Source organism: uncultured Albimonas sp., from assembly GCF_963977235.1.
Taxonomy (GTDB): domain Bacteria; phylum Pseudomonadota; class Alphaproteobacteria; order Rhodobacterales; family Rhodobacteraceae; genus Albimonas.
Map to the genome: position 1 here is coordinate 1 of NZ_CAXBOD010000037.1, position 49725 is coordinate 49725.

Below are 49725 nucleotides of genomic sequence, written 5' to 3' on the forward strand. Positions count from 1 at the left end.
CGATCGACAGCGCCTCGATGTTCAACAAGGGGCTGGAGATGATCGAGGCGATGCATCTGTTCGCGCTGCGCCCCGACCAGGTCGAGGTGCTGGTGCATCCCCAGTCCATCGTGCATTCGATGGTGGCCTATGTGGACGGCGCGGTGCTCGCCCAGATGGGCGCGCCCGACATGCGCCACGCCATCGGCCACGCCTTCCACCACCCCGCCCGCGCCCCCCTGCCGGTGGAGCGTCTGGACCTCGCGGCCATCGGCGCGCTGGAGTTCCGGGCCCCCGATCCGGTCCGCTTCCCCGCGCTGCGCCTGGCGCGCGAGGCGATGGAGGCCGGCGGCCTCGCCGGCTGCGCGCTGAACGCGGCCAAGGAGGCCGCGCTCGAGGCGTTCATGGACCGCCGCCTGCCCTTCATGGGCATGGCCCAGGTGGTCGAGGAGGTGCTGGCCGCCCTCTCGCCCTTCGGGCCGGCGCGCGCGCTCGACGACGTGTTCGCGATGGACATCCATGCGCGGGCGGCGGCGGGGGCGCGGATCGCGGCGCGGGTGCGCGCCTCGGGTCTGGGAAAAGGCGCGGCTTTCGCCTAGCTTTGCGGCTGTTCATCCGCGCTCGGGGTCCCCGGGCGCCCCTTCGGAGGTCCCATGGACGCGTTCTCCCTGTTGTCGAGCGCCGGCGGCATCGGCTTCGCCGTCGCCTCGTTCATCGTCGTGCTGGGCGTGGTCGTGTTCATCCACGAGTACGGGCACTACATCGTGGCGCGCTGGTGCGGGATCCACGCCGAGGTGTTCTCGATCGGCTTTGGCAAGGAGCTGTTCCACTGGACCGACAGGCGCGGCACCCGCTGGCGGCTGGCGGTGCTGCCGCTGGGGGGCTACGTGAAGTTCCTGGGCGACGGGGACGCGGCCTCGGCGCGCGCGGACCTGCATGAGCTCGAGCACATGAGCGAGGCGCAGAGGGCGCGCTCGTTCCCCGGGGCGGCGCTGTGGAAGCGGGCGCTCGCGGTGGCGGCGGGGCCGGGGTTCAACTTCATCCTCTCGATCCTGATCTATGCGGGCCTCGCGATGAGCCTGGGCATCGGGTCGGACCGCCCGGTGATCGGCACGCTGGACGAACGCGCCTCGGTGACGGCGCAGGGCGTGGACCCGCTGCAGGTGGGCGACGAGGTGCTCTCGGTCGAGGGGGTGGAGGTCGCGAGCTTCGCCGACATCTCGCGCGCCTTCGCCGAGGCCTCGGACGCGCAGCCGGGGCGCGAGCGGTTCGCGGTGACGGTGCGGCGCGGGGGCGAGGTGCTGGAGCTGGAGACCACCGCGGCGATCCCGCCGGTGGTGGGCGCGGTGACCCCCGACAGCCCGGCCGAGGAGGCGGGCTTCCGTCCCGGCGACCGGATCCTGTCGGTCGACGGGCAGAGCGTGGGCGCCTTTGCCGACCTGCAGCGGATCGTGATCGCCTCGGGCGGCGGCGAGCCGGTGACCATGGTGCTCTCGGACGGCGCGAGCGAGCGCGAGACGATGCTGACCGCGAAGATGCAGCCCTATCCGACCCCCGAGGGGGGCATCGAGATGCGCCCCCTGATCGGGGTCACCGCGATCCCGCGTCTGGCGCCGGAGGTGGTGACGCCGGGCGTGTTCGAGGCGGTCGAGATCGGCGCGATCCGGACCTGGCAGATCATCGCCTCGTCCTTCGCCTATGTGGGCGCGATCATCGGCGGCGAGGCCGACAGCTCGGGCCTGGGCGGTCCGATCAAGATCGCCTCGCTGTCGGGTCAGGCGGCGGGGGCGGGGATCGTCGCCTTTCTGGGGATGATCGCGATGATCTCGGCCTCGATCGGGATGATCAACCTGTTCCCGATCCCGGTGCTCGACGGCGGCCACCTGCTGTTCTATGCGATCGAGGCCCTGCGCGGCCGTCCGCTGGGCGAGAAGGCCTCCGAATACGCGACCGGCGTCGGCCTGGCCCTGGTGGTGGGGCTGATGGTGTTCGTGACCTACAACGACCTGATGGGCCTCTGAGCCATACCCCTTTCGCCCGCGGCCCTGTCCCGGCCGCGGGCGCCCTGCCCCGTCCCCCGCCCCCTCGACCGGCCGCCCCGTCCGCGCGTCGCCCTCCCACGCGCGCCCCGGGCGCCCGCCCCCGGTCCCCTCGCGAAGCGCCTGTTCCCCGGAGCCGTCCGTCGCGATGCCGACCGGAGCGACTCGTCCGCCCCGGTCAAGGATCGCGCAGCGACCCCCGCAGGGGGCTTGTCCTTGACCGGGGCGGGCGAGTCGCTCAGGCATCTTCAGCGACGGACGGCTTCGGGGGACAGGCGCGGCCCTGTTCCCGGGTGAGTCAGGAGCCCGCCGGAGGCTCCCGCCCTCGACCCTCCCGCGCCCCCTCCGTCGCCGGCGCCCGACAGCCAAGCCCGCCCGCAGGGCGCCTGCAGAGCCTTCCTTCCACAATCGGTCTACAGGCGCCCTGCGGGCGGGCTTGGCTGCGTTGCGACCGGGGCAGGCCACGGTTCTCCATTCGCAGCACGCCATTCGCCGCGCGCCGGTCGCTGGCGGGACCCTGGGCCGGCGCGGGCCCCGCCCAGGCGCCCGGCCGCCTGCGTCCCCCCGCGCCGACCCGTCGCGCGCCCGGACGCGGGGGCGCCGATTGACCTCGGCGCGCGGGCGGCGGAGACTCGGCCTCTCTGCGAAACGTCCGGAGACAGGATGCTCCCCGACCCGAGCCCCGCGCCGACCGCCGCCCTGCGCGCCTTGCCCGGCGCGCGCGGGCCCTCGGCGCGGCGGCGCGGCGAGACGGCGCCCGGCGCGGTCGTCGCGCGTCCCTCCCGATCCGGCCTCGAGGCGAGCCCTGCCCCATGAAGGACGACCGTCCCGACCCCTCTCCCGATGCGCCGGTCGCCGGCGAGCCGCTCGGCGCCCCTCTTGGGCGCGCGCCCGGACCGGCGAGCGCGCCCTCCGCCGCCTCGGCCCCGCGGCCCGCGCCGCGCGGCCCGGCGGTGTTCTGCCTCGGCGGGGCGCACTGGGACATGGTGGGGCGGCCCTCGGGACCGCTTGCGCCGGGAGGGGACATGCCCGGCCGGATGATCCGCCGGCCCGGCGGGGTCGCCCTGAACCTCGCGCTCGCCTTCGCGGCGCTTGGCCGGCCCACGGTGCTGGCGGCGCCGGTGGGGCGGGATCCGGAGGGGGCCTCGCTTGCGGCCCGCCTGTCCGCGCGGGGCGTCAGCCTGCGGCGGATGGGCCCCGAGGCGCCCACGGGCCTGTATCTGGCCATCGAGGACGGGGCGGGCGGGCTTGCGGCCGCCGTCGCCGACCTGCCCGGCTGCGAGGGCGCCGCGCCCGAGCATCTGCGCCCCGTGCTGACCCCCACCGCCGCCAACGCCGCGGCCTGGGTGCTGGAGGCGAACCTGCCCGAGCCGACGCTCGCCGCCGTCGTCGCCGCCCACGCCGCCCTGCCCGCAGGCGCGCGTCCCTGGCTGGTGGCCAACCCCGCCTCGCCGGCCCGCGCCGCGCGGCTGGGGGGGCTGCTGGGGGCGCTGGACCTGCTGATCTGCAACCGGGCCGAGGCCGAGGCGCTGACCGGGCGCCGCTTCGCCGAGGCCGCCGAGGCCGCCGCCGCCCTGCGCGCCTTCGGCCTGCGCGAGGCGGTGGTCACCGACGGCCCCGCTCCCGCCGCCTGCGCGGACGCGGACGGCGTCGTCGCCCGCATCCCCCTGCCCGCCCCGCCCGAGCCCAGCCTGCTGATGGCGACCGGCGCGGGCGACGCCCTGTTCGCCGCCTTTCTCGACGCCCGGCTGCGCGGCGAGGACGGGGCGCAGGCGCTCGAGGCCGGCCTGCGCGCCGCCCGCGCCCGCATGGAGACCCTGACATGACCCCCCCTCTGCTGTGGTCGCCCGAGGCCGCCGCCGCCCGCGAGGCGGGCCGCCCGCTGGTGGCGCTGGAGAGCACGATCATCACCCACGGCCTGCCGCATCCGCGCAACCTCGAGGTCGCGCGCGCGCTCGAGGAGGCGGTACGCGAGGCCGGCGCCGCGCCCGCCACGATGGCGGTGATGGACGGCGCCATCCGGGTGGGGCTCGCCGAGGACGACCTGCAGCGGCTGGCCGACGCGCGCGAGGTCGCGAAGCTGTCGCGCGCCGACCTCGCCGCGACGCTCGCCGCCGGCCGGCCCGGCGCCACCACCGTCGCGGCCACGATGATCTGCGCGCGTCTGGCGGGGATCGAGGTCTTCGCCACCGGCGGCATCGGCGGCGCGCACCGGGGCGCGGAGGCGAGCTGGGACGTCTCGGCCGACCTGCACGAGCTTGCCCGCACGCCGGTCACCGTGGTCGCGGCGGGGGCCAAGGCGATCCTGGATCTGCCCAGGACGCTCGAGGTGCTCGAGACGCTCGGGGTCCCCGTGATCGGCTGGCGCACGGACGCCTTCCCGGCGTTCTGGTCGCGCGACTCAGGCCTGCCGGCTCCCCTGCGCATGGACGCGCCCGCCGAGGTCGCCCGCGCCCACCGGATGCGCGGCGCGCTGGGGATCGAGGGGGGCCAGCTGCTCGCCAACCCGATCCCGGCCGAGGCCGAGATCCCGGCCGCAACCCTCGCCCCCCTGATCGCGCAGGCGATCGCGGAGGCCGAGGCGCAGGCGATCTCGGCCAAGGCGGTGACGCCGTTTCTGCTGGGGAGGATCCTGGAGCTGACGGACGGCGCGAGCCTCGAGGCCAACATCGCGCTGGCGCTCAACAACGCGCGGCTTGCCGCGCAGGTGGCCCGGGAGCTCGCCGCGCTGCCGCGGGACTGAGCGGTAGGCGGCTGGGTCGGGGAAGGATCTGGAGCACAGGCGGGACGGCCGAGCGGTTCGGAGGGGGGAGGCCGCTTCGGGACCTCACCAGGAAACAGGCGCCTGGCGGGTCCTTGGGGCGGGGCGCATGGGCCCGGGCCCGAGAGGCGGCGCGCCGGGTTGACCGCGGGCGCGGCGCGCGCGATCAGCGCGGCATGTCCAGCGCCGCCCCCGACCTGCGTCCGATCCTGATCGCCGGCCCCACCGCCTCGGGGAAGTCGGGGCTGGCGTTGCGGCTGGCCGAGACCATGCCCGCCGTGATCCTCAACGCCGACGCGCTGCAGGTCTACGACGGCTGGCGGGTGCTGACCGCGCGGCCCTCGCAGGCGGACGAGGCGCGGGCGCCGCACCGGCTCTATGGCCACGTGCCGGTGCGCGAGACGCATTCCGCCGGGCGCTGGCTGCGCGAGGCGGGCGCCGAGATCGCGGCGGCCCGGGCGCAGGGGCGGACGCCCATCGTGGTGGGGGGCACGGGCCTCTATTTCGCGGCCCTGACCGAGGGGCTGGCCGAGATCCCCGAGACCCCGCCCGAGGTTCGCGCCGCCGCCGAGGCCCGCCTGGCCGAGCTGGGGCTCGAGGGATTCGCCGAGGAGCTGGCGGGCATCGATCCGGCCGCCCACGCGCGCCTCGATCTGCGCAATCCCCGCCGGGTGATGCGCGCGTGGGAGGCGTTCCAGGTCGCGGGCCGGCCGCTCTCGGAGCTGCAGGCGGCCACGCCGCCGCCGCTGGCGCCGCTGGGCGAGGTCCGGGCGCTGCGGCTGACGCCCAAGCGCGAGACGCTTTATGCCGGGATCGAGCGGCGCTTCGAGCAGATGCTGGCGGGCGGCGCGCTGGAGGAGGCGCGCGCGGCGCTGGACTGGCAGGACGCCTCGCCAAGCGCGATGAAGGCGATCGGGGCGGGGGAGCTGATGGCGCATCTGCGGGGCGAAATGACGCTCGCGCAGGCGCGGGAAGCGGCGGTGCAGGCGACGCGGCGCTATGCCAAGCGGCAGCTGACCTGGATGCGCAACCGGCTGGGCGCGTGGCCCGCGGCGCAGAGCCCGCAGGAGGGATTCGAGCGGCTGCGGTGACGGCGGCCGCGGAGGGTCCCGGGGGCGGCCCTCGTCCCCTGCGCGCCCGTGGGAGCGGCCCGGCCGGGGCGCGCCGGGGTGGGCGGGCGGGAGGCGTGGCCCGGCCGGGACGCGGGCCACGCGCGCGGCGGTCCCGCTCATGGCGCCGGAGGCGGGCTTCACAGAGCGCCGGGGGCGGCCTTCACAGGGCGCCGGCGGCGGTCAGCGCAGAGCGCCGGGGGCGGTCGGGGGCGGCTTCGTGCCACGCTGATTGTTCGCGCGCCGCCCTGTCCCTTGCGCGCCGTCCCCTGCCCCGCGATCCAGCCCCGTCTGGCGGGGCGATCCCGATCCCCTCCGGGCGTGCCGCGGCCTGCGTCGCGAGGCCCTCGACCTCGGCCCTTGACCTCGAGCGCGCTCGAGGTCCCAGCCTGTGAAGCCGCACGCCATGACCCGCCGGAGCCCCGCATGACCGCCGACCCCTCGCCCGCCCCTTCGCCCGCGCCCGCGCCCGATCCTTCCGGCACGCCCTCGGGCGGCGCGGGCTGGGGCGAGCTGCTGACCCGCGCCCACTTTCCCGCGCTGGCGATGGTCAGCCTGGCGGTGTGGCTGCATGCGGCCAACTCGATGGTCACCGCGACGCTGATTGACGCGATGCTCGACGACATCGGGGGCGAGCGCTGGGTGGCGTGGTCGACGGCGCTCTATCTGGTGGGCTCGATCTCGGCCTCCTCGGTGGCGGGGCTGGCGGCGCGACGGCGCGGGCTGAAGCCGGTGATGACGGTGGCGGCAGGGGTCTTTGCGCTGGGCTGCGCGGCGCAGGCGCTGGCGCCGAGCATGCCGGTGGTGCTGGGCGCGCGGCTGATCCAGGGCGTCGGCGGCGGCGGGCTGGTGGCCCTGGGCTTCGTGGCCGCGGGGCAGCTGTTCCCGCGCCGGCTGACCGCGCGGGTGGTGGCGGTGATCTCGACGCTGTGGGGGGTCTCGGCGCTGCTGGGGCCGCTGTTCGGGGGCGCGTTCGTGGCCGCGGGAAGCTGGCGAGGCGCGGTCTGGGTGTTCGCGGCGCAGGCCGTCGCGCTGGCGATGCTGCTGGCTTTCGGGCTGAAGGGCGCGGGCGGGGGGCGGCCCGAGACCTCGGTCGCCGCGCGCCCGCCGGTGGTGCGCCTCGCGCTGATCGCGGCGGGCGTGTTCCTGATTGCGGCCGGCGGGGTCGAGGTGGCCCCGCTGCGCACGGGGCTGTTGCTGCTCGCCGGCGTCGGCTGCCTGGTGGCCGCGTTCCGGCGCGACGCCAGCCGGGGCGAGGGGCGGATGTTCCCGCCCGGCGCCTTCCGGCTGTCGGACCGGGCGGGCGCGTCCCTGCTGATGATGTTCGCGCTGTGCTTTGCGACCGTCCCCTACCTCGCCTACGGGCCGGTGCTGCTGGTGCGGCTGCACGGGGTCTCGGCGCTGGGGGCGGGGCTGGCGCTGGCCTCGCTGTCGGTGACCTGGAGCCTCGCCGCGATCACCGTCTCGTCCTGGCCCGAGCGGCGCGATCCGCTGGCGATCACGATCGGCGTGTGCCTGGTGGCGGCGACGCCGCTGGCCCAGGCGCTGGCGTTTCCCCATGGCCCCGTGTGGGCGATCGTGGCGATCGGCATCGTCGAGGGCGCGGGCTTCGGCATGGCCTGGACCTTCGTGCTGCGCCGAGCGCTGTCGCACTCGGCCGAGGAGGACCGCGGGCGCGTCGCCTCGGGCCTGCCGACCTCCGAGCAGCTGGGCTATGCCGTGGGGGCGGCCTTCGCCGGGGTCGCCGCCAACGCCGCGGGCTTCGCCGAGGCCCGCGACCCGCAGGCGCTGGCCGGCGCCGCCCGCTGGATCTTCCTCGCCACGCTGCCCGCGGTGGCGCTGAGCCTGGTCGGCCTGCGGGCCTTCCTGCGCCGCTGAGCCCCCGCGCGGGGGCCGCCTTGACCGCAAGAGCGGGACGGGATCGGCGCGGCGACGCGACGGCGAGATCGCGGAAAATTGCGCGGCGGGGGCGTCGCGCGCAATTTTCTCCGCGCGGAGCGGGTTTCGGGGTTGACCGGCCCCGCCCCGGCCGGTAGTCACCCTTCCGCGGAATGACGGAAGGCGAAGACATGGCCCCCATCGTACTTAGGACCGGGCGCGACTGAAGGCGGACGAGATTCTCGTCCCCCAAGCGCCCGCATGCCCCCCTCGACCGGGGGTTTTTTTGTGCCCGATGCGATGCAGACCCCCCAACGCAGGCCGCCCGAAAGCCCCCTCCGCCCGACCCACAGAAGACGTCAGAGGATAGCACCGATGCCCCGCGAAATGACCGGCGCCCAGATCGTCGTCCAGGCCCTGAAGGACCAGGGCGTGGACACCGTGTTCGGCTACCCCGGCGGCGCCGTGCTCCCGATCTACGACGAGATCTTCAAGCAGAACGACATCAAGCACATCCTGGTCCGCCACGAGCAGGGCGCGACCCACGCGGCCGAGGGCTATGCGCGCTCGACCGGCAAGCCGGGGGTGGTGCTGGTGACCTCGGGGCCGGGCGCGACCAACGCCGTCACCGGGCTGACCGACGCGCTGATGGACTCGATCCCGATGATCGTCCTGACCGGGCAGGTTCCGACCTTCCTGATCGGCTCGGACGGGTTCCAGGAGGCCGACACCGTCGGCATCACCCGCCCCTGCACCAAGCACAACTGGCTGGTGAAGGAGACCAACCAGCTCGCGGACACCATCCACCAGGCGTTCCACGTCGCGATGGCGGGGCGTCCCGGTCCGGTGCTGGTCGACATCCCCAAGGACGTCCAGTTCGCCACCGGAACCTACAACGACCCCTCCGAGGCCGAGGCCCTGCCCTACAACCCGCGGCGGGAGCCCGACGACGACGCGGTCATGGCCATGGTCGAGATGATCGAGACCGCCGAGCGGCCGATCCTCTACACCGGCGGCGGGGTGATCAACTCGGGGCTGGAGGCCTCGCGCCTGCTGCGCGAGCTGGCCGAGGAGACGGGCTTCCCGGTGACCTCGACGCTGATGGGTCTGGGCGCCTATCCGGCCTCGGGGAAGAACTGGCTGGGGATGCTCGGCATGCACGGCATGTACGAGGCCAACATGGCCATGCACGGCTGCGACGCGATGTTCTGCATCGGCGCGCGCTTCGACGACCGGATCACCGGGCGGCTGGACGCGTTCTCGCCCCACTCGAAGAAGGCGCATATCGACATCGACCCCAGCTCGATCAACAAGAACGTCCATGTCGACGTTCCGATCCTGGGGGACGTGGCGACGACGCTGGCGCGGGTGCTGGCCAAGTGGCGGGCCCGCGGCGCCCAGACCCGCAAGGATCGCCTGCCCGGCTGGTGGACCCAGATTGACGCGTGGAAGGCGATCAAGTGCCTGACCTACAAGAACTCCGGCTCGGTGATCAAACCGCAGTACGCGGTCGAGCGGCTGGAGGCGCTGACCAAGGGGCGCGACCGCTACATCACCACCGAGGTCGGCCAGCACCAGATGTGGGCGGCCCAGTTCCTGACCTTCGAGGAGCCGCACCGCTGGATGACCTCCGGGGGCCTCGGCACCATGGGCTACGGCGTGCCCGCCTCGATCGGCGTGCAGATCGCCCATCCCGAGAGCCTGGTGATCAACGTCGCCGGCGAGGCGTCCTTCATGATGACCATGCAGGAGCTGTCCTGCGCGGTGCAGTACAGGGCCCCGGTCAAGCAGTTCATCCTCAACAACGAGCGTCTGGGCATGGTCCGCCAGTGGCAGCAGCTGCTGCACGGGGAGCGGTATTCGCACTCGTATTCCGAGGCGCTGCCCGACTTCGTGAAGATGGCCGAGGCCTTCGGCTGCAAGGGCATCCGCTGCACCGATCCGGCCGATCTCGACGACGCGATCATGGAGATGCTGGACTATGACGGTCCGGTGATCTTCGACTGCATGGTCGAGAAGCACGAGAACTGCTTCCCGATGATCCCCTCGGGCAAGGCGCACAACGAGATGCTGCTGGGCGACGCCTCGACCGAGGGCGCGATCGACGTCACCGGCTCGGTGCTGGTCTGAGGCCGCGCCCGCCGGGGCGCGGCGGTCAGTCGGCGAGCATCTCGCCGCTGCCGCCCGCCTCGGCGGGCATATCGCGGAACTTCGGCAGGCCGTCGGGCATGTCGATCATCCGCTCGGCGTAGTGCACATGCGCCTGCGGCGCGAACCCGAAGCCCGACAGGATCGAGGCGTAGACGTCGATGAGCCCGTGCCCCGTCTGTTCCGAGAGCACCGAGCCGCCGCAGTGCGCGCAGCTCCGCCGCACGGTGCGGCCGTCGCGGGTGAAGCGCGTCAGCCGGTCCTCGCCGGCGGTGATTCGCACCTTCGCCGCGGGCCACAGCGAATACGCGGTGACCGGGGCCGCCGACCACCCGCGGCAGTCGCCGCAGTGGCAGAAGCCCTGCACCAGCGGCTCGCCCTCGACTTCCACCGTCACCGCGCCGCAGAAGCAGCGCCCCGCATATGTCTCGGCCATGTCCCTCGCCCCTGTCGGAGGCCCCCCGCGCGGGGCGTCGCCCGCCAGCGTCGCAGAGACCGGGCCGAGCTGTCCACAGCCCCTTTCGCAGGTCCGGCCGCCGCGCGCCCGCGCGGCCCGGGACGGGAGACCGACACGATGAACGCGCTCAACATTCCCCAGGGCTCGACGGCCCATTCCGCCTACTCGCTTCGCCCCACGCTGGCCGAGGGCGAGGAGCGGCGCACGCTGGCGGTGCTGGTCAGGAACGAGGCCGGCGTGCTGGCCCGCGTGATCGGCCTGTTCTCGGGGCGCGGCTACAATATCGAGAGCCTCACGGTCTCGGAGACCGACCATGCCTCCAAGCGCTCGCGGATCACGGTGGTGACCACCGGCGAGCCCGCAATCATCGAGCAGATCAAGGCCCAGCTCAGCAAGATGGTGGTGGTCATCGACGTGCATGACCTGACCATGGAGGGCCCCTCGGTCGAGCGGGAGCTGGCGCTGATCAAGGTCGCCTGCACCGGCGAGGCCCGGGTCGAGGCGCTGCGGATGAGCCAGGTGTTCCGCGCCGCGGTGGTCGACACGACCCTGCGCAGCTTCGTGTTCGAGCTGACCGGCGCCCCCGACAAGATCGACGCCTTCGTCGAGCTGATGGCCCCTCTGGGTCTGATCGACGTCTCGCGCACCGGCGTCGCCGCGATCAAGCGCGGTCCCGACCCGATGTGAGGTCGCGGGCGGGGCGTCAGGCCTCCGCCGGCCGCGTCATCGCCAGCAGGCGCCGCCGGATCGCCTCGTCCTCCTGCGTTCCGCCCAGCAGGTGGACGCGCAGGCGCCAGTAGCGCAGCGCCTGCAGCGACAGGAAGAACCCGAGCGCCGCCGACGCGGCCTCGGGCGCGCCGTAGCCTTCGAGCAGGGCGTTTGCGTCCAGGGGGGCGACGCCCTCGCCGGCCCCGGGCCGGGGGCGCCAGAGGGTGGTCATCACCAGGAAGCGGGCCAGATCCGCGAGCGCGGGCAGACGCGCCTCGGGGCCGAAATCGAAGCCGCGCAGGCCCTCGTCGGTCAGCACCAGGTTGCGCGGGTGAAAGTCGCCATGCGCGACGACCAGGGTCAGCTCGGCCCCCCGCGCCGCCTCGGCCGCGCGCCGCAGCGCGGGCAGCCGGTCCTGGAAGGCCTGCGGACGCCACGGCTCGGGGCCGGCGCCGAGCAGCGCCTGCACCCGCGGGCCCGGGCGCAGCGGTCTCGAGGCTTTGGGCGCGCGCGCGTGCAGGGCCGCAAGCCAGGCGCCCGCCGCCCGCAGCGCGGCGTCGCGCTCGATCGCCCCCTCGCCCAGCGCCAGGTCCAGGGTCGGCCCCTCGAGCAGCTCCATGCCGATCCCGGCGGCCTCGCGGTCCACGAACAGCGGCCGCGGCGCGAGGGGCGGCGCGCCGGGCGCCGAGCAGGCCGCGAGCCGCCCATGCTCGCTCAGCGCGCGTTCGGCCGTCTGGCAGATCTTCACGGCAAGCCGCAGCGGCGGTCCGCCGGCCCGGTCGGCCCTGCGCGCGGCGAGGTAGACGCCGCGGTGCGCCTCCGTCCGCGGCTTGATCGCGATCGGCGCGAGCGTCCAGTCCTCGGGCTCGCCGCCCATGCGTCTGGCCAGCAGGCTGGCCGCGCGCATCGGCATAGATACGGCTTGATCCACCGGAAGGATCCCTGTTCCGGGTCTCGGGGGCGAGACCGCCATGTCCGACGTCTCGTGGACGAGACCGCCATGACCGACGTCTCGTGGACGAGACTGCTATGACCGACGTCTCGTGGACGAGACCTCCATGACCAACTGGTTGCAGTTCTGCGACTGTTTCGCTACGGGCATCAAGCGGGATTTCACGCGGCGCCAGAGACCGCGACGCAGTGGAAGCGGGCGCGATCTTGCCGGGGTGGGATCTCGCTCGCCACCCCGTCCCTGCCGCCCGCCGTGGCGCTGCGGGGCGCCTTGCGGCGAGGCCGCGCGCGGTCTTCGGGTCCGGTTCGGCCTGTCCCTACGTCATGCCGGGGCTGCGCCCCGACAGGCTGGACGGAGCGTCCGGATCGCGCCAGAAGCTGAACGAAACGTCATTTCACCAGAGCAATTCGAAGGCGGGGGCATGAGCGGGATCGAAGTCACAGGGACGTCGGCGGACGAGACGCTGACCGGCGGCGCGGGCGACGACACCATTTTCGGCGGCGGCGGCGACGATTTCCTGTTCGGCGGCGAGGGCGACGACCGCTTCGTGGTCCGCAGCCAGGACTGGCAGCGCACCGTCACCTGGGCCGATCCCAAGCGTCTGCTCGCCCACTACTACGGCGGCGAGGGCGAGGACGTGCTGGCCGGCGAGGGCGGCATGCTGCTGCTCGACATGCGCTCAGAGCTGGACTCGATCGAGCGGATCGAGTGGGGCGAGGGCCACGAGACCGGCACGCTGCGCCTGTGGGGCCGCACGACCTTCGACATGACCGCGTTCCTGGCCAGCCACGATGCGACGGGCCTCGACTATGTGTGGGTCAGCCAGGCCGGCGCGACGGTGCTGGGCACGTCGGGCGCGGACCGGATCAGCGCGACCTCGAACGCCGAGCACGGCACGACGATCTACGGCGGCGACGGGGACGACGAACTGACCCTGGGCGTCCGGCGCACCGGAACCATCGGCGACAAGCTCCACCGGATGCAGGGGCTGCTGGACGCGGGCGCAGGCGACGACGTGGTCTCGACCGGCGGCTGGGCGGCGGGCAAGGGCGCCGCCACCCTGCTGGGGGGCGAGGGGCGCGACACGCTGATCGGCGGCTCGCAGTTCGACCTGCGGCTGACCTGGGACGGGTTCGAGGTGTTCGAGGCGCGGCACGGCATGAGCCTGCGGGGCGAAGGCACGCTCGATCTGCTCGCCTTCGAGGAGGCGCACGTGCGCCGCAACATCGTCGGCGGCCGGGCCGACCAGACGGTGCTGGGCGACGACACGCGCGACCTGATCCGGCTGGAGGGGGGGCGCGACTCGCTCTCCGGGCGCGGCGGGCGCGACGAGCTCGACGGCGGCGAGGGCGCCGACCGGCTCGACGGCGGCGAGGGGCGCGACACGCTGATCGGCGGCGAGGGCGCGGACGTGCTGATCGGGGGCGAGGGGAACGACCGGCTCTATGGTCAGGACGGCGGCGACCGGATCGAGGGCGGCGAGGGCCGGGACCTGATCGTGGGCGGCAAGGGAACCGATCTGATCTACGCTGGCGCCGGCGACGATAAGGTCTATGTCCTGACCGGGATGCGGGCGGGCGAGGTGCTCGACGGCGGCGAGGGCTACGACACGCTCGAGCTGGTCAAGAACGTCGTCTCCGACCGGGGGCTGCACCTGGGCGCGGAGCTGACCGGGTTCGAGCGGCTGGTGATCAACCCCCGCGACGGCGCCGCGCTGCTGGGCGCCGGCGCGCTGGACCTGCGGGACTTCGACCTGGACGGCCCGGCGACGATCCACGGCCAGGGCGGGTCGCAGACGGTCCATGGGGCCGAGGGGGACGACCGGCTCTATGGCGGGAAGGGCGCCGACGCGCTGTTCGGCCACGCGGGCGACGACAGGCTCAAGGGCGACGACGGGCGCGACGCGCTTTATGGCGGCGCGGGGAACGATGTCTTCGGCTGGACCGGGCTGCTGGACCCCGAGAAGCTGAACGACGTGATCGACGGCGGCCCGGGGCGCGACACGCTGCGCACCGACTACCTCGCCCGCAACGTCGAGCTGACCTCGATCGAGCGGCTGGTGGTCACGCCGCGCGACCACCTGCGGATCGCGACGGAGGGCGAGATCGACCTCGGCGGCGTCGACTGGCGGCGGGGGTCGGATCTGATCCTCCTCGACCCCCGGACGCCGCAGGCGCTGACGGCCACCCAGCTCGACGACCGCGTGAGGCTGGCGCACGCGGGCGACTCGGTGGACGGTCACCTGGGCGACGACCGGTTCTTCTTCGCGCTGAGCGGCGGCTGGCACGGCGTGCTGGACGGCGGCCGGGGCCAGGACATGCTCAAGGAATCCGTGGCCGCGGGCGGGACCTATCGCTCGGTCGAGACGCTGGCCGGCGATCGGGTGGAGGGCGTGGTCGAGGTGCAGGGCTCGGGGGCGCTGGACCTCGACGTGTTCGACCGGGTCTTCAAGGTGCGGCGCTACGACATCCGCGGCGAGGGGATCGAGCTGTCGGGGCGCCGCGCCGACGAGCTGTTCGAGATCCGCGCCGCAACGCTGACCATCGAGGGCGACGGCGGGCGCGACGTCTTCGATTTCGCGCTGCGGCCGGGGCGGCTGGAGGGCGCCCGCTGGCGGATCGAGGATTTCGGCGCCGGCGACATGATGGTGTTCGACAACCTGGATTCGCGCCATGGCGGCTGGACGCTGGGCGGCGCGCTCACGGGGCGCAAGCACCAGCTTGCGTTCGGCGACGAGGTGCTGAAGGGCGATGTCGACGGCGACCGACGGGCGGATTTCGTGATCGAGCTGCCGGGGGTCGAGCATCTGCCGCCCGGCAGCCTCGACCTGGTCTGAGCGCGGGCGCCCCGCCCCGGGCCGCGGCGCCCGGCGCGGACGTCTTGCCGGACATGCGAACGGCGCGCCCCTGCCGCAGGGCGCGCCGTCCTCGCCTCCCGTCCGGGGCCGCGCCGGGCGCGTCCCCCGACATCCCCTCGGGAGGCCCCCTCGGCGGGGCCTGACGGTCAGACCGTCAGGTGTCTGCGGACCTCGGGGTCGTCGAGGCTCTCGGCGGGGCCGGAGTGGACGATCTCGCCGCGGTCCATGATGTAGATGTGGTCGGCGAGCTCCCGGCAGAAATCGAGGTATTGCTCGATGAGCAGGATGGTCAGCCCGTGCTCGTCGCGCAGGAACTGGATGGCCCGGCCGATGTCCTTGATGATCGAGGGCTGGATGCCCTCGGTCGGCTCGTCGAAGGCGATCAGCTTGGGGCGCATCACCAGCGCCCGGCCGATGGCGAGCTGCTGCTGCTGGCCGCCCGAGAGGTCCCCGCCGCGACGGTTGAGCATGGTCTTGAGCACGGGGAACAGCTCGAACATGTAGTCGGGGATCGAGCGGTCCTTCGAGGGCAGGCCCGCGTAGCCGGTCTGGAGGTTCTCGCGCACGCTCAGCAGCGGGAAGATCTCGCGCCCCTGGGGCACCAGCCCGATGCCCGCGCGGGCCCGGTCGTGGGAGGAGCGGCGGCCCAGCGGCGTCCCCTCGAGCGTGATGGTCCCGCCCGAGAGCGGGTGCTGCCCCACGATCGAGCGGATCAGCGAGGTCTTGCCCACGCCGTTGCGGCCGAGCAGGCAGGTGATCTTGCCCTGCTCGACCTTCAGGTTCACGCCGCGCAGGGCCTGGGCGGCGCCGTAGTGCAGGGTGGCGTTCTCGACGGTCAGCATTCTCGGCGGTCCCCTCAGCGACCCAGGTAGACTTCGACGACCTGCGGGTCGGCGGAGACATGGTCGAGCGAGCCCTCGGACAGGACGTGCCCCTCGTGCAGGCAGGTGACCTTCACCCCGAGGTCGCGCACGAAGCCCATGTCGTGCTCGACCACCACCACCGAGTGGTCGACCGCGATCTCGCGCAGGAGGCGGGCGGTTTCCTCGGTCTCGGCGTCGGTCATGCCGGCGACGGGTTCGTCGACCAGCAGGAGCTTGGGGTCCTGGGCGAGCAGCATGCCGATCTCGAGCCACTGCTTCTGGCCGTGCGAGAGGTAGGCGGCGAGCTCGTCGCGGCGGTGGGAGAGGCGGATCTTGTCGAGGATCCCTTCGATCAGCGCCCGGTCGGCGCGGTTGTCGCGGTAGAACAGCGCCGGGACGCCGCGGCGGTCGCCCTTCAGCGACAAGAGCAGGTTGTCGGCGACCGTCTGCGTCTCGAACACCGTGGGTTTCTGGAACTTCCGGCCGATGCCCATCTGGGCGATGGTGGGTTCATCGTGCTTGGTGAGGTCGACGTCGCCCATGAAGTAGACGTCGCCCTTGTCGGGGCGGGTCTTGCCGGTGATGATGTCCATCATCGTGGTCTTGCCGGCCCCGTTGGGGCCGATGATGGCGCGCATCTCGCCCTTCATCAGCACGAAGCTCAGCTCGTTGATCGCCTTGAAGCCGTCGAAGCTGCGCGACACGCCGTCGAGGTAGAGGAGCGTGTCCTTGCGGGCCGAGGGCACGGGCGCGTGCTTGGGGCTCGGCTTGACGGCCGCGGGGAGGCGAACGGGGATCTCGGTCATCTGGGTCACTCTCCCGCGCGGGTCGGGGCGGCGCCGGTGGGGGCGTCGGCGACGGGCGGCTCGGTTTCCTCGTCCTTGCCCTTGGGCGCCCGGGAGCGGCGGCCGAGCGCCTTGCGGATCAGGCCGGCGACGCCCTCGGGCAGGAACAGGGTGGTCAGGATGAAGAGGGCGCCGAGCGCGAACAGCCAGTATTCGGGCATCACGCCGGTGAACCAGGACTTGGCCGCGTTGACCAGCACCGCGCCGCCGATGGGGCCGATCAGGGTGCCGCGGCCGCCGACGGCGGTCCAGACCACCATCTCGATCGAGTTGGCGGGCGCGAACTCGCCGGGGTTGATGATGCCCACCTGGGGGACGTAGAGGGCGCCCGCGATGCCGGCCATCACCGCCGAGACCACCCAACAGAACAGCTTGATGTTCTCGGGGCGGTAGCCGAGGAAGCGGGTGCGGGCCTCGGCGTCGCGCACGGCGCGCAGGATCTTGCCGTACTTCGACCCCGTGATCGCGGCGGCGATCATCAGGTTCAGCGCCAGGAAGAAGGCGGTGAGGAAGAACAGGGCCGAGCGGACCTGCCCCGACTGCAGGTCATAGCCCAGCACGTCCTTGAAGTCGGTCAGGCCGTTGTTGCCGCCAAAGCCCATGTCGTTTCGGAAGAAGGCGAGCAGCAGGGCGTAGGTCATCGCCTGGGTGATGATCGAGAGGTAGACGCCGGTGACCCGCGAGCGGAAGGCGAACCAGCCGAAGACGAAGGCCAGAAGGCCCGGGACCAGCATCACCATCAGGCACGAGAACAGGAAGCTGTCGAAGCCGAACCAGAACCACGGCAGCTCCTTCCAGTTGAGGAACACCATGAAGTCGGGCAGCACCGGGTCGCCGTAGACGCCCCGCGTGCCGATCTCGCGCATCAGGTGCATGCCCATGGCGTAGCCGCCGAGCGCAAAGAAGGCGCCGTGGCCGAGCGAGAGGATCCCGCAGTAGCCCCACACCAGGTCGAGCGCGAGCGCGGCCATGCCGTAGCACAGGTACTTTCCGTAAAGCGGCACCAGGTGGTCGGCCACGTGGAAGGGCGAGCCCTTGGGCACGAGGAGGTTGAGCGCGGGCACCAGCACCCCGATCCCGAGGATCACCAGCATCGCGATGAGGATCACGGGGGACTTCAGGCCGCCCGCGAGAAAACGTCCGAAGATCATTCGACCGCCCTTCCCTTCAGCGCGAACAGCCCTCGGGGCCGGCGCTGGATGAAGAGGATGATGAGGACGAGGATCAGGATCTTGCCCAGCACCGCGCCCGCATAGGGTTCAAGGAACTTGTTGGCGATGCCCAGCGTCAGGCCGCCCACCAGCGTGCCCCACAGGTTTCCGACGCCGCCGAACACCACCACCATGAAGCTGTCGATGATGTAGCCGCGCCCGAGGTTGGGGCTGACGTTGTCGATCTGGCTGAGCGCGACGCCCGCGATCCCCGCGATGCCCGAGCCGAGCGCGAAGGTCAGCGCGTCGACCCAGGGCGTGCGGATGCCCATCGCCGAGGCCATGCGCCGGTTCTGGGTGACCGCGCGCATCTGCAGGCCGAGGCTGGAGCGGTTGATCGCGAACAGCAGCGCCACGAAGACGAACAGCGCGAAGACCACGATCCACAGGCGCGACCAGGTGATCGACATCTCGCCCAGCTCGAACGCGCCCGACATCCACGAGGGGTTGCCGACCTCGCGGTTGTTGGGCCCGAATATCGTGCGCACCGCCTGCTGGAGGATCAGGGAGACGCCCCAGGTGGCCAGAAGGGTTTCGAGCGGCCGGCCGTAGAGGTGGCGGATGATGCCCCGCTCCATGATCAGGCCGACGAAGCCCGCGACCAGGAAGGCCAGCGGCAGCGCGATCAGCAGCGACCAGTCGAACAGCCAGGGGATCGAGGTGCGGATCGTCTCCTGCACCACAAAGGTGGTGTAGGCGCCCAGCATCACCATCTCGCCGTGGGCCATGTTGATCACGCCCATCACGCCGAAGGTGATGGCGAGCCCGATGGCGGCGAGGAACAGGACCGAGCCGAGGCTGATCCCGTACCAGATGTTCTGCCCCGCCTGCCACATGGCGAGCTTGGTCTCGATCGCCTCGATGCCCTCGTCGGCGGCCTCGGCCATCTCGCCCTGCGCCTGGTTGCGATAGGTTAGCAGCACGCCGAGCGCGGCCTGGTCGCCGCGCTGGGAGATCACCTCGATCGCCTCGCGGATGGTGTCGGGATCGTCGGTGGAGGCGAGCTGGATCGCCGCGACCGCCTGGGCCAGGCGCCGGCGGACGTCAGGGTCCTGCTCGGCGGCCAGCGCCTCCTGCACGGGGGCGAGCTGCTCGGGGTCGGCGGCCGAGAAGATCGTGTCGGCGGCCGACATCCGCACCACCGGGTTGGCGGCGCGCAGGGTCAGGGCCGAGATCGTCTCGTCGATCATCCGGCGGATCGAGTTCTTGGTGCGCACCCGCTCGAGCCGGCCGGGCGCCTCGACGGGCTCGAGCGTCACCGGATCGAGGATGCCGCGGTCGGAGTCGATCACCACCCGCCCGTCGGGGGCGATCTTGAGGTCGTTGCCCGACAGCGCCCGCAGCGCCGGGGCGGCCAGCGGATCGCCCAGCGCGCCCAGCTCGGCGATCACGCCCTCGATCTCGTCGAAGCCGTCGGCGGTCGCGAATTTCTGGACGGCGGCGGAGACCTGCGCCGTGTCGGCGGAGGCGCGCTCGGCCGCCAGCGCGCCGAGCGCGAGGGTGACGGCGAGCGCGAGAATGCGAAGCAGCGGCATGGGTGCGGCCCTGGTGTTCGGTCAGCCCCGGGGGGACGGCGCGCGGGAGGCGCCGGGGGCGGGCGGAGAGGGCGGACCGAGGCCCGCCCTCCCACTGCTCATCGGGTCAGAGGAAAGGGCTCAGGAGCCCTTGCCGCCGCACTTGCCCGAGGCGGTGTTGAAGTTCCCGCACTCCATCGGCTTGCGCCAGTCGGAGATCAGGTCCTTGGAGTCGGGCAGGAAGTCCGACCAGGCGTCGCCGGGAACCAGGCCCGGGGTCTCGTAGACGATCGAGAACTGGCCGTCGTCCATGATCTCGCCGATCAGCACCGGCTTGGTGATGTGGTGGTTGGGCATCATCGCCGAGTAGCCGCCCGAGAGGTTGGGGACGGTCACGCCCACGAGGCTGTCGATCACCGCGTCGGGGTCGGTGGTGGCCGCGGCCTCGACCGCCTTCACCCACATGTTGAAGCCGATGTAGTGGGCCTCCATGGGATCGTTGGTCACGCGGTCTTCGCCGGCGAAGGCCTTCCAGGACTCGATGAACTCGGCGTTGACGTCCGCGTCGACCGACTGGAAGTAGTTCCACGCGGCGAGGTGACCCTCGAGCGGGGCGGTGTCGAGACCGGCCAGCTCCTCCTCGCCCACCGAGAAGGCGACGACGGGGATGTCGGTGGCGGCCACGCCCTGGTTGCCGAGCTCCTTGTAGAAGGGCACGTTGGCGTCGCCGTTGATGGTCGAGACCACGGCGGTCTTCTTGCCGGCCGAGCCGAAGGCCTTGATGTCGGACACGATCGTCTGCCAGTCGGCGTGGCCGAAGGGCGTGTAGTTGATCATGATGTCCTCGTCGGCGACGCCGGCGGCCTTCAGGTAGGCCTCGAGGATCTTGTTGGTGGTGCGCGGGTAGACGTAGTCGGTGCCGGCCAGCACCCAGCGCTCGACGCCCTCTTCCTTCATCAGGTAGTCGACGGCCGGGATCGCCTGCTGGTTGGGCGCGGCGCCGGTGTAGAAGACGTTGCGCTGGGATTCTTCGCCCTCGTACTGGACGGGGTAGAAGAGGATCGAGTTCAGCTCCTCGAACACCGGCAGCACGGACTTGCGGCTGACCGAGGTCCAGCAGCCGAAGACCACGTCGACCTCGTTGCCCGAGATCAGCTCGCGCGCCTTCTCGGCGAACAGCGGCCAGTCGGAGGCGGGGTCGACGACCACGGCCTCGAGCTGCTTGCCCAGCAGGCCGCCCTTCTTGTTCTGCTCTTCGATGAGCATGAGCATGACGTCTTTGAGCGTCGTCTCGGAGATCGCCATCGTGCCCGACAGCGAATGCAGGATGCCGACCTTGATCGTCTCCTGCGCCTGGGCCGACAGGGCCAGGGTCATGGTGGTCAGGGCCGTGGCCGCGGCGAGCGCGGTCTTGCGGGCGGAAATCATCGGCATCTCCCTTGTGGTTCCCTCGAGTTGGGTTGCGTAGGCGCCGAGGCCCTCGTTGCAAGCGGCGGGCCAACTGGGGCCGGACCCGTCGCTTCATGGCGATTTCGCGACAGGGATGGGGCGGAGACCGGGCCGGAGGATGCGCAGGCGCCGGGCCGGACATGACAGTCGGATGACGACGGATAAGCTGAGGTTGCCGAAAGGTTAGGCATTGTTCATATTTCCGGCAGGATCGGCGCTCATCGTATCGGCGCCGGACGCTGCGGCGCCGCGTTTTTCGATACGGCGGGGCGCGCGCGGCCCCTTGCGCGGGCGTGTGTTGCGACGCAACATCGCCCGTGAAACGAAGGGGACGCCGGACCTTGGCCAAGACGCTGAAGATCGCCGTGGTGGAGCGCGACCGCGACCGCGCGCTGATGATCGTCGACGGCCTGCGCGAGGCCGGCGACCATGAGGTGATCGTGATCGGGGACGAGACCGGCCTGTCGCGCCGCCTCTCGGAGATCAATCCCGATGTGGTGCTGATCGACCTCGAGAATCCCTCGCGCGACGTGCTCGAGGAGCTGGCGCTGGCCTCGGGGCCGATGGAGCGGCCGGTGGCGATGTTCGTGGACCGCTCGGACGGGGCGCTGACGCGCGCGGCGATCGAGGCGGGCGTCAGCGCCTATATCGTCGACGGGATGCACAAGCAGCGGATCAAGCCGATCATTGACGCGGCCGTGGCGCGCTTCCAGATGTTCGCGCGCATTCGCTCGGAGCTCGCCGCCACCAAGGCCGCGCTGGCCGAGCGCAAGACCATCGACCGGGCCAAGGGCATCCTGATGAAGGCCCGCGGCGTCTCGGAGGACGAGGCCTACGCGCTGATCCGGCGCGCGGCGATGGACCAGGGACGGAAGGTGGCGGATGTGGCGCAGGCCCTGATCACGGCGGCGGAGCTTCTGAAATGACCCGCGAGCCGATCGAGGTGGGGTTCATCCCGCTGGTCGACTGCGCGCCGCTGGTGGTGGCCCGCGAGATCGGCTTTGCCGAGGAGGAGGGGCTGGACCTTCAGCTGCGCAAGGCGCCGAGCTGGTCGAGCCTGCGCGACCGCCTGGCGCTGGGGGCGCTGGACGCGGCCCACATGCTGGCGCCGATGCCCGTGGCGATGAGCCTTGGTCTCGGCGGCATCCCCGCGCCGCTCGACGCGCTGGCGATGATCTCGGTCAACGGCGACGTGATCGGCGTCTCGACGGCGCTGGCCGCCCGGATGGCCGCGCTGGGCGAGCGGCCCGACTTCATGGACGCGCAGGCCGTGGGGCGCCGTCTGATCGCGGCGGCCGAGGGCCGGCTGCGGCTGGGCGTGCCGTTCCCGTTCTCGATGCATGCCGAGCTGTCGTATTACTGGCTCGACGCGCTGGGGCTGCAGTCGCCCAAGGGGCTGGACGTGCGCACCGTGCCCCCGCCGCTGATGGCCGCGGCGATGGCCGCGGGCGAGATCGACGCCTTCTGCGTGGGCGAGCCCTGGGGCTCGGTCGCGGTCGAGAACGGGGTGGCCGAGCTGATCCTGCCCGGCTGCGCGATCTGGCGTTTCGCGCCCGAGAAGGTGCTCGCCGTGCGGCGCGGCTGGTCGGACGAGCAGCCGGCCCGCGTCGGGCAGTTGATGCGCGCGGTCTGGCGGGCGGGCAAGTGGCTGTCCGATCCCGCCCACCGGCTGGCCGCGAGCGAGCTGCTGGCCCGGCCCGACTATGTCGACGTGCCCTCCGAGATCATCGAGCGGTCGCTCGCCGGCCGCCTGGTGATCGCGGCCACCGGCGAGGAGCGGCGCGCGCCGCGGTTCGTGGAGTTCTTCGACGCCGCGGCCACCTTCCCCTGGCGCAGCCAGGCGGTGTGGATGGCGACCCGCCTGGCCGAGCGCAACGGCCTCGACCGGGCCGAGGCGGCCAGGGCCGCGCGGGCCTGCTTCCGCACCGACCTCTACCGGCGCGAGCTGGGGCCCGCGGGCGCCGACCTGCCCGGCGCCTCGGAGAAGCTGGAGGGCGCGCTCGACCAGCCCACCGCCGTCGCCTCGGCCGCGGGGCGGATGATCCTGGGGCCGGACCTGTTCTTCGACGGGCGCGTGTTCGATCCCACCGAGGCGGCCTGAGGGCGCGGCCTGCGTTCGGGCCATGAGGCCGGAAGGCAGGCAGACGGGCGGCTTGATCGCCCATAAATCAGGCAAACACCCCTCGGTGCACGAGGTTTCAGCTTGGCGGCGCGTTTTCCGCCTTGCGCAGGGGGGCGGATTCGGGGTATCCAGAACTTAGCGCAGGGCAATGGAGTTCGGCGCGCCATTCACCCAAAGCACGGGTAACGCGGGCAAGGCTGCTCGATCGTCTCGGACCTTAACGAAGGTTCCGAGGACACGATCGCGCGGCCTTTTTTCGTTTTTCACCCCTGCCGACCGGCGACGGCGCGCAGGGATCGGGACTGGAGACAGACCTATGACCCACGTCAAAGGCGCGGCCGCCCTGCTTGGCGCCGCCTCGCTCATCGCCCTCGCCGCGCCGGCGCTTGCCGAGTTCCACCTGGTCGAGAAGGACGAGCTGAAGTTCGGCTTCATCAAGCTGACCGACATGGCGCCGCTGGCCATCGCCTACGAGAAGGGCTTCTTCGAGGACGAGGGCCTGTTCGTGACGCTGGAGCCGCAGGCCAACTGGAAGGTGCTGCTCGACGGGGTGATCGACGGTCAGCTCGACGGCGCGCACATGCTCGCGGGCCAGCCGCTGGCCGCCACCATCGGGTTCGGCACGAAGGCGCATATCATCACCCCCTTCTCGATGGACCTGAACGGCAACGGCGTCACCGTGTCGAACGAGGTCTGGGCCGAGATGAAGCGGCATGTGGCCATGGGCGCGGACGGCAAGCCGGTGCATCCGATCCCGGCCTCGGCGCTCAAGCCCGTGGTCGAGAAATACCGCTCGGAAGGCAAGCCCTTCAACATGGGCATGGTGTTCCCCGTCTCGACCCACAATTACGAGCTGCGCTACTGGCTCGCCGCCGGCGGGATCGAGCCGGGGTTCTACTCGCCCGAGAACGTCTCGGGGCAGATCGGGGCCGAGGTGCTGCTCTCGGTCACCCCGCCCCCGCAGATGCCCGCCACGATGGAGGCCGGCACCATCTACGGCTACTGCGTGGGCGAGCCGTGGAACCAGGCGGCCGTGTTCAAGGGCATCGGCGTGCCGGTGATCACCGACTACGAGATCTGGAAGAACAACCCCGAGAAGGTGTTCGGCATCGCAGAGGGCTTCGCCGAAGAGAACCCCCAGACCGCCATCGCCGTGACCAAGGCGCTGATCCGCGCGGCCATGTGGCTGGACGAGAACGACAACGCCAACCGCGCCGAGGCGGTCGAGATCCTCAGCCGGCCCGAATACGTGGGCGCCGACGAGGAGGTCATCGCCGCCTCGATGACCGGCACCTTCGAGTATGAGAAGGGCGACGTGCGCGAGGTCCCCGACTTCAACGTCTTCTTCCGCCACAACGCGACCTATCCCTATTATTCGGACGCGGTCTGGTACCTGACCCAGATGCGCCGCTGGGGGCAGATCGCCGAGGCGAAGGCCGACGACTGGTACGCCGACGTCGCCGCGGACGTCTACCGGCCCGACATCTACCTGGAGGCGGCGAAGTCGCTGATCGACGACGGGCTGGCGAGCGAGGCCGACTTCGACTTCGCCACCGACGGCTACAAGGCCCCGCAGTCGGAGTTCATCGACGGCGTGACCTACGACGGCCGGCGGCCCAACGCCTACCTCGAGCAGTTCCCGATCGGCCTGAAGGGCGAGCAGACCGTGGTCGGCGACGCCGTCGAGGGTTGAGCCCCGGGCGTCGAGGCGCCCCCCCGCGCCCTGTCCCGCCCTGCCCCGCGCCCGGAGGCCGACAGCCGTCGGCTCGCCCGCCCCCAGACATCCGGCGCGACGCGCCCCCTGATCTCGAAAGGCCCTTCAGGATGACCGCGATCCCCGACGCAGAGGTCGACCGCGACGCCGCCCGCGCCGAGCGCAAGGCCCGCCTGTTCACCCGCATCAACAAGGCCTCGGCCTGGTTCAACATCCTCGGCCTCGGCTTTCTGACGCCGCTCGCCCGGATCGCGGCCGGCGACGATCCCCGCGCGCAGAGCCGCGAGCTGTGGCGCCTGCTGGGGGTGCCGCTGGCCGCGATCGGCCTGTTCCTGCTGGCCTGGGCGTGGCTGGCGCCGCAGGTCGAGACCTCGCTCGGCGCGGTGCCGGGGCCGGCGCAGGTGTGGACCGAGGCGGTGGAGCTGAATGCCGACGCCGCCCGCAAGGCGGCCTCGGCGGCCGAGTTCTATGAGCGTCAGGAGGCGCGCAACGCCAAGCTCGAGGCCGCGGGCCACGCCGACCGGATCAAGTGGCGCGACCACACCGGGGCGCCGAGCTATTACGACCAGATCTGGACCTCGATCCAGACGGTGTTCTTCGGCTTCCTGATCGGGACGGCCATCGCCGTGCCGCTGGGCATCGTGATGGGGCTCTCGCCCTATGCCGCGGCCGGGCTCAACCCGCTGATCCAGATCTTCAAGCCGGTCTCGCCGCTGGCCTGGCTGCCGATCGTGACGATGATCGTCTCGGCGGTCTACGTGACCAACGACGGGCTGTTCTCGAAGTCGTTCCTGAACTCGGCGATCACGGTGACGCTGTGCTCGCTGTGGCCGACGCTGATCAACACCTCGCTGGGGGTGGCCTCGGTCGACAAGGATCTGGTGAACGTGGGCCGGGTGCTGAAGCTGTCGACCTGGACCAAGGTCACCAAGCTGATCCTGCCCTCGGCCCTGCCGCTGATCTTCACCGGGCTGCGGCTGAGCCTGGGCGTGGGCTGGATGGTGCTGATCGCGGCCGAGATGCTGGCCCAGAACCCCGGCCTGGGGAAGTTCGTGTGGGACGAGTTCCAGAACGGATCCTCGAGCTCGCTCGCCAAGATCATGGTGGCGGTGTTCACCATCGGGATCATCGGCTTCCTGCTGGACCGGCTGATGTACGCCATCCAGTCGATGTTCACCTTCTCGACCCACCGCTGAGGAGGCGAAGATGACCCCCATCCTCGAGTTCAAGGGCGTGTCCAAGGGCTATGGCGAGGGCCTGAGCCGGGACGAGGTCCTGAAATCCATCAACCTCTCGGTGCGCGACGGGGAGTTCCTGGCGATCCTGGGCTTCTCGGGGACCGGCAAGACCACGCTGATCAACCTGATGGCGGGGCTCGCCGCGCCCGACCGCGGCGAGGTGCTGTTCGCGGGCCGTCCGGTGACCGGGCCGGGGCCCGAGCGGGGGCTGGTGTTCCAGTCCTACAGCCTGATGCCCTGGCTCACGGTGCGCGGCAACGTCAGCCTGGCGGTGGACGCGGTCCACAAGGGCAAGAGCCGCGCCCAGCGCCGGGACCTGGTCGAGAAATACGTGCGCATGGTCGGCCTCGGGCACGCCTTCGACCGGCGGCCGGCGGAGCTGTCGGGGGGGATGCGCCAGCGGGTTGCGGTCGCCCGCGCGCTGGCGATGCAGCCGCAGGTGCTGCTGCTCGACGAGCCGCTCTCGGCGCTGGACGCGCTGACGCGGGCCAATCTCGCCGACGAGATCGAGCAGATCAGCCAGGTCGAGAAGAAGACCGTGGTGCTGATCACCAACGATGTGGACGAGGCGATCATCCTCGCCGACCGGATCGTGTGCCTGAACCCCGACGGGACGCTGGGCGCGCAGTACGAGGTCGCCCTGCCCCGTCCGCGGGAGCGCGCGGCGATGAACCATGACGCGGGCTTCAAGGCGCTGCGCGCGCGGGTGACCCAGCATTTGATGGACGTGGGCGTGAACGCGAAATCCGAGGAGACCCGGATCCTGCCCAAGGTGACGCCCCTGCACGCCCTGCCCCCGGCCTACGCGAGGGCCGCGGCCGAGACGACGCCCGACGAGCGCTATCTGCAGTATTCGCAGCTCCACAAGATCTACCCCACGCCAAAGGGGCCGCTGACGGTGGTCGAGGATTTCGAGCTGACCCTGAAGAAGGGGGAGTTCGTCAGCCTGATCGGCCACTCGGGCTGCGGCAAGTCCACGGTGCTGACGATGACCGCGGGGCTCAACGACATCAGCCAGGGGGCCATCGTGCTCGACGGTCGCCATGTCGAGGGCGCGGACCCCGAGCGGGCGGTGGTGTTCCAGAGCCCGAGCCTGTTCCCCTGGCTGACCGCCAGGCAGAACGTCGCGGTGGGCGTGGACCGGGTCTATCCCAGGGCCTCCCAGGCCGAGCGCCAGGATGTGGTGGAATATTACCTCGAGCGGGTGGGCCTGGGCGAGGCGATGGACAAGGCCGCGGCCGAGATGTCGAACGGCATGCGCCAGCGGGTGGGCATCGCGCGGGCCTTCGCGCTGAGCCCCAAGCTGCTGCTACTGGACGAGCCGTTCGGGATGCTCGACTCGCTCACGCGCTGGGAGCTGCAGGAAGTGCTGATGGAGGTGTGGTCGCGCACCCAGGTGACCGCCGTCTGCGTCACCCATGACGTGGACGAGGCGATCCTGCTGGCCGACCGCGTGGTGATGATGACCAACGGCCCCCGGGCGACCATCGGCAAGATCATGGAGGTGGACCTGCCGCGCCCGCGCTCGCGCAAGGCGCTGCTGGAGCACCCCGATTACTACCTCTACCGCGAGCAGGTGCTGACCTTCCTCGAGGACTGCGAGACCGGGGCGCACGGCAGGTCCGCCGCGCCGGCGACGCCGAAACGCGCGACCCGGGAGGAAGCGGCATGATGGACGCGGCGATCGACACGCCCGTGCGGACCTTCGTTCAGGTCTCGGAGGTCTGGGTCCCCGGGGACGGCGTCCTGAGGCTGGCGCAGGGCGACTACGGGGGGCTGGACGCGTTCGCCTCGATCTCGGGGCGCGAGAGCTTCGCGATGGGCGAGGGCCTGCCCGGCAAGGCCTGGGCCGAGGGGCGCCCGGTGGTGCTGAAGACCTTCGAGGGCTCGTATTTCAAGCGGACCGAGGCGGCGGCCGCCGCGGGCCTCACCGCCGCCGTCGCCGTGCCGGTGTTCGCGGGCAAGGCGCTGAAGGCGGTGCTGGTGGTGCTGTGCGGGGACGACGAGGCCCGCGTCGGCGCGCTGGAGGTCTGGGCCGAGCGCGACGGGCTGCTGATGCTCGACGACGGCTACTACGGCGCCGCGCGGCATTTCGAATGGGTGTCCCAGCACACGCATTTCCCCAGGGGCCAGGGCCTGCCGGGGGCGGTGTGGGCGGCGCGCACGCCGATCCTGCTGCGCGATCTGGGCTCGGGCTACCGCTTCGTGCGGGCCGACAGCGCCGGCCAGGCGGGGCTGACCACGGGGCTGGGCCTGCCGGTGCCGGGACCCGACGGGAACGTCCGCGTGCTGACCCTGCTGTCGGCGCTCGGCACGCCGATCGCGCGGCGGTTCGAGATCTGGGACGCCCGCGCCGCCCGCGTGGGGCGCGCGGGGGGCGCGGTGCTGATCGACGGGATCTGCGCGCGCGAAGGCGCCCTGTGGACCGGCGAGGCCGAGCCCGAGCGTCGCCTGAGCGCCTGGGAGGGGCCCGTGGGCCGGGCGCTCGGCGCCGGCGTGCCGGTGATCCAGAGCGGGCCCGCGGGGCTGCCGGCCGGCTACGCCTCGATGATCGCCCTGCCCATCCATCTCGACGGCGGGCTCAGCCACGTCGTCGCCTGGTATCTGTAAGAGGAGGTCCGCAATGCCCAGACTTGTGGTCATCGGGGCCGGCATGGCCTCTGGCCGGGCGCTCGAGGAGCTGTTCGCCCTCGCCCCAGACGCGTGGCAGGTGACGCTGTTCGGCGCCGAGCCGCGCGGCAACTACAACCGCCTGATGCTCTCGCCCGTGCTGTCGGGGGAGAAGACCTTTGAGGAGATCGTCACCCACGACGCCGACTGGTACGCGGCCCATGGCGTGACCTGCCGCTTCGGCGAGCCGGTGACCGCCATCGACCGCGCCCGCAAGGTGGTGGTCAGCGCAGGCGGCGAGACGCCCTATGACAAGCTGATCCTGGCCACCGGCTCGCAGCCCTTCGTCATCCCGGTGCCGGGCAAGGACCTGCCCGGGGTGCTGAGCTTCCGCGACCTCGACGACGTCGAGGCGATGCGCGCGGCCGCCGGCGCCCCCGGCGCGCGGGCGGTGGTGATCGGCGGCGGTCTGCTGGGGCTCGAGGCCGCGGCCGGCCTGCGGATGCAGGGCATGGCGGTCACCGTCGTGCATCTTGCGCCCCATCTGATGGAGCGTCAGCTCGACCCCGCCGCGGCCTACCTGCTGCAGAAGGAACTGGAATCCCGCGGCATCGAGGTGCGCTGCAACGCCAACACCCGCGCGATCCTCGGCGGGGAGCGGGTCGAGGCGGTGGCCCTCGAGGACGGGACCCAGATCCCCGCCGAGGTGGTGGTGATGGCCGTGGGCATCCGCCCCGACGCGGCGCTGGCCCGGGAGGCGGGGCTCGCGGTCGGGCGCGGCGTGCATGTCGACGACCAGATGCTGACCTCGGACGCGGACGTGCTGGCGGTGGGCGAGTGCGTCGAGCATGGCGGCGTGTGCTACGGCCTCGTCGCGCCGCTCTACGATCAGGGCAAGGTGCTGGCCCGCACGCTGCTCGCGCAGGAGGCGGCGTTCAAGCCGATGGCGCTGTCGACCAAGCTGAAGGTGACGGGGGTGGACCTGTTCTCGGCCGGCGATTTCGCCGACGGGCCGGACCGGGACGAGATCGTGTTCCGCGACCCCGCCCGCGGCGTCTACAAGCGCCTGGTTCTGAAGGAGGACCGGATCGTGGGCGCGGTGATGTACGGCGACACCGCCGACGGCGCCTGGTATTTCGGCCTGATCAAGGAGGCCGCCGACGTCTCGGCGATGCGCGACACGCTGGTCTTTGGCGCCGCCTACCAGGGAGGGTCCGCCCTCGACCCTATGGCGGCCGTTGCAGCCTTGCCGGATGATGCGGAGATCTGCGGCTGCAACGGCGTGTGCAAGGGACAGATCGTCCGGGCGATCATGGAAAAGGGGCTCTCGAGCCTCGACGAGGTGAAGGCGCAGACCAAGGCCAGCTCGTCGTGCGGGACCTGCGCGGGGCTGGTCGAGCAGGTGATGCAGCTGACGCTGGGCGAGGACTTCAGGGCCCCCGCCGTCAAGCCGATGTGCCCCTGCACCGAGCTGACCCACATGGACGTCCGCCGCCTGATCCGGAGCCAGCGGCTGAAGTCGATCCCCGCGGTGATGCAGGAGCTGGGGTGGAAGACCTCGTGCGGCTGCGCCGCGTGCCGGCCGGCGCTGAACTACTACCTGCTGTGCGACTGGCCGGGGGAGTATGAGGACGACTACCGCTCGCGCTTCATCAACGAGCGGGTGCACGCCAACATCCAGAAGGACGGCACGTTCAGCGTGGTGCCGCGGATGTGGGGCGGGATCACCAACGCGGCCGAGCTGCGCGCGATCGCGGACGCCGCCGACAAGTACCAGGTGCCCACGGTGAAGGTCACCGGCGGCCAGCGCATCGACCTGCTGGGGGTGAAGAAGGACGACCTGCCGCGGATCTGGAAGGACCTGAACGCGGCGGGGCTGGTCTCGGGCCAGGCCTACGCCAAGGGGCTGCGCACGGTGAAGACCTGCGTGGGGACCGACCATTGCCGCTTCGGGACGCAGGATTCGACCGGCCTGGGGATCGAGCTGGAAAAGAAGCTCTGGGGCGCGTGGACGCCTCACAAGATCAAGATGGCGGTCACCGGCTGCCCGCGGAACTGCGCCGAGGCGACGTGCAAGGACCTGGGCGTGGTGTGCGTGGACTCAGGCTTCGAGCTGCACATCGGCGGCGCGGCGGGCCTGCACGTGAAGGCGACCGAGCTGCTGTGCAAGCTGACCGAGGGCGCCGACGTGGTCGAGCACTGCGCGGCCGCCATCCAGCTCTACCGCGAAGAAGCCCAGTACCTGCACCGCATGTACAAGTGGATCGACGTGGTGGGCCTCGACCACGTCAGGGAGCGGGTGGTCGAGGACGCCGAGAGCCGCCGGGCGCTGGCGGCGCGGTTCTTCCACGCCCAGCGGTTCATGCAGCAGGACCCCTGGGCCGAGCGCGCAAGCGCGGGCAAGGACGCCCACGAGTTCGCCCCCATCGCCGAGATCGCCTGAGGAGGCCGCACCATGACCCGGACAGAATGGGTGGACATCGGCGCGCTGGAGGACATTCCCCTTCGCGGGGCGCGCAAGCTCAGGACCCCGATCGGCTGCGTGGGCGTGTTCCGCACCGGCGCCGACGAGGTCTTCGCGCTGGTCGACCGCTGCCCCCACAAGGGCGGGCCTTTGACCGAGGGGATCGTGCACGGCCGCGCCGTCACCTGCCCGCTGCACAACTGGGTGATCGCGCTCGACACCGGCCTCGCGCAGGGGGCCGACGAGGGGGCCGTGCCCGTCGTGCCGGTGCGCCTCGAGGCGGGGCGCGTGCTGGTCGACCGCGGCGCGGTCAGCCTGGCGCAGGCGGCCGAGTGAGCGCCCGCGTCTGAGGCGCGCCGCGCGGGGGGGCCTCTTCCCGCCGGCCGCGGCGCCCGGCCCGTGTCGGTCGGGCCGGGCGCCGATCTCCCGCAGCGCGGGATGCGAGAAGGAAGCTGGACGATGAGCGACGCGATCCGGACCGCCTGCCCCTACTGCGGCGTGGGCTGCGGCGTGCTGGCGACCCCCGACGGCGCGGGCGGGGCGGCGATAGCGGGCGACCCCGCCCATCCCGCCAACTTCGGGCGCCTGTGCTCGAAGGGCTCGGCGCTGGGGGAGACGCTGTCGCTCGAGGACCGGCTGCTGACCCCGCGGATCGGCGGCGAGGAGGCGAGCTGGGAGGCGGCGCTGTCGCTGACGGCCGCGACGTTCCGCGCGGCGGTCGACGAGCACGGGCCGGAGTCGGTCGCCTTCTACGTCTCGGGCCAGCTGCTGACCGAGGACTACTACGTCGCCAACAAGCTGATGAAGGGCTACATCGGCTCGGCCAACATCGACACCAATTCGCGGCTGTGCATGGCCTCGGCGGTGGCGGCCCATCGGCGGGCCTTCGGGACCGACACGGCGCCTGCCTGCTACGAGGATCTCGAGCAGGCGGACCTGGTGGTGCTGGTGGGCTCCAACCTCGCGTGGTGCCATCCGGTGCTCTACCAGCGGCTGGCCGCGGCGAAGGCGGCGCGGCCGGGGCTGCGCGTGGTCACGGTGGATCCGCGGCGCACGGCGACCACGGACCTCGCGGACCTGCATCTGGCCGTCCGGCCCGGGGCGGACGCGGCGCTGTTCAACGCCCTGCTGGCGCGGATCGAGGCGCAGGGCGCCGTCGACCGCGCCTATGTCGACACGCACACCGAGGGCCTGCCCGAGGCCCTGCGCTCGGCCCGCGCCTGGGACCTGGCGCGCACCGCCGAGGCGACGGGCCTCGCGCCCGGCGACCTCGAGGCGTTCCTGTCCCTGTGGGCGGGCACGGCCAAGGTGGTGACGCTGTGGTCGCAGGGGATCAACCAGTCGAGCTCGGGCGCCGACAAGGGCAACGCGATCATCAACTGTCACCTCGCGACGGGGCGGATCGGGCGGCCGGGGATGGGGCCGTTCTCGATCACCGGCCAGCCCAATGCGATGGGCGGGCGCGAGGTGGGGGGGCTCGCCAACATGCTGGCCGCGCATCTGGATCTGGAGGATCCGGCGCACCGCGCGGCGGTGCAGGGGTTCTGGGCCTCGCCCGCGATCGCCGAGCGGCCGGGACTGAAGGCGGTCGATCTGTTCGCGGCCTGCGCCGCGGGGAAGATCAAGGCGCTGTGGATCATGTCGACCAACCCTGTCGTCTCGATGCCAGAGGCCGACGCGGTGCGCGCCGCGATCCGGGCGGTTCCGTTCGTGGCGGTCTCGGAGGTCATCGCCTCGACCGACACCGGGGCCGAGGCGGACGTGCTGTTCCCCGCCGCCGCCTGGGGGGAGAAGAGCGGCACGGTCACCAACTCCGAGCGTCGGATCACCCGCCAGCGCGCCTTCCTGCCCCCGCCGGGGCAGGCGCGGGCGGACTGGCGGATCGTGTGCGAGGTCGCCGCGCGGATGGGTTTCGCGGAGGCCTTCGCCTACGCGAGCGAGGCCGAGGTGTTCCGCGAGCATGCCGCGCTCTCGAAGCTGGCGGGCGAGCTGGGGCGGGCCTTCGACATCTCGGCCAAGGTCGGGATCAGCGATGAGGACTATGCCGCGTTGGACCCCTTCCACTGGCCGGCGACGGCGGCCGGAGACCAGGCGCGGCTGTTTGCCGACGGCGCCTTCCACACGCCCTCGGGACGGGCGCGCTTCGTGCCGGTGACGCCGCGCGCGCCGGCCTCGCGCCTGTCGGCGCGCTTCCCGCTGCGCTTCAACACCGGCCGGGTGCGCGACCACTGGCACACGCTGACCCGCACCGGGAAATCCCCGCGCCTGAGCCAGCACATCGCCGAGCCCTACCTCGAGATCCACCCCGCCGACGCGCGCCGGGCGGGGCTGGCGCCTGCCGATCTCGCCCGGGTCGAGAGCCCCGAGGGCGCCGCCCTGCTGCGGGTGCTGGTGAGCCCGCGCACCCCCGAGGGCTCGGTCTTCGCCCCGATGCACTGGAGCGCGCAGCTCTCCTCGGCCGGCCGGGTCTGCGCGGCGGTCAGGGCCGAGGTGGACCCGGTGTCGGGCCAGCCCGAGCTGAAGGGCGCGGCCGTGCGGGTGGAGAAGTTCGAGGCCGCCTGGCACGCCTTCGCGATCTCGACCGCGCGGCCCCGCTGCGCGGGCGCCGATTACTGGGCGCTGGCGCAGGCCGCCGGCGGCTGGCGGGCCGAGCTTGCCGGGACCGCCGCGCCCGCCGACTGGACCGCCTTCGCCCGCCGCCTGTTCGGCCTGGACGAGGGCGAAGGCGAGGCGATGGTCGTCGCCGACCCCGCCCGCGGCGCCGCCCGCGTGGCGCTGTTCGCGCAGGGCCGTCTCGCCGGCGCGCTCTTCGCCGCGCCCGAGTCGGTGGAGGTCGCGCGCGCCCACCTCTGCGCGATGCTGGCGGCCGACGAGACGCCCCCCGACCTGCTCGCCGGGCGGCCCGGCGCCGACCGCCCGGACCCCGGCGCGATCGTGTGCTCGTGCTTCTCGATCGGGGCGAAGACGATCGCCGAGGCGATCGCGGGGCGACAGCTTGCCGACGTGGCCGCCATCGGCGCGGCGCTGGGGGCGGGGACCAACTGCGGCTCCTGCCGGCCCGAGCTGCAGGCGCTGCTTGACAAGACCCGGACCGCGCGCACCTTGGCGGCATGACCTTTTCCCAGCTAGTCCGCACCCTTGGCCGGGGCCCCGGCCGGTCCCGCAACCTCGAGCGCGCCGAGGCCGCCGAGGCCATGCGCCAGATGCTCGCCGGCACGCCCGCGCCCGAGGCGGTGGGCGCGCTGCTGATGCTGATGCGCTTCCGCGGCGAGAACGCCGAGGAGATTGCCGGCTTCTGCGACGGCGCGGCCGAGGGGCTGGAGGCCTGGCGCGCGCTGCGCCCGGCCATCGACTGGCCCAGCTATGCGGCCGGCAAGAGCCGCGGCCTGCCGCTGTTCCTGCTGGCCGCCAGGCTGGTGGCGGGCGCGGGGCTGCCGGTGCTGATGCACGGCTGGAACTCGGCCGCCCACATGCGCGAGGCCGCCAACCTGCGCGCCGCCCTGCCCGGCATCGGCATCCCGGTGGTCGAGACCCCGGAGGCCGCGCGCCAGGCGCTCGACGCGCAGGGCATCGCCTACGTGCCGCTCGAGGTCATGTCGCCCGACCTCTACCGCCTGTTGCGGCTGCGCGACGTGTTCGGGCTGCGCTCGGCGGTGAACACGACGCTGCGGGTGATGAACCCTTCGGGCGCGGCGTGCTCGGTGCAGGGGGTGTTCCACCCGCCGTATCGGCCGCTGCAGGTCGCGGCCTCGATCCTGCGCGAGCAGCCCCGGCAGCTGGCCCTGAAGGGCGGCGGCGGAGAGTTCGAGCGCAACCCCTCGAAGTCGGTGACGCTCGAGGGGGTGGTGGGCGGCGAGCGGATCGAGATCGAGGCCGCCCCGATCATCGACGAGACCCGGCGCCTGGCCGACCCCGAGCCCGATCCCGCGCGCCTGCCCGCCCTGTGGGACGGCTCGCTGGAGGATCCGTTCTCCGAAGCCGTGGTGGTCGCCACCGCCGCCGCCGCGCTTCTGGCGGCCGGCGCCTGCACCGACCTCCCCGCCGCCGAGGCCGAAGCCGCGCGCCTGTGGTCCGCCCGCCCCAGGGACCGCGCCGTCTGAGCCCCCCGCCTTCCGAGCCCCCGCCGACTGATCGGATCCCCGAGAACCGGATCGCTCGAGGCCAGGATTCTCCGCGGCCCTGCCCCCCTGTCCGGCAGGAGCAGAAGACGATGAAGCCCTCGAGTGTCTCGGACGCGCGAACCAGGCGTTCGTCCTGAGGCAGGGCGAGGATGGCCTGCCGGTCGCCGAGGTCTGACGGAGGGCGGGGATCAGGCCCGCCGCCTGAGGAGCCGGCCCCTCGAGGGACGGCGCTCGCAAGCTGATCGGCTTTCTGTCCGGCGCGACAGACCCGCGCCCCGCGCCCGATGCCGACAGCGGGACCTCCCGATCGCCGACCCCCACTCCGACGCGACGAATTCGACGCCCATGCTGGACGGGTGGCGAACGAGAAAAGCGCGCCCGCGGCGCGCCCTTCGCACCCCCTTGGGATTGTGGTGAGCCGTGCAGGGTTCGAACCTGCGACCCGCTGATTAAAAGTCTCAGATTTGGCAGTTTCGACCGGTTTCTCTCCGCATCGCGACCTCACACATGACCCCTTAAAATCAGAGACTTGAACGCCTATCTCGTTCGGCATGGCGGCGCATGGTTTCGCGTCGCGTGTTGGACCGGTGTTGGACCGGTGTTGGACGAGAGGCGGAGCGATGGCCGGCATCAAGGCGAAGCTGACGCAGCGGACGGCCGAGGCGGCGAAGCCCGAGGCGCGGCGCTACCACATGACGGATACGGAGTTGCCCGGCTTCCGGCTTCATGTCCTGCCCTCGGGCAAGAAAGCCTGGTATCTCGCCTATCGCTTGGGCGGCGGGCGCGGGGCGGCGCAGCGCGAACCGAAGATCGGCGACTTTCCGGCTATCAAGGCCGAGACCGCGCGCCGGATGGCTCAGGAAATGCTCGCCGACGTTCGCAAGGGCGGCGACCCGGCCGCCGAGCGCAAGGCGAGGCGGGAGGCTCCGCGAATGGGCGACCTTTTCGACCGTTATCTCGAAGACCACGCCCGTCCGCACAAGAAAGCGTCCAGCCTCGCCAATGACGTTCGCCTGATCGAAAAGCGACTGCGGCCCGCCTTTGGACGCACGAAGGTGGCGGAGATCGCCCGACCGGAAATCGCCGCCTTCCACAAGCGGCTTGCCGATACGCCCTATGAGGCGAACCGGGCTCTCGCGCTGCTGTCGAAGATGTTCAACCTTGCCGAAGTCTGGGACATGCGCCCCGACGGCTCCAATCCCTGCCGGCATGTGCGCAAGTATGCCGAGACGCAGCGCAAGCGGTTCCTGTCGAGCGCCGAACTCGCCCGCCTGGGCGAGGCGCTGCGGCTCGCTGAGCGGGATGGCTTCCTCGACTTGCCCGCAAGGGAAGGCGTGCGGGACAAGGCGACCCGCGCCCCGGTGTCGGCGGAAGCGGTCGCGGCGATCCGGCTGCTAGTCCTGACCGGGGCGCGCAAATCGGAAATCCTGACGCTCCGGTGGGCATGGATCGACTTCGCGGGAAGACGCGCGCATCTCCCGGACTCGAAGACCGGGGACAAGTCCATCGTCCTGTCGCCGCCCGCGCTCGCAGTCCTAGCCGACCTGGCTAGGTCCGACGACAATCCGCACGTGATCCGTGGGGCGAAGCCGGGGGCGCATTTAGTCAACCTGAAAGACCCTTGGCTGGCGGTGCGCGAGGCGGCAGGGCTGGACGATGTGCGCATCCATGATTTGCGCCATTCGTATGCCAGCGTCGGGGCGGCCGGTGGCGCGTCCCTGCCGATCATCGGGGCGCTTCTCGGGCACACGCAGGCGCAGACGACGCAGCGATATGCGCACCTGTCCGACGATCCCTTGCAGGCCGCAGCCGCGGTCATCAGCAACAAGATCGCCGCTTCGATGGCTCCACCGGATACGCTCTCGTCCAGTTTGAAAGAGTTGCATCGGGATCGTTGAAAATGGGACGGAAGCCGAAGCGGATGCACCTATCGGCGGGGCGCGCCGCGTATATATCACGTCGGTTGAGAGACAAGGGGCGGAGACGGCGCGTCGCATCCGCAGTAAATGAACTGATCTTCGACAAGCTTGTGGGCGAAGGGAAGGTGTCTGCCGGCATTGCGGGATTGGCGATGCTTCACGAGATCAGGGCGCGTGACAGCGGCGTCCCGTTCTCCGAAATTGTCGCCCGTCATTTCGATATGGGCCTGACCTATCCAGAAGAATTCTATGCTATTCCGCGCGCATATGTGGACGACATCGCGTCTGCATGGGATCGATACAGGACCTTTGAGGCGCAGACCTTGGACGAGGCATTTAGATTCGGCGGGCCAGGCAGTAACCGCTCCCCGCGACGTGTGATCGATGATCTGACGCTTCAGTATTTCTTGGCGACGATGGTGTTTGATCACCTGGCGTACAATTCGGCCCGTGGTCGACCGATAGCAACGGAAGCCGCGATTGAGTGGGCTGAGGATCAGCTTGCTAACGAAGCGGTCGAGTCATCCAAGAAGGCAATCACTGCGGCATGGAGAACTTTCGGCCCATTCTTGGAAGCGTTCATGAAACACCAAGAGCGCGGTGGACGGGGCTGAATTCCCCCCCTCTGGACCACGACCCAGAGGGACTGAAATAGGCGGTCGCGAAAGCGCAGGTTGTCAACGGCAGCGACACGCAATCCCGCGTCGCCGCTGTCGGAGGCCAAGACTTGACCGCTTCTCTGAATCGCCGGCGTCTTCTCAGCCGTGACGAAATCCAAGCCGAATACGGGATCACCCGCCGCTGGCTTGAACTCGCTGCGCACCGCGGCGACGGGCCGCCGATGCGGAAGATATCCCGCCGAATGGTTCGGTATGACCGGGCGGAATTCGAAGCCTGGCTCGACGCCTCGAAGGTGGACTGAGCCATGGAGAAGAAGATCCAAACCCGGCGCGCTGGCGGGCGCGGCTGGGCCTCGGAACTGCCTTCGCGAGCGGCGGGGCTGACTGAGAACATATCGCAAACGCTTTCGGCTGTCACCGGCGACGCGCGCGCCGTCACCGCGGCGCTGGGCGGGAAATGGCAGGGGCGGAACGGTTCCTGCCGCTGTCCTGCGCATCTGGACCGCGCGCCCTCTCTCAGCGTCTCGGACGGGCGCGACGGGCGCTTGCTCGTGCATTGCTTTGCGGGATGCGACTTCCGCGACGTGCTGGCGGCCTTGAAGGACCGGGGATTAATCCGCGCCGCTGGCCCTGCCGTCGAGCCGGACCCGCAGTCGGAAGCGAGGCGCGCCGCCGCAGAAGCCCGCGAGCGGGCGAAGCGCATCGCGCAGGCCCGCGCCGCCTGGGCGGAGGCCGGGCCGGTCGCCGGGACGCTGGCGGAGCGATACCTTCGGGAGCGCGCGATCCGCGGACCTCTGCCGCCGTCCCTGCGCTTCGCCCCGACCTGCTGGCACAAGAGCGCGCGCCGCCTGCCCGCCCTGGTGGCGGCGGTGGAGCTGGATGACGAGGCCGAGCCCGTCGCGGTGCATCGCACCTATCTCGCAGAGCCGGGATGCAAGGCGATGGTCGAGCCGGCGAAGGCGATGCTCGGCCCTGTCGCCGGGGCCGCCGCGAGGCTGTCGGACGGTCCGGGGCCGCTTGTCGTGGCCGAAGGAATCGAAACGGGGCTCAGCCTCGCGGACGCTCTCGAAAGCCGCCGGCCGCGGGTCTGGGCGGCGCTGTCGGCTTCGGGGCTCGCCGGGCTGCGCCTCCCGCTTGCGGCGGGCGAGTTGATCGTCGCGCCCGATCCCGACCTCGTGGGCTGGGCCGCGGCGGAGAAGCTGGCCGACCGCGCGCACCGGGCCGGGTGGCGCGTGCGCATCTTGCCTCCGCCGGGCGAGGACATGGATTGGAACGACAAGGCGGTTCGGGAGGCGGGGCGATGAAGACCGAAGCCGCCGAAGACATCCTCGCCGCCGCCTATGAGCACGCGCCCGGCGAAGCGCCGCCGCACCAGAGGCCAGACGGACTGCCTTCCGGCTTTCGGCTGGCGCCGGACGGCATTCACCGCCGCGTGGACGGCAAGGATGGGGACTCCGAGTGGAAATGGCTGTGCTCGCCGATCCGGGTGTTGGCGCTGCCGAGGGACCGCTCCGGCAAGGGCTGGGGGCGTCTGGTCGAAGTCACCGACCCTGACGGCCTGCGCCACCGCTGGGCCGCCCCCATGCGGTTGTTTGCGGGCGACGGGACGGAGCTGCGGGCCGAGTTGATGGACCGCGGCCTGCAACTCGCCAGCGGCGCGGCCGCGAAAGCGGCGCTGGGCGATCTCCTGGCACAATGGCGACCCAAGGCCCGCGCGATCACCGCGGACCGTCTCGGATGGTCGGACGAAGCCTGCGCGGCTTTCGTGCTGGGCGACGGCCGCGTCCTCGGCGAAGGCGAAGTGGTTTATCAGAGCGAGACCACGCCCGGCGCGGCGGAGGCGATGACGGCCTCGGGCGACCTGGCGGGCTGGCGCGGGACCGTGGCGGCCGTCTGCGTCGGCAACCCGCTGTTGATCGTCTCGGTCTCGCTCGCCTTCTCCGGCCCCTTGCTGGAGCCGCTGGCGATGGATGGCGGCGGGTTGCACCTTCGCGGCGCGTCCAGCCGGGGCAAGAGCACGGCCCTGCGGGCGGCGGCGAGCGTTTGGGGCTCGCCTCGCTTCGTCCAGAGCTGGCGGGCGACCTCGAACGGCCTGGAAGGCGTCGCCGTGGCCTGCAACGCTACGCTGCTGGCCCTGGACGAACTCGGCGAAGTGTCGGGGCGGGAAGCCGGAGCCGCCGCCTACATGCTCGCCAACGGGACCGGGAAGGCGCGGGCCTCCCGCACGGGGGCGGCGCGTCGAGCGGCGCGCTGGCGCGTGGCGCTCCTGTCTTCCGGAGAAATCTCGCTGGCCGACAAGATGGCCGAGGCGGGCGGCAGGGCCGCGGCCGGGCAGGAGGTTCGCCTACTCGACCTCGCCGCAACCGAGCGGCGCTTCGGAACCTTCGACGATCTGCACGGGGCCGCCGACGGAGCCGCCTTCGCCGACCGCGTGCGCGAGGCGACGGCTGCGCATCACGGAACCGCCGGCCCCGCCTTCGTGGCGCGTTTCCTTGCCGAGCGGGCCGACGCTCTGGCGGCTTTGAGGCAGGCGCGGGACGCCTTCGTGCGGCTGGCCTCGGATCGGTTCGGACTTGGCGAGGAAGGTCAATCCATCCGCGCAGCGGCCCGTCTGGGCCTGATCGCGGCGGCGGGCGAGCTGGCGACGGAATGGGCGCTGACAGGCTGGCCGGTGGGCGCGGCCCGCGACGCGGCCCTGGACGCGCTGGGCCTCTGGCTGGACGGCCGCGGCGGCGCTGGGCCGGCAGAGGCCCGGGAGGCGCAGCGACGGGTTCGGGCGTTCCTCGCCGCGCACGGGACCTCGCGCTTCGAAGTCCTGCACGACTGGCAAGGCGAAGACGTCGAACCGCTGCGCCCGGTCTACAATCGCGCCGGCTGGCGAAAGAGCGACGTGTTCTACATCTCCGCCGACGCCTGGCGGGAGATCCATGCCGGAGCCGATCCCGCCCGCGCCGCGCGCCATCTCGCCGAGGCCGGCTTCCTCGAATCCGGAGACGGAAGGAACCTCGCCGTGCGCATGCCGGTCGCCGTCGCCGGAAGACCGCGGGCCTACGCGGTGCGGGCCGCCATTCTCGGGGGCGCGGATGAGTGAGAGGGCGCGAAGCCGGTCGGACACGTCGGACACGTCGGACCGGCTTGAATCCCCGCCAATATTCCCGTCCGACCCGGGCGCATCCTGGTCGGACCGGTTGGACCTCGCCGGCTGCCAGGCCGATCCCGGTCCGACCCGTCCGACCGGGCCGAAACCCGTTCGGACCGCAAAAGCCGAGGAAACTCAGCGCGGTCCGACCTGTCCGACCTGTCCGACCTGTCCGACCAAGACTGCGGCGACCCGGACCGATTGGCCCCGCCTGATCGCGGTCTTCGAACCCGCCGCAACCGAGCCCGCCTTTCGCTCTCGACGGTCTCCCGATCCGCCGCCGTCCGCCGACCCCTCGACCAAGAGCGCAGCGCCGCTCTGCTCGCGCGAACCCGAAGCCTTCGCCGAGCGCCTGGCCGACCTCATGGCTGACTTCGCCGCCTCCGACGACCCTTTCGACGCGAGGGCCTGGCGATGATCCGCCGGCCCCCTCTCGCCGGTCCGCCGGGGATTTCGGACGCATTACGCGCGGGCGCGCGCGTCATGGAGTTTTAGGACGATGCAGAACCTTCCGCCGAGCCTTCTGCGATATCTCGCCCCCTACATCCGCAACCGCCAATGCGGGGCAAGGACCCGAAAGGGGAGGCCGTGCCGGATGAAGCCGGCAGGACTCCAGAACGACCGTTGCCGACTGCATGGGGGGCTCTCGACCGGCCCGAAGACGCCCGAAGGCCGGGCGCGGATCGCCGAGGCTCAGCGGCGGCGCTGGGCGCGCTGGCGGACGGAGAGGGTCTTACAAAACGCAAAAGCCCGATCCGAGGAAAATCAACCTACTGACCCGCCTCTGGCCCCTGAGAAAAGTTGAGATTCGGAGACGCGAACAATGCCCACCCCTGACCCCGACGGCCTTTCGGTCGAATACTTCGAAGATGGCCGCTTCACCGTCTCGGCCGAAGTCTGGCCCCACGGCAACCGCCGCCATCGGATCGCCCGGCTGAGAGCGGTCACTCGCAACCTGAAGTGGGGGAACTGGACGTGCCGGTGGTGCGGCGAGCCCGTTCCGCTCTATCGGCGAACCGATGCACGACACTGTAGCGAGACCTGTCGAAAACGGGCCGCCCGAGAGCGAAGATTCTCAAGTGCCCACAATAAGCTGCGATGAGTCAAGAGGGTCTACCATGCTCAGCCAGCATGCTAACTTGAGAGCAGACTATATAGATTCAAAGTGTAGCTCTCACCATTCTTGGCGTATAAATCCAAACGCAACGGATTTGGAAGGCGCTCATATTGCGCTTCTGTCAATACCACTTCCACTCCATCCATACCTTGACTGACGCGACCCCAGCACGACCCCAAGGGATCGAACGCGCATCCGCCCTTGATGGCGAATAAAGGTATGCCCTGGAAATGAAAGATCCCATCCCAGCCACGCGACTGGACAAGCGAGACGAGCTTGCTTTCATCCGTTTTCGCGAGCCTTGCAGCATCTCCAAAATAATGAACAGGCCATTTCCCAATATTTATTCCGACCCCCGCTCTAGTAATGCTTGAGCCTGAGATCTTCCCCACGGTACTGCCGTTAGAATCCAGTATGGAAACACTAGACTCGCCAATGCTCAACGCTCCTCGGCAGCAATCTGGAATCTCCGCCCTTTCGACCACCACCCCCTCATCTGCCGAAATCCTGAACTTAAGTACTATTCCCGTTTCATTGTATATTTCATACATTTCCCCTCGCCGAGTTGAGAAATAGTTAAAGTCTATATTATCAGTCGATGCGCGAACCTCGTTATCTTTTATCAGTAGAATTATTTTTTTATCATGAGATGAAAATACAAAATTTAGCAGGGGCCGGCCGGCTGAATCACTATTAAACCAAAGCCTCGGAATGCCGTCCACGCGCAGCGCCTCGACAGTGTTCGTGATAAGGTTTCCCCCAACATACACCTTAAAATCATCACGCAATCCGTATAGCTCTTCCGATGAATATCCGCGCTCAATACAGAATGGTTTTTTCTTTCTCTCGAAGAGATAATCAGCGGAAAGTGCCGCCCCTTTGCGCCTCTGGCAATTCATGCAAAGAACAGTCATCTTGCTAGGGTCGTGAGACTTGGCGTCATGGAATTCTGGATCAATATGCTCATAGGTGATGAGCAGTGAGCCGCAAACCACACATCCAAAACCCGATTCTTGCCTGAGCAAACGCCGCGTTCTTGCATCTATATAGCGTGGAAGGCCGAACTTATTTCGCGACACTATTAATCACCTTTAGTCTCTACCTGTCGCATCAAAAGCTGCGCCACGGGCGCTTCACAGAACTCAAGGCAGGTGTTGCTCACCGACCGGGACGCTGCCGCTGCGATTGATGGTAAGCGACGCACGAAGGTCGCGAGATGGGCCGTCGTGCTGGACTGGTGTTGGACACACCTACGAAGACCCAGGCGAGGGGCATCAAGTGGTTGAAATAATGGTGAGCCGTGCAGGGTTCGAACCTGCGACCCGCTGATTAAAAGTCAGCTGCTCTACCAACTGAGCTAACGGCCCGACCGGGGGCTCTGATAGGGGGCCGGGGGGCGGGGGTCAAGCGCTCGCGGCGAACTCGACGCGGCGGGAGCCGGGGCCGGAGGGGAGGAGGCGCGCCGGAGGGCGGCCTCGGCGGGGGACCGGGACCGCGGCAGGGGTTGGTGCGGGCAACGGGCGACGCTAAGACATCCGAACAAAACAAGCGGCGGCGACGGGTCGCCCGGAACCAAGGGGAGGAAGGCCATGTCGGGCTTCGATGGCAAGGTCGCGCTGGTCACCGGCGCAGGCTCGGGAATCGGGCGCGCCACGGCGGTGCAGCTGGCGGCCGAAGGCGCGAGGGTCGTGGTCTCGGACGTGGTCAGCCAGCTCGCCCAGGCCACCGGCGACGAGATCCGCGACGCGGGGGGCGAGGCGGTGGTCGTGCGCGCCGACGCCGCCCTGGCGCAGGATCATGCGCGCGCAGTCGCAACCGCCGTCTCGCGCTGGGGGTCGCTGCAGCTCGCGGTGAACAATGCCGGCGTGGCGGGGGTGCGCGCGCCGCTGCACGAACAGGCGGTCGAGGACTGGGACAGGGTCATCGCCATCAACCTGACCGGCGTGTTTCTGGGCATGCGCGCCCAGATCCCCGCGATGCTCGAGGCCGGGGGCGGGGCGATCGTCAACCTCGCCTCGATCCTGGGCGCGGTGGGGCGGACCAACGCGGTAGCCTATGTCGCCTCCAAGCACGCGGTGGTGGGGATGACCAAGGCCGCGGCGCTCGACTACGCCGAGCAGGGGATCCGGATCAACGCGGTGGGCCCCGGCTACATCCGCACGCCGCTGGTCGAGGGCGCCATCGCCGACACCGCCCCCATCGAGCAGCTGCACCCGGTCAAGCGGCTGGGGCGGCCCGAGGAAGTCAGCGCGATGATCGCCTTCCTGCTCTCGGACAAGGCCTCGTTCATGACCGGCGGCTACCATGTCGTCGACGGGGGCTACACCGCCCAATGACCTGAGGGCGAAGAGCCTCCGGGGCCAATCGGGTCCGGAGCCTGCGCCGTCCGGGCCAGTGATTTCCGGGGCCGGCGCCGTCCTCCTCGCCCCGGAGGGCGGGCGCCCGCTCAGGCGCTGCGCCAGAGGACCCCGAGGAACGCGCCCTTCACCCGTGGCAGCAGCACCAGCGAGCCCGCCAGGACCACCGCCGAGACGGACAGCACGGCGAGCAGGGGGCTGTCCCATTCCGCGCCGAAATAGATCAGCGGCACCGCCAGGTGGCCCGCGATCAGGATCGTGACATAGGCCGGGCCGTCGTCGGCGCGCAGACCGCGGAAGGACTGGGCGCAGACCGGGCATTCCTCGCGCACCTTGAGATAGGCGCGGAACAGACCGCCCTCGCCGCAGCGCGGGCAGCGGCCGCGCCAGCCGCGCAGCAGGGTCTGGCCCAGCGGCGCGTCGGCGGGCGCGCGCTCGACGGCGCCGTGCGCCGGGGGACCCGGTTCGGCGGGCGGCGCGGGGTCGGGGGCCGGGCGGACGGTCTCGTCGGACATGACAGGGTCCTTGTGTTGCAGGCGGCGCGGGCCCGGCGGCCGGACCGCGTGGCGGCGCAGCGGCCCGCGGCCGCGGCGGCGCGGTACGGTGCAGGTGAGGTCGGCAAAGCGTCGACGCAACCCGGGCGAGGCCCCCGCGCCGAGGCGTGGGGCGCAGATCCGCCTCCCGCTGGGCGGCGGGTCTGCGGGGCTGGCGCGCAGGGCCCCGCGCGCGTATATGCGCGTCATGGCCAAGGATGGATCTTCCGCCCCCCTGCGCTTTCGCAAGATGCACGGGCTGGGCAATGATTTCGTGGTGATCGACGCGCGCGGGGGCGGCCCGCGGGTGACCCCGGCGCTCGCCCGCGCGCTGGGCGACCGGCATCGCGGGGTGGGCTTCGATCAGCTCGCCGAGATCGTGGACCCCGCGGGCCCCGACGACGCGCAGGCCGATGCGCAGGCGGATGCGGGGCTGGTGTTCTGGAACGCCGATGGCTCGACCGCCGGGGCCTGCGGCAACGCCACCCGCTGCGTCGCCTCGCTGCTGCTGGCCGAGACCGGGCGCGAGACCGTGGCGATCCGCACCCGGCACGGCCGGCTGAGCGGACGGCGGCGCGCCGACGGATGGGTCGAGGTGAACATGGGGGCGCCGGCGCTCGACTGGGCCTCGGTGCCGCTGGCCGAGGCCGCCGACACGCTCGCCCTGCCCCTGCCTGGCGCGCCGGCGGCGGTGTCGATGGGCAACCCCCACTGCATCTTCGCCGTGCCCGACGCCGAGGCGGTGGACCTCGCCGCCCGCGGCCCTGAGATCGAGACCCACCCCCTGTTCCCCGAGCGGACCAATGTCGAGTTCATCTCGCTGCTCGCCCCCGACCGGCTGCGCCTGCGGGTGTGGGAGCGGGGGGCGGGCGTGACGCTCGCCTGCGGCTCGGGCGCCTGCGCGGCGGTGGTGGCCGCCGCCCGGCTGGGGCTGACCGGACGGCGCGCGAGCGTCGCGCTCGACGGCGGCGAGCTGGAGATCGAGTGGCTGACCGAGGCCCGGGGCGGCGGCGTGCTGATGGCCGGCCCCGTGGCGAGCGTGTTCGAGGCCGAGCTGTCGCCCGAGTTCCTCGAGGCGGCCCTCGCGCCCGCCTCGACGGAGGCCTGAGCCGATGGCCTCCGACGACCTGCCTCCCCGCGCGCCTGCCGCGCCGGTGTTCGAGACCTTCGGCTGCCGCCTGAACGCCTACGAGACCGAGGCGATGAAGGCGCTGGCGGCCGAACAGGGGGTGAGCGACGCGGTGGTGGTCAACACCTGCGCGGTGACCGCCGAGGCGGTGCGCCAGGCCCGCCAGCGCATCCGCAAGCTGCGGCGGGAGAACCCCGACGCCCGCCTGATCGTCACCGGCTGCGCCGCCCAGACCGAGCCCGAGACCTTCGCCGCGATGCCCGAGGTGGACCTGGTGCTGGGCAATCTCGAGAAGATGCAGGGCCCCGCCTGGGCGCGGCTGAAGCGCGAGGAGGCGCTGGGCGGCAACGGCGGGCCGAACCTGATCGGCGAGACCGAGAAGATCCGCGTCGACGACATCATGTCGGCGACCGAGACCGCCGGCCACCTGATCGACGGCTTCGGCACCCGCGCGCGCGCCTATGTGCAGGTGCAGAACGGCTGCGACCACCGCTGCACCTTCTGCATCATTCCCTTTGGGCGTGGGAACTCCCGCTCGGTGCCCGCCGGGGTGGTGGTCGAGCAGATCCGCCGCCTGACCGCGCAGGGCTTCAACGAGGTGGTGCTGACCGGGGTCGACCTGACCTCCTGGGGCGCCGACCTGCCGGGCAAGCCGCCGCTGGGCGACCTGGTGCAGCGGATCCTGCGGCTGGTTCCCGATCTGCCGCGGCTGCGGATCAGCTCGATCGACTCGATCGAGGCCGATCCCGCGCTGGTCGACGCGGTCGCCTCGGACCGGCGGCTGATGCCGCATCTGCACCTGTCGCTGCAGGCGGGCGACGACTTGATCCTCAAGCGGATGAAGCGCCGCCACCTGCGCGACGACGCCATCCGCTTCTGCGAGGAGATCCGCCGCGCGCGCCCCGACATCGTCTTCGGCGCCGACCTGATCGCGGGCTTCCCGACCGAGACCGAGGCGATGTTCGAGAACTCGCTGAAGCTGGTGGCCGACTGCGGGCTGACCTGGCTGCACGTGTTCCCCTACTCGCCGCGCCAGGGCACGCCGGCCGCGCGCATGCCCCAGGTTGCCAAGGCCGTGGGCAAGGCCCGCGCCGCCCGCCTGCGCGCCGCCGGCGAGGCCGCCCGCGACGCCTGGCTCGACAGCCGGGTGGGCCAGGTCGAGCGGCTGGTGATGGAGACCGAGACCCGGGGCCGCTCGGAAGGCTTTGCCGAGGTGATCCTGCCCGAGCCCCGCACCCCCGGCGCCCTGGTCGAGGCCCGCATCGCCGCCCGCGACGGAGAGCGCCTGCTGGCCGCGTGAGGCGCGGCCGGCGGGAGCCCGCGCCAGAGGCGCGGGCGGCGGAAACCGGGCGCCCTGCGGGCGGGCCTGGCGGACGCCCGTGGCCGGCGCGGCGCGGAGTTGGGGCGTCGCGCGCCGCGGATGCAAGCCGGCGCCGGCCCGCCGGCCGGCCGCCCCCCCCGTTCCGCGGGCCCTTCCGCCGTTCCCCTCTCGCCGTTCCCCTTCGGCCGTTCCCCTTCCTCCGGCCCACGGGCCCGCCGTTTCGCGGGCGCCTTCCGCCGTTGCGGGCTGCCGGTCCCGCCGCCCGGCCCTGCGCGCGCCGCGGCGCACCGCCTCGCCCCCCGTGTGCAGAGGTTGCACCCGGCCTCTCTGGCGGACGATGATCGGGCCTTGTTCAAAACGGAGCGTTCGCCATGTCCACGACCCCGCAGGTTTCCTTCCCGATGCCCGATGTTCTGGTCCGCAACTGGAAGTGGCTGGTCGGCATCGGCGTGCTGCTGGTGATCATGGGGGTCTTCGCGATCCTCGCGCCCTTCCTCGCCTCGGTGGCGATCAACGCCTGGATCGGGGTCGCCTTCCTGCTCGCCGGCATCGCCCAGGTGGCGCAGAGCTTCGGCAAGGGCGGCTGGCGCGAGGCGCTCGGCCACCTGCTGATCGGCGCCGTCTACATCATCGGCGCCCTGCTGGTGATCTTCAATCCGCTGGCCGGGCTGCTGGCCTTCTCGGCGGTCATCGTGCTGATGCTGGCCGTTTCGGGCGCGGTGCGGATCTACGAGGGGCTGCGGATGCGGCCCGCGAAGGGCTGGGGGTGGATGACGGCCGCGGGGCTCGCGGCCCTGGTCGCGGCGCTGGTGATCTACGCCTCCTTCCCCGGCTCGGCGATGTGGCTGCTGGGGCTGCTGGCGGGGATCGCCTTCATCTCCGACGGCACGGCGCTGCTGGCGCTGGGGCTCGCCGCGCGCAACGCGGGCCGGGTCTGACGGCGGCCCGAGCGGGGGCCCTCCCGCTCCCCCGCGAAGCAAAGGCCCGGCCGGGCGCGTCGCCGGCCGGGCCTTTCCTCGCCTGCCCCTACGCGCTATGCCGGCCGGGTTCGGACCTCCGCCGCGCGGCAGCTCATCGGATCGCCCATGTCGTTCTTCAACAAGCTCAAGTCCCGCCTGTTCAAGTCCTCGGACCGGATCGAGAGGGGGCTCGACGACCTGATGGCCGAGGGCGAGCCCGAGGAGATCGAGCCGCCCCGGGTCCCCGCGACGCCCGACGAGACGTCCGCGCCGCCCCCCTCCGAGCAGCCTCCCGCGGCCCCGCCCGAAGCGCCCGCGCCCGCGCCCGAGCGCCCCGTGCCGCCGCCGCCCGAACTGCCCGAGACGCCGCGCCCCGCGCCGGGCCCCGCCTCCGCCCCGGCGGCCCCGAACCCCTCCGCCCCGGCGGCGCCGAGCCCCACCGCTCCGCCTCCCCCGCGCGAGGTCCCGGCTCCCCCGCGCGAGACGCCCCCGTCCCCGCCGCGCGAGACCCCTGCGCCGCCGCCGGCCGAGGTGCCCCCGCGCCCCGCCGGGTCTGCCGCGCCGCCCGCGGCCGAGCCGAAGCGCGGCTTCTTCTCGCGCCTGATCGGGGGCGAGGCCGCGCCCGCGGCGGCGCCGGCCCCCGCCGGCCCGGCGCCCCTGGCCTCGCCGCTGATCGAGAAGCGCAGGGTTCTCGACGACTCCCTGCTCGAAAGCCTCGAGGAGCTGCTGATTTCCGCCGACCTCGGGGTCGACGCCTCCCTGCGCATCTCGGCCAACCTCGCCGAGGGGCGCTATGGCCGGAAGGTCGGCGCGAGCGAGATCAAGCGCCTGCTCGCCGCCGAGGTCGCGCGCGTGCTCGAGCCGGTGGCCAAGCCCCTGCCTCTGACCGGCCAGAAGCCGCAGGTGGTGCTGGTGGTGGGCGTGAACGGCTCGGGCAAGACCACCACCATCGGCAAGCTCGCCTCGCAGCTGCGCGGGGCGGGCAAGAAGGTGGTGATCGCGGCCGGCGACACGTTCCGCGCCGCGGCGGTCGAGCAGCTGCAGGTCTGGGGCGAGCGCGCCGGCGTGCCGGTGATGACCGCGCCCCAGGGCTCGGACCCCGCCAGCCTCGCCTTCGATGCGCTGACCAAAGCCCAGGCCGAGGGCGCGGACCTGCTGATGATCGACACCGCCGGGCGGCTGCAGAACCGCGCCGACCTGATGGCCGAGCTCGAGAAGATCGTGCGCGTGATCCGCAAGAAGGACCCCACCGCGCCCCACAACACCCTGCTGGTGCTGGACGCGACCGTGGGCCAGAACGCGCTGAGCCAGGTGGAGCTGTTCCGCAAGGCCGCCGACGTCTCGGGGCTGATCATGACCAAGCTCGACGGCACGGCCAAGGGCGGCGTGCTGGTGGCGCTGGCCGACCGCTTCGGCCTGCCGATCCACGCCATCGGCGTGGGCGAGACCATCGAGGACCTCGCCCCCTTCGACCCCGACGAGTTCGCCCGCGCCCTCACCGGGTCCGACGCGTGACACGCGCGACGGCCGCGCCGGGGGCCCCGCGCCCGACCGCGCGCGCCCAAGGCCCGGCCGCGCGCGCCCCGCGGCCG

General features: G+C 71.6%; 38 protein-coding genes, 2 tRNA genes and 1 pseudogene. 30 read left to right on the forward strand and 11 right to left on the reverse strand.

What is annotated here, in order from left to right:
- The 7 genes and pseudogenes from AAC134_RS15860 to AAC134_RS15890 form a co-directional block, all read left to right on the forward strand.
- Positions 1 to 578, forward strand: a pseudogene (locus AAC134_RS15860) (1-deoxy-D-xylulose-5-phosphate reductoisomerase); the annotation flags it as partial.
- Positions 579 to 632: 54 nt separating this feature from the next.
- A complete protein-coding gene (gene rseP / locus AAC134_RS15865; protein ID WP_339950090.1) occupies positions 633 to 2000 on the forward strand; it encodes an RIP metalloprotease RseP in 1368 nt (455 codons plus the stop codon).
- A 1001-nt stretch (positions 2001 to 3001) separates the two neighbouring features.
- Complete coding sequence (locus AAC134_RS15870) at positions 3002 to 3844, forward strand: PfkB family carbohydrate kinase (protein WP_339950129.1); 843 nt, start codon at positions 3002 to 3004, stop codon at positions 3842 to 3844.
- The gene (locus AAC134_RS15875; protein WP_339950091.1) at positions 3841 to 4761 is read left to right on the forward strand and encodes a pseudouridine-5'-phosphate glycosidase; all 921 of its coding nucleotides are present in this window, start codon (positions 3841 to 3843) and stop codon (positions 4759 to 4761) included. Before AAC134_RS15870 ends, AAC134_RS15875 begins: the two co-directional genes overlap by 4 nt.
- A 194-nt stretch (positions 4762 to 4955) precedes the next feature.
- On the forward strand, positions 4956 to 5870 hold the full coding sequence (miaA, locus tag AAC134_RS15880) for a tRNA (adenosine(37)-N6)-dimethylallyltransferase MiaA (protein ID WP_339950092.1): 915 nt from the start codon (positions 4956 to 4958) through the stop codon (positions 5868 to 5870).
- Positions 5871 to 6314: 444 nt separating this feature from the next.
- The gene (locus AAC134_RS15885; protein WP_339950093.1) at positions 6315 to 7766 is read left to right on the forward strand and encodes an MFS transporter; all 1452 of its coding nucleotides are present in this window, start codon (positions 6315 to 6317) and stop codon (positions 7764 to 7766) included.
- 375 nt (positions 7767 to 8141) lie between these two features.
- Positions 8142 to 9896: an acetolactate synthase 3 large subunit gene (locus AAC134_RS15890; protein WP_339950094.1), complete on the forward strand. Its 1755-nt coding sequence runs from the start codon at positions 8142 to 8144 to the stop codon at positions 9894 to 9896.
- A gap of 25 nt (positions 9897 to 9921) precedes the next feature.
- Here the strand turns inward: AAC134_RS15890 and AAC134_RS15895 are convergent, their stop codons facing one another.
- A complete protein-coding gene (locus tag AAC134_RS15895; protein ID WP_339950095.1) occupies positions 9922 to 10350 on the reverse strand; it encodes a GFA family protein in 429 nt (142 codons plus the stop codon).
- A gap of 138 nt (positions 10351 to 10488) precedes the next feature.
- On the opposite strand from AAC134_RS15895, the gene ilvN reads away from it, so the two are divergent.
- Positions 10489 to 11058 (forward strand): acetolactate synthase small subunit, encoded by a 570-nt coding sequence (gene ilvN, locus AAC134_RS15900; RefSeq protein WP_339950096.1) that lies wholly within the window; start codon positions 10489 to 10491, stop codon positions 11056 to 11058.
- A 16-nt stretch (positions 11059 to 11074) separates the two neighbouring features.
- Here the strand turns inward: ilvN and AAC134_RS15905 are convergent, their stop codons facing one another.
- Complete coding sequence (locus AAC134_RS15905; protein WP_339950098.1) at positions 11075 to 12010, reverse strand: phosphotransferase; 936 nt, start codon at positions 12008 to 12010, stop codon at positions 11075 to 11077.
- 442 nt (positions 12011 to 12452) lie between these two features.
- Between AAC134_RS15905 and AAC134_RS15910 the strand changes: the two genes are divergently transcribed.
- Positions 12453 to 14867, forward strand: coding sequence for a calcium-binding protein (locus tag AAC134_RS15910; protein WP_339950099.1), 2415 nt, complete (start codon positions 12453 to 12455; stop codon positions 14865 to 14867).
- A gap of 167 nt (positions 14868 to 15034) precedes the next feature.
- Here the strand turns inward: AAC134_RS15910 and urtE are convergent, their stop codons facing one another.
- The 5 genes from urtE to urtA form a co-directional block, all read right to left on the reverse strand.
- Positions 15035 to 15730 (reverse strand): urea ABC transporter ATP-binding subunit UrtE, encoded by a 696-nt coding sequence (gene urtE, locus AAC134_RS15915; protein ID WP_339950100.1) that lies wholly within the window; start codon positions 15728 to 15730, stop codon positions 15035 to 15037.
- A gap of 14 nt (positions 15731 to 15744) precedes the next feature.
- The gene (gene urtD / locus AAC134_RS15920) at positions 15745 to 16557 is read right to left on the reverse strand and encodes an urea ABC transporter ATP-binding protein UrtD (protein ID WP_339950101.1); all 813 of its coding nucleotides are present in this window, start codon (positions 16555 to 16557) and stop codon (positions 15745 to 15747) included.
- A gap of 5 nt (positions 16558 to 16562) precedes the next feature.
- The gene (urtC, locus tag AAC134_RS15925) at positions 16563 to 17747 is read right to left on the reverse strand and encodes an urea ABC transporter permease subunit UrtC (protein ID WP_339950102.1); all 1185 of its coding nucleotides are present in this window, start codon (positions 17745 to 17747) and stop codon (positions 16563 to 16565) included.
- Positions 17744 to 19342: an urea ABC transporter permease subunit UrtB gene (gene urtB, locus AAC134_RS15930; protein ID WP_339950103.1), complete on the reverse strand. Its 1599-nt coding sequence runs from the start codon at positions 19340 to 19342 to the stop codon at positions 17744 to 17746. The genes urtC and urtB overlap by 4 nt, the downstream gene beginning before the upstream one ends.
- Positions 19343 to 19462: 120 nt before the next feature.
- The gene (gene urtA, locus AAC134_RS15935; RefSeq protein ID WP_339950104.1) at positions 19463 to 20749 is read right to left on the reverse strand and encodes an urea ABC transporter substrate-binding protein; all 1287 of its coding nucleotides are present in this window, start codon (positions 20747 to 20749) and stop codon (positions 19463 to 19465) included.
- Between the two features lie 362 nt (positions 20750 to 21111).
- Between urtA and AAC134_RS15940 the strand changes: the two genes are divergently transcribed.
- The 10 genes from AAC134_RS15940 (at position 21112) to AAC134_RS15985 (ending at position 35018) form a co-directional block, all read left to right on the forward strand.
- A complete protein-coding gene (locus AAC134_RS15940; protein ID WP_339950106.1) occupies positions 21112 to 21696 on the forward strand; it encodes an ANTAR domain-containing protein in 585 nt (194 codons plus the stop codon).
- Positions 21693 to 22871 carry a CmpA/NrtA family ABC transporter substrate-binding protein gene (locus tag AAC134_RS15945; RefSeq protein ID WP_339950107.1) on the forward strand — a complete coding sequence of 393 codons (1179 nt, stop codon included), beginning with the start codon at positions 21693 to 21695 and terminating at the stop codon, positions 22869 to 22871. Before AAC134_RS15940 ends, AAC134_RS15945 begins: the two co-directional genes overlap by 4 nt.
- Positions 22872 to 23208: 337 nt before the next feature.
- Positions 23209 to 24585: a CmpA/NrtA family ABC transporter substrate-binding protein gene (locus AAC134_RS15950; RefSeq protein WP_339950108.1), complete on the forward strand. Its 1377-nt coding sequence runs from the start codon at positions 23209 to 23211 to the stop codon at positions 24583 to 24585.
- Between the two features lie 131 nt (positions 24586 to 24716).
- Complete coding sequence (locus AAC134_RS15955; protein WP_339950109.1) at positions 24717 to 25802, forward strand: ABC transporter permease; 1086 nt, start codon at positions 24717 to 24719, stop codon at positions 25800 to 25802.
- 10 nt (positions 25803 to 25812) lie between these two features.
- Positions 25813 to 27516, forward strand: a complete 1704-nt coding sequence (locus AAC134_RS15960; protein ID WP_339950110.1) for a nitrate ABC transporter ATP-binding protein — start codon at positions 25813 to 25815, stop codon at positions 27514 to 27516.
- Positions 27513 to 28454 carry a GAF domain-containing protein gene (locus AAC134_RS15965; RefSeq protein ID WP_339950111.1) on the forward strand — a complete coding sequence of 314 codons (942 nt, stop codon included), beginning with the start codon at positions 27513 to 27515 and terminating at the stop codon, positions 28452 to 28454. Before AAC134_RS15960 ends, AAC134_RS15965 begins: the two co-directional genes overlap by 4 nt.
- Positions 28455 to 28467: 13 nt before the next feature.
- The gene (nirB, locus tag AAC134_RS15970; RefSeq protein WP_339950112.1) at positions 28468 to 30897 is read left to right on the forward strand and encodes a nitrite reductase large subunit NirB; all 2430 of its coding nucleotides are present in this window, start codon (positions 28468 to 28470) and stop codon (positions 30895 to 30897) included.
- 12 nt (positions 30898 to 30909) lie between these two features.
- A complete protein-coding gene (nirD, locus tag AAC134_RS15975; protein ID WP_339950113.1) occupies positions 30910 to 31254 on the forward strand; it encodes a nitrite reductase small subunit NirD in 345 nt (114 codons plus the stop codon).
- 123 nt (positions 31255 to 31377) lie between these two features.
- Complete coding sequence (locus AAC134_RS15980; protein ID WP_339950114.1) at positions 31378 to 34032, forward strand: molybdopterin-dependent oxidoreductase; 2655 nt, start codon at positions 31378 to 31380, stop codon at positions 34030 to 34032.
- Positions 34029 to 35018 carry a glycosyl transferase family protein gene (locus AAC134_RS15985; RefSeq protein ID WP_339950115.1) on the forward strand — a complete coding sequence of 330 codons (990 nt, stop codon included), beginning with the start codon at positions 34029 to 34031 and terminating at the stop codon, positions 35016 to 35018. The genes AAC134_RS15980 and AAC134_RS15985 overlap by 4 nt, the downstream gene beginning before the upstream one ends.
- Before the next feature lie 432 nt (positions 35019 to 35450).
- Here the strand turns inward: AAC134_RS15985 and AAC134_RS15990 are convergent.
- A tRNA-Ser gene (locus AAC134_RS15990) sits at positions 35451 to 35526 on the reverse strand.
- Positions 35527 to 35659: 133 nt separating this feature from the next.
- Between AAC134_RS15990 and AAC134_RS15995 the strand changes: the two genes are divergently transcribed.
- From AAC134_RS15995 to AAC134_RS16020, 6 genes are all read left to right on the forward strand, one after another.
- Positions 35660 to 36937, forward strand: a complete 1278-nt coding sequence (locus AAC134_RS15995) for a tyrosine-type recombinase/integrase (RefSeq protein ID WP_339950116.1) — start codon at positions 35660 to 35662, stop codon at positions 36935 to 36937.
- 173 nt (positions 36938 to 37110) lie between these two features.
- Positions 37111 to 37572, forward strand: a complete 462-nt coding sequence (locus AAC134_RS16000; protein ID WP_339950117.1) for a hypothetical protein — start codon at positions 37111 to 37113, stop codon at positions 37570 to 37572.
- Positions 37573 to 37685: 113 nt separating this feature from the next.
- Entirely contained in the window at positions 37686 to 37880 is a 195-nt protein-coding gene (locus AAC134_RS16005; RefSeq protein WP_339950118.1) for a helix-turn-helix domain-containing protein, read from the forward strand.
- A gap of 3 nt (positions 37881 to 37883) precedes the next feature.
- Positions 37884 to 38882: a toprim domain-containing protein gene (locus tag AAC134_RS16010; protein ID WP_339950119.1), complete on the forward strand. Its 999-nt coding sequence runs from the start codon at positions 37884 to 37886 to the stop codon at positions 38880 to 38882.
- The gene (locus AAC134_RS16015; protein WP_339950120.1) at positions 38879 to 40669 is read left to right on the forward strand and encodes a DUF927 domain-containing protein; all 1791 of its coding nucleotides are present in this window, start codon (positions 38879 to 38881) and stop codon (positions 40667 to 40669) included. Before AAC134_RS16010 ends, AAC134_RS16015 begins: the two co-directional genes overlap by 4 nt.
- A 547-nt stretch (positions 40670 to 41216) precedes the next feature.
- Positions 41217 to 41522, forward strand: a complete 306-nt coding sequence (locus AAC134_RS16020; RefSeq protein WP_339950121.1) for an HGGxSTG domain-containing protein — start codon at positions 41217 to 41219, stop codon at positions 41520 to 41522.
- Positions 41523 to 41851: 329 nt separating this feature from the next.
- Here the strand turns inward: AAC134_RS16020 and AAC134_RS16025 are convergent, their stop codons facing one another.
- The gene (locus AAC134_RS16025) at positions 41852 to 42913 is read right to left on the reverse strand and encodes a hypothetical protein (protein ID WP_339950122.1); all 1062 of its coding nucleotides are present in this window, start codon (positions 42911 to 42913) and stop codon (positions 41852 to 41854) included.
- A gap of 212 nt (positions 42914 to 43125) precedes the next feature.
- Positions 43126 to 43201 (reverse strand) — tRNA-Lys (locus tag AAC134_RS16030).
- A gap of 222 nt (positions 43202 to 43423) precedes the next feature.
- Between AAC134_RS16030 and AAC134_RS16035 the strand changes: the two genes are divergently transcribed.
- The gene (locus tag AAC134_RS16035) at positions 43424 to 44170 is read left to right on the forward strand and encodes an SDR family NAD(P)-dependent oxidoreductase (RefSeq protein ID WP_339950123.1); all 747 of its coding nucleotides are present in this window, start codon (positions 43424 to 43426) and stop codon (positions 44168 to 44170) included.
- Positions 44171 to 44280: 110 nt separating this feature from the next.
- Here AAC134_RS16035 and AAC134_RS16040 read toward each other — a convergent pair whose 3' ends face one another.
- Positions 44281 to 44706, reverse strand: a complete 426-nt coding sequence (locus tag AAC134_RS16040; RefSeq protein ID WP_339950124.1) for a DUF983 domain-containing protein — start codon at positions 44704 to 44706, stop codon at positions 44281 to 44283.
- A 226-nt stretch (positions 44707 to 44932) separates the two neighbouring features.
- Between AAC134_RS16040 and dapF the strand changes: the two genes are divergently transcribed.
- The 4 genes from dapF (at position 44933) to ftsY (ending at position 49648) form a co-directional block, all read left to right on the forward strand.
- Positions 44933 to 45832, forward strand: coding sequence for a diaminopimelate epimerase (gene dapF, locus AAC134_RS16045; RefSeq protein ID WP_339950125.1), 900 nt, complete (start codon positions 44933 to 44935; stop codon positions 45830 to 45832).
- Between the two features lie 4 nt (positions 45833 to 45836).
- Positions 45837 to 47153: a tRNA (N(6)-L-threonylcarbamoyladenosine(37)-C(2))-methylthiotransferase MtaB gene (gene mtaB / locus AAC134_RS16050; RefSeq protein ID WP_339950126.1), complete on the forward strand. Its 1317-nt coding sequence runs from the start codon at positions 45837 to 45839 to the stop codon at positions 47151 to 47153.
- A gap of 392 nt (positions 47154 to 47545) precedes the next feature.
- Positions 47546 to 48112 (forward strand): DUF308 domain-containing protein, encoded by a 567-nt coding sequence (locus AAC134_RS16055; protein WP_339950127.1) that lies wholly within the window; start codon positions 47546 to 47548, stop codon positions 48110 to 48112.
- 147 nt (positions 48113 to 48259) lie between these two features.
- A complete protein-coding gene (ftsY, locus tag AAC134_RS16060) occupies positions 48260 to 49648 on the forward strand; it encodes a signal recognition particle-docking protein FtsY (RefSeq protein ID WP_339950128.1) in 1389 nt (462 codons plus the stop codon).
- Positions 49649 to 49725 lie beyond the last annotated feature (77 nt).

Coding starts and splice junctions, on each gene's coding strand:
- rseP (WP_339950090.1), top strand. CDS start 633: ATGGACGCGTTCTCCCTGTTGTCGAGCGCCGGCGGCATCGGCTTCGCC.
- AAC134_RS15870 (WP_339950129.1), top strand. CDS start 3,002: ATGGTGGGGCGGCCCTCGGGACCGCTTGCGCCGGGAGGGGACATGCCC.
- AAC134_RS15875 (WP_339950091.1), top strand. CDS start 3,841: ATGACCCCCCCTCTGCTGTGGTCGCCCGAGGCCGCCGCCGCCCGCGAG.
- miaA (WP_339950092.1), top strand. CDS start 4,956: ATGTCCAGCGCCGCCCCCGACCTGCGTCCGATCCTGATCGCCGGCCCC.
- AAC134_RS15885 (WP_339950093.1), top strand. CDS start 6,315: ATGACCGCCGACCCCTCGCCCGCCCCTTCGCCCGCGCCCGCGCCCGAT.
- AAC134_RS15890 (WP_339950094.1), top strand. CDS start 8,142: ATGCCCCGCGAAATGACCGGCGCCCAGATCGTCGTCCAGGCCCTGAAG.
- AAC134_RS15895 (WP_339950095.1), bottom strand. CDS start 10,350: ATGGCCGAGACATATGCGGGGCGCTGCTTCTGCGGCGCGGTGACGGTG.
- ilvN (WP_339950096.1), top strand. CDS start 10,489: ATGAACGCGCTCAACATTCCCCAGGGCTCGACGGCCCATTCCGCCTAC.
- AAC134_RS15910 (WP_339950099.1), top strand. CDS start 12,453: ATGAGCGGGATCGAAGTCACAGGGACGTCGGCGGACGAGACGCTGACC.
- urtE (WP_339950100.1), bottom strand. CDS start 15,730: ATGCTGACCGTCGAGAACGCCACCCTGCACTACGGCGCCGCCCAGGCC.
- urtD (WP_339950101.1), bottom strand. CDS start 16,557: ATGACCGAGATCCCCGTTCGCCTCCCCGCGGCCGTCAAGCCGAGCCCC.
- urtC (WP_339950102.1), bottom strand. CDS start 17,747: ATGATCTTCGGACGTTTTCTCGCGGGCGGCCTGAAGTCCCCCGTGATC.
- urtB (WP_339950103.1), bottom strand. CDS start 19,342: ATGCCGCTGCTTCGCATTCTCGCGCTCGCCGTCACCCTCGCGCTCGGC.
- urtA (WP_339950104.1), bottom strand. CDS start 20,749: ATGATTTCCGCCCGCAAGACCGCGCTCGCCGCGGCCACGGCCCTGACC.
- AAC134_RS15945 (WP_339950107.1), top strand. CDS start 21,693: ATGACCCGCGAGCCGATCGAGGTGGGGTTCATCCCGCTGGTCGACTGC.
- AAC134_RS15950 (WP_339950108.1), top strand. CDS start 23,209: ATGACCCACGTCAAAGGCGCGGCCGCCCTGCTTGGCGCCGCCTCGCTC.
- AAC134_RS15955 (WP_339950109.1), top strand. CDS start 24,717: ATGACCGCGATCCCCGACGCAGAGGTCGACCGCGACGCCGCCCGCGCC.
- AAC134_RS15960 (WP_339950110.1), top strand. CDS start 25,813: ATGACCCCCATCCTCGAGTTCAAGGGCGTGTCCAAGGGCTATGGCGAG.
- AAC134_RS15965 (WP_339950111.1), top strand. CDS start 27,513: ATGATGGACGCGGCGATCGACACGCCCGTGCGGACCTTCGTTCAGGTC.
- nirB (WP_339950112.1), top strand. CDS start 28,468: ATGCCCAGACTTGTGGTCATCGGGGCCGGCATGGCCTCTGGCCGGGCG.
- nirD (WP_339950113.1), top strand. CDS start 30,910: ATGACCCGGACAGAATGGGTGGACATCGGCGCGCTGGAGGACATTCCC.
- AAC134_RS15980 (WP_339950114.1), top strand. CDS start 31,378: ATGAGCGACGCGATCCGGACCGCCTGCCCCTACTGCGGCGTGGGCTGC.
- AAC134_RS15985 (WP_339950115.1), top strand. CDS start 34,029: ATGACCTTTTCCCAGCTAGTCCGCACCCTTGGCCGGGGCCCCGGCCGG.
- AAC134_RS15995 (WP_339950116.1), top strand. CDS start 35,660: ATGGCCGGCATCAAGGCGAAGCTGACGCAGCGGACGGCCGAGGCGGCG.
- AAC134_RS16000 (WP_339950117.1), top strand. CDS start 37,111: ATGCTTCACGAGATCAGGGCGCGTGACAGCGGCGTCCCGTTCTCCGAA.
- AAC134_RS16010 (WP_339950119.1), top strand. CDS start 37,884: ATGGAGAAGAAGATCCAAACCCGGCGCGCTGGCGGGCGCGGCTGGGCC.
- AAC134_RS16015 (WP_339950120.1), top strand. CDS start 38,879: ATGAAGACCGAAGCCGCCGAAGACATCCTCGCCGCCGCCTATGAGCAC.
- AAC134_RS16020 (WP_339950121.1), top strand. CDS start 41,217: ATGCAGAACCTTCCGCCGAGCCTTCTGCGATATCTCGCCCCCTACATC.
- AAC134_RS16035 (WP_339950123.1), top strand. CDS start 43,424: ATGTCGGGCTTCGATGGCAAGGTCGCGCTGGTCACCGGCGCAGGCTCG.
- AAC134_RS16040 (WP_339950124.1), bottom strand. CDS start 44,706: ATGTCCGACGAGACCGTCCGCCCGGCCCCCGACCCCGCGCCGCCCGCC.
- dapF (WP_339950125.1), top strand. CDS start 44,933: ATGGCCAAGGATGGATCTTCCGCCCCCCTGCGCTTTCGCAAGATGCAC.
- mtaB (WP_339950126.1), top strand. CDS start 45,837: ATGGCCTCCGACGACCTGCCTCCCCGCGCGCCTGCCGCGCCGGTGTTC.
- AAC134_RS16055 (WP_339950127.1), top strand. CDS start 47,546: ATGTCCACGACCCCGCAGGTTTCCTTCCCGATGCCCGATGTTCTGGTC.
- ftsY (WP_339950128.1), top strand. CDS start 48,260: ATGTCGTTCTTCAACAAGCTCAAGTCCCGCCTGTTCAAGTCCTCGGAC.